Origin of the sequence: Kribbella sp. NPDC003505 (assembly GCF_040610875.1) — a bacterium.
In the GTDB taxonomy this organism is placed as follows: domain Bacteria; phylum Actinomycetota; class Actinomycetes; order Propionibacteriales; family Kribbellaceae; genus Kribbella.
On the sequence record NZ_JBEXNA010000002.1, the window covers coordinates 1 to 56980 of the forward strand.

A 56980-nucleotide genomic window follows, 5' to 3' on the forward strand; every position below is an offset into this window, starting at 1 on the left:
TGCGCCGCATCGAGACCTTCGCTCCCGCACGCCGAGCTACCGCACCGAGCACCTCCTCGCGACGGCGCTGGATTATCAGACATGCCCTAGGCCCTGTCCTTCTTGATGCCGGCGGGGACTGTCCCCGCCGGCACCTTCCTACTTGTTGACCTTGATCTGGCTGACCTTGTAGCGCCAGACGTTCTGCCAGGCCGGGGTGGATCCGGCCAGGTCGGCGATCGAGACGTCTGCGGTGCCGTCGCCGCGGTCGATCACCGCGATCATGATCGTGGAATACGTCTCCGTCAGCTTCGGCACGCTCACCGGGACCCTGGCCGTCAGCTCGTGGCCAGGGTGGCCGTTGACCGTGATCACCTTGTGGGTGCTGCTGCCCTTCACCACCGTCACGTTCTTGTCGTACAGGTTGACGAGTGCGCGGGCGCCGATCTGGATCGCGGCCTGCTTACGACCCGCCGCGGAGTTCTGGTACGGGATGTCCGGCGGGAGCTGCCCGAACGACACGTAGTTGCCCCACGACGAGCCCTTGCCGTTGTAGTTGTTGTGCACCGTCAACCAGACCGCGGCGCCGCCCCACAAACCGGTGCGCTCGTAGTTGTTGCCCCACGCCGAACTCATCACCGGCATGGTGTCGTTGTTGGCCGCGAGCATCTCGGTCCCGAGCACCTTGCCGTACGGCGTCGGCGTCTTCGTCGGCTTCACCGACGGACTGACCGTCTCGATCGGCTTCTCCGCCGCCGTCGGCAACGCAACCGGACTGATCGCCTCGGCCCGGTTCCACACCCACCCCACACTCAACCCGGTAGCAGCCAAAGCCGCCACCACCAACACCACCGCCCCCACGGCCCGAGCCCGGCCACCAGGCCCAGCCCCGGCACCTACGCCGACGGACCCCCCGCCACCATGCCGAGCCGCCGCCCGCGACCCACCGCCAACCCCACGACTCCCCGCAAACCCACCGGCCCCGTGCCCAGCCCCCTGCGTGGCACCGTGCCCAGCCTCGTGTCTGGCCTCGTACCCAACACCGCCTGCGGCGCCCTGTTCAGCCCCGTGTCCAGCCCGGCGCGTGGTGCCCTGCCCGGTCCCGTGCCCAGCACCCGTCCCTGCCCCGTACGCGGCGCCATGCCCGGCGCCGTCCCGAGCCCCTTGCGCGGCATCCTGCCCAGCGCCGAGTCCAGCGCCATGCGCGGCACTCTGCCCAGCGCCGAGTCCGGCCCCATGCGTGGCGCCCTGCCCGGCGCCGAGCCCAGCACCATGCGTGGCGCCCTGCCCGGCGCCGAGCCCAGCACCATGACCCGCCGCCCCACCGAACCCCCCAGCACCCTGCCCGTCCGAGCGCCCATCACCCGAACCAGCCCCCGGCACACCCGCGTGAGAACCCCCCGCAGCCCCAGGCCCAACGGCCCGCGAAACCACCTCGGTGAACAAAGGCCGCCCACCCTGCGCACCGGCCTGCTGGCCGCTCTGCGGCGCGGAGAGTTGGCTGCCCTGCCCGCCTTGCGCTGAACCGGCCTGCCCGCCCTGCGCCCCGGGCTGCTGAGAGCCCCGCCCGCCGACTTGCTGACCACCACCCTGGGTCGAACCAGCCTGCCCGCCTTGCGGCGCAGGCTGCTGAGCTCCCTGCGCCCCGGCCTGCTGCCCGCTCTGCGGCCCAACCGGCCCACCTAGCGCAGACCCGCCCGGCCTGCCCTGCGCTGAGCCCTGCACCCCCGCCTGCGCCGCGGCGTGCTGACCGCCCTGCACCCCGGCCTGCTGCCCGCTCTGCGGCCCAGCCGGCCCACCTTGCGCAGACCCGCCTGGCCCGCCGTGCGCTGCCGCCTGCGGCGCGGCGTGCTGACCGCCTTGCGGTCCTCCGCCCTGCGGCGCCGAACCGAGGTGCCCGCTTTGCGGCCCAGCCTGCTGGCCACCTTGCGCCGAGCCGACCGGCCCGCCGTGCGTTGAACCCTGCACCCCAGCCTGCGGCGGGGCGTGCTGACCGCTCTGCTGCACGCCCCACATCTGTCCGGTCTGGCCCGGCTGTGCAGGGGTCTGCTGCCCGGGATGGGATTGGGGCTGACGCGGTTGCCCGTAGCCACCGTCTGGTCGGCCCGCTTCACCCTGTCCGGCCTGCTGCACCGGACGCTGCGCACCGTACTGCGCCCCCGCCGGCGGAGCCGCATGCTGAGGCCGCGCCTGCTGCCCACCTGGCTGCTGTCGCTGCTGTGGCTGCTGTACGCCCCACATCGGCGCACCCGCCTGCGCACCGTGCTGCTGACCGCCCGCCGCCTGAGAACCCGTCGGCTGAGAACCCATCGGCTGAGAACCCGCCGCCTGGGACGCCGCGTGCTGCCCGCTCGGCTGGGACCCCGCATGCTGGCCGCCGGACTGGCCGCCCGACTGGTGGGATGCCAAGGGCTGGTCGCCTGGCTGCTGTCCGCCTGGCTGTAGGTCGCCCAACTGCTGTGCGCTTGGTGCCTGTGTGCCGGGGTGTAGCGGCGCAGGTGGTTGCTGAGTGGTCGGTTGCTGGTGGGGAGATGGCTGTGGGGGCTGGCTGGTCCAGTGCTGCTGCGGCGAGGCTGCGTGTTGCGGCCGAACCGGCGGCGGAGGAGGCGGCGCCGGGGCAGGCGACTGCCCGAACAGAGCATCCGAAGACCCACCCTGCCCCGTACCCGGTGCCTGAGCCGATCCCTGAACCCCACCCAGACCGGGCACCTGACCTGGCCCCAGCACCTCTCCACGACCCGGCACCTCACCGGCGCCCGGCGTTTCGCCGGCACTTGCCGCCTGGTCAGCACGCGGCGGTTCACCGAGACCTGGTACGTGGCCGGCGCCCTGTGCCTCGCTGCTGGGCGTAGGGGAGGGCGGTGCTTGGGGTGTGCCGGTGAGCGGGTCCGTGCCCTGGGAGTTGTCGTGGGGCGGGGTGTGGTTGTTGTCAGCCAACTTGAATTCCTAGGTAGGCCTGGTCCGCGGCCTTCTTCAGGTCCGGGCGGTTGTTCGGGATGCCGCTGATGTAGGCGACCGCCGTCCCGTCACCGAGGTCGAAAACGGCCACTGTCAGGGTAAGTACTCGCTCGGTCACCGCGGTCGTCGTCGCGGTCACGGACTGCTGGAACACCCAGCCGGCCTTTCCGCTCCGCTTGACGGGGCCGTTCGCAACCGTCTTGTACGTGACCGGGATGTTCCCGTACATGCGTTCGCGGACCTTCAGGGACAGCGACGCCGCGGTTGCCTTCGGGTCGCCGTTGAAGCCGGATCCGGTGCCCAGACCGCCGACGAAGATGTCCGCGCTCCAGTCGTCGCCTTCGACGACGTCCTCCTTGAGGACGATGCGCTGCCCGTTCGAGTTGATCAGCTGCTCGACCAGGCGCTTGCGGTCCGACCACGGCGGATTCCGGCGCGGGAACGAGATCGCATCCGACGCGATCCGGCCGGCGCCTTCGTGCAGCGACGGGTTCTTCGATTGACCGGGTTTGGTGCTGGACTGGTTCGTCGGTGTGGGCGAGGTGCTCTGTGTCGGCGTACCGGTCGGATCCGGGTCCGCCGTCTCCTTGTCGCCCTTGGTCAGCAGCACCACCGCAGCCACGATGAGCAGGACCACCGCGACCCCGCCGGCGATGATCAGCGGCATCTTCCCGCCGAACGGACCACCGCCGCCGGAACTCTTGGACTTCTTGCTGCCCTTGCCGCCGTCCCGCTTGCCGACGCCGGCGCTCAGGTCGGTCTGACCGCCCCAAGCCTCGCTCCCGTCGTCGCCCCAGGCCCGTTGCGTCTGTTGACCAGCCCAAGCCTGTTGGCCCTGCTGCGGGCCGGCCTGCTGGTTGCCGGCACCCCACTGCTGCTGGGTCGGCTGAGCGTTCTGCTGACCGGCGGCCTCCTGAACGGGCCAGGACTGCCCGCCCCACGCTTGGTCACCACCCTGATGAGCGGCTGGCTGCTGACCCCACGGCGATGATTCCTGTACGCCGTTCGAGTCGCCCCAACCGTTGTCGCTGGGCGCATCAACTCCCGCCGTACTCTGCTGTGAGCCCCAAACTTGCCCGGACTGCGCGCTCTGCCCCGCGCTCGAGGTCTGGCTCGGCTGATCGCCCCAGAGCTGGACAGGCTGCTCCTGCGGGGTCTCTGACGTCTCCGGAACAGTCCAGAGGGGACTGGCCTTCTCTGGTGTCTGATCGTCCTCTTCGTCCGGTGCCTCGACACCCCACGCCGGTACGTCGGTCGCCTGCGCGTCCTGCCCGTCACCGGGCTGGTCACCCCAATCGGGCTGCAGTTGGCTGGCCGCCTCGGCGTCATCGGCCGCCAGCAACTCAGCAGCCCGCTCGTCCGCAGCCCGCTGCTCTGCACCCTGCTGGTCCGCACCCTGCTCGTCTGCAGCTCGCTGGTCCGCTGTCTGCTGGTTCACTGTGTGCGGGGCGGTTGCCTGCTGGTTCGGTGCCTGCGTGTCCGCGGCGTGCGGGACTGCGGCGTGCTGGTCCGTTGCCCGCTGGCTCGTGGCCTGCTCGTCTGCGGCTTGCGTGTCGGTGACGGCTGCAGATGTCGGCGCTGCCTCGGTTGCGTCGTCGGCAAGCGCTGGAGCGAGCTTGAGCGTCCGGCCGGTGGCTTGTTCCTCTGGCTGCGCGTCGGTGGGTGGCAGCTCTTCTTCGAGTTCGGGAGAGATCTCGCGCCTCGTCCAGTGTTCCGGCGGAGCGGGGGCTAGCTCCGGCGCGCCCCAGGTCGCTCGCGCACGTGCGGCTGCCTCTGCTCGTGACGCCTCGGTGGTCTGAGCCGGCTCAGCTGTCTGTGTCGCCTGAGCTGTCTGGGCTGCTGACTGGTGCGACGGCGCAGTTTCTTCCGGCGCGACCGCGCGCAGGCGTGTACCGCCGGTCGCGGCGTCGGTGGTGGACGGCGTCGTGCTCCACAGTTGCGGTGTGGCGGCCGGTTGCCACCAGCCGCCGCCTTCGGCTTGTTCGGTCGTCTCGGCAGGGGTGTGCTGCACCGCGCGTAGGCCAGGCGTGGGCTGTGGCTCGCCCTGCGCAGGCTGTACGGGCACTGGGCGCGTCGGCTCGTTGGCGTCAGGTGCGTGGTCCGCCGGCTGCTGCGCCGGATCTTGCTGCTGCGTGTCCCAACTGCCGGACGTGCCTTGTTCAGAAGGGGTCTGCTCGGGCTGGTCGTACGAGGTGAACTGGTCTGCTGACCACGGCTGCTGGTTGGCCGACCACGACTGTTGCTGGGTCTGCTCAGATGTGCCGGAGCCTTGCACGGTCGGGTCCTGTGGCCAGTCCTGCTGCGCAGACCACGGCTGCTGCTGGGTCTGCTCGGAGTCAGGGTTCGACTGGTCATAGCTGCTGAACTGATCAGCCGACCACGACTGCTGAGGCTGGTTCGGCTGCTGACCCGGCTGTTCGGCAGGCCAGGGCTGTTGCTCGTTCTGCCCTACGGGCTGCTGGCCGGGCTGGTCGTACGAGGTGAACTGGTCGGCCGACCACGGTTGCTGGTCTGCGGACCACGACTGTTGTTGCGTGGTGTCGTGGGGCGTGGCCTGCTGGGCGGGCCAGGGCTGTTGCTGGTTCTGCGCTGCGGGCTCTTGCTGACCGGACCAGGCCTGGTTCTGCTCGGCGTTGGGCTGGTCGTAGGAGCTGAACTGGTCTGCCGACCAGGGCTGCTGATCGGCGGACCAGGGCTGTTGTTGCGTAGTGTCGTGGGGCGCGGACTGCTGGGCAGGCCAGGGCTGGTTCTGCTCCTGAGCTCCGGGCTGCTGTTGGCCGGGCCACGGCTGCTGCTGGGGCTGGTCGGCGTTGGGCTGGTCGTAGGAGCTGAACTGGTCTGCTGACCACGGCTGTTGGTCTGCTGACCACGACTGTTGTTGCGTGGTGTCGTGGGGCGCGGACTGCTGGGCAGGCCAGGGCTGGTTCTGCTCCTGAGCTCCGGGCTGCTGCTGGCCGGGCCACGGCTGCTGCTGGGGCTGGTCGGCGTCGGGCTGGTCGTAGGAGCTGAACTGGTCGGCGGACCACGGCTGCTGATCGGCGGACCACGGCTGCTGGCCGTCGGCGTGCTGGCTCGGCCAGGACGGCTGCTGAGCTGGCTCCTGCTGCTGAGCCGGCCAGGACTGCTGCTGGGACGGCTCGTCCTGCTGGGTCGGCCAGGTTTGCTGCTGAGCAGGCTCCTGCTGCTGGGTCGGCCAAGGCTGTTGCTGCTGCTCGGCTGGCCGGGGCTGCTGGGCCTGGTCGGCGGTGGCTTCCGGGCGGGAGGCGGCCTGATCGGGATCAGCTGGTGTCGGCTCGGGCTTGGAGGTTTCGGGCGCCGTGGGCTCCTCGGTCGCCTCGTTCTCGTGCTTGGTCTTGTTGGTCCACTTCTCGCCGTCCCAGAAGCGGATGGTGTGGGGCTGGCCGGTGGGGTCTGGGTACCAGCCGACGGGTGGGTTGCTCATCCGCGTCCTCGCTGGGATGCCGGCGCGACTGCGCGGACCTGCTCGGCATAGACCTGACCCCAGACGTTCATGTGCACACCGTAACTTCAGCTCGTGTCAGTCGGATCCGTTGGGACCACGTCTCAGACACCGTCCTCCTGACCCAGGCTGAAGGCCGCCTCCAGGTCGTGGCTGGAGTACGCGCGGAAGGCGATGTGGGTCTCGGTGCTGAGCACACCCGGCACCCGGTTGACGTGCTCGGGGATGACGGTGGCGAGGTCGTCGTGCCGCGCGACCCGGACGAGGGCGATCAGGTCGAGCCCGCCGGTCACGGAGTACACCTCGCTGACGCCGTCGATCGCCGCCACCTGCTCGGCGACCTCCGGGATCCGTGCGACGTCGGCCTTGATGAACACGATCGCGGTGACCATGCCGTCCTCTCCTCCAGAACACTCACCTTGTCAACCTGCTGAAGCATAGTCGCGGCCGAGTCCCGGCAGCGCGGCCGCCGTCGGTTCGTCCGCGGGCAGGAACGCCTCCATTCGCAGCTCCGACACGGTCACGTCGACGGCCGTCCCGAACCTGGTCAGCGTGGTGATCAACCGCAGCTCCCCGCCCGGCGACCGCAGCCGCAGCGGTACGGCGAAGCCGAGGTGGTCCGGCCCTGTTTCCGGGCGCGGCGGGATCAGCGAGACCAGCTCGGCGATCAGCGCATCGGCCTCGAGATTCGGCACCAGGGCGGCCTCGCGGCTGAGCCCGTCGATCACGTGCCACGACCACTCGGCGAGATTGACGATCCTGGGCGCCAGCCCGTCGGGGTGCAGGAACAGCCTCGGCACCGACACCGGCGCAGCCAGAAGGTACGGCGCGACTCCGGCGACGAGCGCGTCGAACGACCTGTTCGCAAGCACCACGTCGCCACGCCGGTCCACCACCACGGCCGGGCTCGGCCGGTGACCGTCGAGGATCCGGGCCAACGCGGCCCGGATCGCGCCGAGGCTGGGGGAGTCGTACGGCGTCTCGTCGTACGCCGGGGCGTATCCGCCGGACACGAGCAGCTGGTTGCGCTCTCGCAGCGGCACCTGGAGCGACTCGGCGAGCCGGATGACCATGTCGCGTCCCGGCACCGACCGGCCGCTCTCGATGAAGCTGACGTGCCGCTGTGTGGTCCCCGCACGGACGGCCAGCTCGAGCTGACTCACCCGCCGGCGGGTGCGCCATGACCGTAGTCCCACGGACAGTTCGGATGCCATGCCGCAGTTCTAACGCATGCCGCCGACAATCCATACCCAGCAGGGAATTGCCGGTCGATGGATGCCCCCGGCAAAGTCGTGCACGTGAACAACAACGCAGCGGAAGACCTCGCGAATCGCTATGTAGCAGTCTGGAACGAAGCCGACACCGACGCCCGCAAGGAGGCCGTCGAAGCACTGTGGACCGACGGTGGCGTGCACCTGCTGGAGCCGCCCGAGGAGATCGTCAAGCGGGCCGCCGAGATCGGCGTCACCGCGACTCTGGAGGCGCGTGGACACGCGGAGCTGCTCAGCCGCGTGACCCGCGCGTACGACGAGTTCGTGGCGCCCGGGCAGTACGAGTTCGTGAAGCACGGCGAGGCGGCCGCGCTCCGCGACGTGGTGAAGTTGCGCTGGGCGATGGTCCCGGCCGGCGGCGGCGAGCCGCTTGCCATCGGCATCGATCTCCTCCAGCTCGCCCCCGACGGCCGCATCAGCACCGACTACCAGTTCATCGAGGCGTAGGGCGTGTCTCCCGGCCCCACGCCTACTGCGCGGCACTCGGCGGGCGGCCGGGAGACACGCCCTAACCCACCCTGGCCGGGCCCAGCGGGCGGAGGTGGCGGCGGCGTTCGGTGGGGTGCTGGTGGTGGTCGGAGTGGGCGTTGTCGAGGCGGGTGAGGTGCCGGCCGGCGCCGCTCACCGGGCAGGTCCAGGTGCCGTCCATCTCGACCAGGCGGATGCCGGGGAGCTCGAGCCAGCGCAGGATCAGCTCGATCTCCTCCGGCGAGGCCGCCGCGACCGGCCCGATCCCGGGCAGCACCGTCTCGGCCGAGGCGCGCAGCATCTCCAGGTGCGGCCGCGGGTCGGTGCCGCGCGGGCTGAACCCGGCCGCCGCGAGCCGCCCGCGACGGATCACGTGAAGCTCCCAGCCGCCGTCGTCGGTCCGCCTGGCGGCACAGATCTCGGCGCAGCCGGTGATCGACGCCATCCGCTGCATCCGCGCCGAGCTTCGCACGAACGCGCTCAACCGGTCCCGGTGGACGGCGGCGTCCTCGAACCGCTCGTCCGCGGACAGGACGTCGATGCGCCGGTCGAGTGCCTCGACGACCGGCGTCGGGTCGGCCGTCAGCGCCGACCGGAGCGCCGCGACGAACTCGCCGTACGAATCCATCGAGATCCGCCCGTCGCAGGGCGCCACGCACCGGCCCATCTCCGCCAGCACGCATGGCGACAACGAGGGATGCTTGGACATCCGGGCAGTACACTGCCGGATCGGGAACGCCTCGTGCAGCGCGGCCATCGCCCGCTCGGCGGTCTTGCGGGAGCTGAACGGCCCGAGATACCCGGCGTCGTCGTCCCGCACCTGTTTGACCAGCGACAACCGCGGAAACGGTTCGACCGTGACCTTCAACCATTGTTGCCGCTCCGGGAACTTCGAGCGCCGGTTGTACCGCGGCTTGTGTTCCGCGATCAGCCGCAGCTCCCGGATCTCCGCCTCCAGCGGCGTCCCGCACTCGATCCCGCGGACGCCGGTGGCGATACCGACCATCTCGCCGATCCGGTTCCTGGTCTCGGAGGCGGTGAAGTACGAGCGGACGCGGGTGCGCAGGTCCTTGGACTTCCCGACGTACAGCACCTCGCCGCGGTCGTCGGTGAACAGGTACACACCCGGTGCGTGCGGCAACGACTCGGCCAGGTGGCGTTTGGCCCGGACGGCCGGCGCGACCCGGGACGAGAACGTCTGCAGGTCCTCCAGCGTTTGCACGCCCAACGACCCGACACGCTCGAACAGCCCGTGCAGCACGTCGACGGTCGCGCGGGCGTCGGCCAATGCGCGGTGGTTCGGCGTGGTCGTCGTGCGGAACAGCTTCGCGAGGGTGCCGAGCTTGCAGTTCGGCGCCTCGTCGGGGGTGATCACCCGGCGGGCCAGCAGCGCGGTGTCGACGACGGTGAAGTCGGGCCAGTCGTATCCGTGGACGAGGCTCTCGTGTTTCAGGAAGCCCATGTCGAACGGCGCGTTGTGCGCCACCATCACGCAGCCGCGCGCGAACTCCAGGAACGCGGGCAGCACCGACTCGATCCGCGGCGAGGCGGCGACCATGCCGTTGGTGATCCCGGTCAGCACGGCGATGAACGGCGGGATCGACTCCGACGGGTTGACCAGCGTCTGGAACTCGCCGACCACCTCGCCCGCGCGCACCTTGACCGCGCCGATCTCGGTGATGCCGCCCTCGCCCGGCGGGTTGCCGGTGGTCTCCAGGTCGACGACGCAGAACGTGATGGCGTGCAGCGGCGTGCCGAGGTCGTCGAAGCTGTGCTGCACGCCGCGGATCGGCAGTATCGGATCCGGGGCCGGCGCATGCCCTGGGCTGGTCATGGCCACGACGCTAGGAGCCGCCACCGACAATTCCGCAGGTGACACGCAGGAGAGTCGACTAGGCTCTCGGTATGCGTACACAGGCGATCACCGCCGAACCGGGCCCGGCGCCCGCTCGCTGTGGTCTGCGTCACTGGTCCAGCAGCAGCTGCCAGGTCGTCGTTCCAGCCGGACTGCGGACCGGTGACTGAGGCCGGCACCGCCGCGAGCTCCGCCGCTACGACTTTGCCTGAACCGGTCCGGCAACGCGTCCTGACCCTCGCCGCGCACGCCCTCGGTCAGCTGCCCGCGACCGACATCCCGGCGCCGCTGCGCCGGTTCGCCAGCTTCGCCCCGGCGAAACGGGCCAAGCTGTCGGCCTCGGTGCTCGGGCCGATCCTGGAGACCGACGACCACTTCCGCCGGCTGACGGCCTTCGAGGTACGGCGGGAGCACCCGGAGCTCGGCGACGCGGTGGCAGACGGCGTCCCGGTCCCGGCCGCGGATCCGGTCGAGGTCGCCGCGCTCGCCTACCTGCTGCGTCCCGATGACTGGGAGCAGCACATCGCCGCGGCCGCCCAGATCCCGGTGGAGAACCCGCAGGCTGGTAACGATGCCGTGAACCGGCTCACCGACCAGCTCGACCAGGCGCGCACCGAGACCCGCCAGGTGCGCGAACGGCTTCGTGAACAGGTCAACGAGCTGAAGGCCGAGAACGTCACGCTCCGGCGCAAGCTGAACGAGGCCCGGCAGCGGATCAGCGGTCTGCAGACGGAGGTCGAGCAACGCACCAGGGAAGCCGAGAGCGCCGACGAACGCGTCGACGCGGCGCGGGCCGAGGTCGAGCGGGAGCTGCGCAAGCTCCGCGCCCGCATCACCGAACTGGAGGCGGTCGAGCACGCGGCCCGTCGTACGGCGGGGCAGGAGCGCGAGTTCGCGTCGACCCGGACCCGGCTGTTGCTGGACACGTTGCTCGAGGCAGCGAGCGGTCTGCGCCGTGAACTGGCCCTGCCGCCCGGGGGAGAGCTCCGTCCCGCGGACACGGTGGCCGGCTCGGAGCCCGATGCGGCCCCGGTCGGGCGTACGGCGCCTGAGGACGACCCGGCGCTCTTCGACGAGTTGCTCGCGTTGCCGCAGGTGCATCTGATCATCGACGGCTACAACGTGACGAAGACCGCCTGGCCGAACTCACCGTTGCATTCGCAGCGTCAGCGGCTCGTCACTGCACTGGGTGCACTGGTCGCACAGCGGCGCATCGAGGTCACCGTGGTGTTCGACGGCGCCGAGCTGTCGGGTCCGGTCCAGCTGAACCCGCCCCGCGGTGTGCGGGTGCGGTTCAGTCCGGCCGGCGTGATCGCCGACGAGGTGATCCGGCAACTGGTCCGCGCGGAACCACCCGGCCGCCCGGTCGTGGTCGTCTCCACCGACCGCGAAGTTGCCGACAGCATCGTCAAACTCGGCGCCCGCGCGCTCAGCGCGAGCAGCCTCATCGCACGCATCGCACGCGCCTGACAACAGAAATTGTCGGCGGGGGTCTCTAGCGTCCTTCTCAGCCGGATGCAAGTCCGGGTGCTTCCCCCCTTGGAGGATGTTGTGCTGATCGACTGCGACGCCTGTGTGATGAAGGGTCCGGGCTGCCAGGACTGCGTCGTCACGGTGGTGCTGGGGTTCTCGGAGGAACGGTCCGGCAGCCTGCGGATCGACGACGACGAGAAGGCCGCCCTGGACGCGCTCGCCGAGTCCGGCCTGGTCCCGCCGCTACGCCTCGTGCACGCGGTGAACAGCGTCGACCCGAACGACGCGCCGAAGGAGCAGACCGGCTGACCGCCGCCGATGTCAGGACCCTTGCGGACGAAGGCGAAACGATCGTTTGGCCGCCATCGGCCTTCGTTAATTTTCGATCAAACCCGAGGGGCGAATTGCACTGGTCACAAAACGGTCACTACTGTTACCTCTCGTTGCCTCAGGGCGTCGGCCGCTCCGGCCGACCGGGCAACGGCAAGCCGAGGGAGTGATCCGGCGGATCCGCGGACCGAAAGTCCGTGCGGAGGGCCTGATCAACGGGGACGGCGCGAGCAGAGGAAGGGACCGACCGGGCTGTGTCCATCGGACGCATCAACCGCACCAAGGGAATCGCCCTCGCCGCCATCACCAGCACCGCTGTCGCCGCGGGAGTGATCTTCATCCAGGGAGCGGCTGACGCCGACCCCAAGCCCACTCTGGCCGAGGCGAAGAAGCAGATCGCGGCGCTGCAGCACCAGGCCGAGGAGGCCGGCGAGTCGGCGAACGACCTGCGTGGGCAGATCACCGCCTCGAGCGCCCGGGTGAAGGCCCTGCAGGCGGGTATCGCCAAGCAGCAGGCCCAGGTGGACGCGGTGAAGCGGCAGATCGGCTCCCTCGCGGTCGCCGGGTACCAGACGTCGGGCATCTCCACGACCGCGCAGCTGCTGCTGTCGAGCAACCCGGACCAGTTCCTCAGCCAGGCGTCCACCGCCCAGGCCTTCGCCGGCCAGCAGAACTCGGCGCTGCGTCGTTACCAGGTCGCGCAGGGCAAGCTCACCGACCTGCAGGCCAGCGAGCAGACCGAGCTGGCCGCGCTGCAGGCCGTGCAGGCGAAGCAGGACGCGTTCAAGAACCAGCTCCAGGGCAAGCTCGACGCGGCGCAGAAGGTGCTCGACAAGCTCAGCGACGCCGAGCGCAAGCGGATCGAGGAAGAGACCGCCAAGGAGGCGGAGGAGGCGCGCAGGCAGCGTCCGACCCGCACCGGCGACCGCACCAGCGACGACAAGAACCTGCCGAACGTCCCGGCCAGCGGCCGCGCGAAGATCGCGATCGACGCCGCGCTCGCCCACCTCGGCGACTCGTACGTGTGGGGTGCCGCGGGCCCGAACTCGTTCGACTGCTCCGGCCTGACCATGTACGCCTGGGGCAAGGCCGGCGTCTCGCTGTCGCACTCGTCGAAGGCGCAGGCCAGCGAGGGCCGCCGGGTCAGCAAGTCCGACCTGATGCCGGGCGACCTGGTCTTCTTCTTCAGCCCGATCAGCCACGTCGGCATCTACCTCGGCAACGGCCGGATCGTGCACGCGCCGCGCCCGGGCAAGAGCGTGGAGATCGCCCCGCTCGACGAGAACCCGTACAACACCGCGGTCCGTCCGGGCTGACCTGCGACCTTGACATACTCTGCGGCTCCGGGGGTCCCCCGGAGCCGCGGCTTTTCACGGCGGTGCCGTAGTGTCGGAGGAGGCACGTAGTGTTCCGCCTGGTCGGGGCAGGTGAGCAGCGAAGGGCCGAGGTGATCGACGAACAGGGCGATACGGTTCCACTGCCGGTGATCCCGTCGTCCGGTGACCCTCGGGAGCCGATCGACCACCGGCCGGAGTCACGCGCCGACGGTCCGCAGCGGCCGCCGTTCGCACCGATCCTGAAGAAGGTCGCGCTCGGCGTCGCCGTCTGCCTGGTCGCCGGAGCCGGGTATGCCGGTCTGCAGCACATCGCCGACGCCCCGGCCGATCCGAACGCTCCGGGAGCGGGCCAGGCGCCGCAGTCGACGCCGACCACACCCGACCAGGCCCAGGCCGGTGTGCAGCGGGCGGTCGCCGGTGAGGCGGTTCTGCAGAAGATGACCGACGCGGTCGAGAACGAGGACCGCACCGAGTTCCTGAACACGATCGACCCCAAGGCCACGCAGTTCCGGACCACTGCGCGGACGATCTACAGCAACCTCACCACGCTGCCGCTCGGCACCTTCCAGTTGCGCTACGTGAGCGACGACGCGGCCGCGCTGACCCCGGACCGGCAGGCGGAGCTCGGCGGGACCCAGTCCTGGCTCGCGCAGGTCGAGGTCTCCTGGCAACTCGCCGGGTACGACGTCAAACCCGCCCGCGAGACGCTCCCGGTGACCTTCGTGACCCGCGACGGCAAGACGTATGCCGCGTCGTTCTCGGAGCGGTTCGTGGCGGGACAGCGCCGGCCGGTCTGGGCGCTCGGCCCGATCGACCTGGCCAAGGGCGAGCACAGCCTGGTGATCAGCCTGGAATCGGAGTCCGAGGCGCGCAGCTATGTGTCGGTCGCGGACAAGGCGGTCGAGTCGGTCACGAAGGTGTGGGGCAAGGGCTGGCGGCAGAAGGTGGTCGTCTACTTGCCGGCCAAGCAGGCCCAGATGGAGAACGTGCTCGGCGCGCAGCCGAACACCTACACCCAGATCGCGGCCGTCACGATGGCCGAGCTGGACACGCCGGCCATCGGCGCGCCGGTGCGGATCGTGGCCAATCCGAAGCTGTTCGAGGAGCTCGGCAAGCAGGGCCGGCGGATCGTGCTCACGCACGAGACCACCCACGTCGCGTCGACCGCGACTGCGTCACCGGTGCCGTTGTGGCTGGCCGAGGGCTTTGCGGACTACGTCGCGTTCACCGCCGTGCCGGTGCAGGACGAGTCGGCGGCGAAGGAGCTGTTCAAGGCGGTCCGGGCGGGGCATGTGCCGGCTTCGCTGCCGTCCCCGGAGGCGTTCGCGGCGTCGGCGACCGAGCTGCCGCAGGCGTACGAGTCGGCCTGGCTGGCCTGCCGGCTGATCGCCGAGCGTGAGGGGCAGGACAAGCTGGTCCGCTTCTACCGCGCGGTGCACGCGTCGAAGACGTCGGCCGGGCTGGCGGACGCGTTCAAGTCGGTGCTGGGGATGACCGAGGCCGAGTTCGTCGCCGAATGGCAGAAGTACCTCGAACGGCTCGCCGGTGCCTAGAGCAACGTCCCGTCCGTGGGCGCCTCGCGCCGCGGGCGGTCTGCTCGCGCTCGCACTGGTCTTCACGATCGCCGTCACCACGCCCTGGCACCTGATCGATCTGCCCGCACCGGACGCCGCGCTGGACTTCACGTCCGCGGAGATCGCCCGCCAGAACGCGTTCCGCCACGAGCTCCTCCGCTGGTCGACGGCATCGTGGATCATCTCGGTGGTGGTCCCGCTGGTGATCGGCTTCAGTCCGTTGGGCCGCCGGCTGTACGACGCTCTGCACATCCGCTGGTGGGTCCTCGCCGTACCGGTCATGGTGGCGGGGATCGCCCTGATCACCAACCTGCTCACCCTTCCGACCGACGTGCTCGCCCAGCGGGTCAGTCAAAAGTACGGCCTGGCGGTCGAGAACTGGCGGCTGTGGGTGTGGGACCGCGGCGTGAACTGGGCGATCACGTCGCTCGGCGTCGCGGTGCTCGCGGTCGTCCTGATCGCCTTCGCGAAGCGCCGCCCGCACGGCTGGTGGTTGCCCGGAGCAATCGTCTCCGCGCTGCTCGTGCTCGGTGTGTCGTTCGCGTACCCGGTGCTGGTCGAGCCGCGGTTCAACACGTTCACGTCGATGCCCGCCGGCGCCCTGCGCAACGACTTCCTGAAGCTCGCGGCCGAGGACGGCGTACCGGTGAAGGACGTGCTGGTCGCGGACGCGTCGAAGCGGACCACGGCGCTCAACGCGTACGTGTCCGGTTTCGGTTCGACCCGGCGGCTGGTCGTCTACGACACGCTCCTGAAGGACACGCCGCCCGCGCAGGTCCGGCTCGTCGTGGCGCACGAGCTCGGCCACGCCGCGGAGGACGACGTCCTGCACGGCACCCTGATCGGCGTGCTCGGTACGGCGTTCGGCATCACGCTGCTGTACCTGTTGGCCGGACCCCGGCTGGCGGACCCGCGGCGTACGGCGGTCCTGGTCGCGCTGATCGTGGCCGGTGCGACGCTGGCGAGCCCGGTGCAGAACCTGGTGAGCCGCAAGATCGAGGCGCGCGCCGACTACCACTCGCTCCGGCTGACGAACGACCCGCGCGATTTCGTGGCGATGCAGCACGACCTCGCCGTGCGGAACATCTCCGGCCTGGAGCCCAGCCGCTGGCGGTACTGGATGTTCGCCAGCCATCCGACGGCGCCGGAGCGGATCGCGATGGGCCGGGCCTGGGCGGCCGGCAACGGCGGCACGGTCCCGCCGCTGGCGAAACGATGACGGTCCTCGTCGTCACCAACGACTTCCCGCCCCGGCAGGGCGGGATCGAGACGTTCGTCCGTTCGCTGTGCGACGAGCTGCCCGATGTCGTCGTCTACACCTCGCGCGAGCCGGGCGACGCGGCGTACGACGCCACGCTGCCGTTCTCGGTCGTCCGCGACCGGTCGTCGATGTTGTTGCCGACGGCCCGCGTCACGAAGCGGGCCGTGCAGGTGATGCGGGAGTACGGCGCCGACCGGGTTCTGTTCGGGGCGGCCGCACCGCTCGGGTTGATGGGGAACGCGCTGCGCCGGGCCGGCGCGCGGAAGATCGTCGCGATGACGCACGGGCACGAGACGTGGTGGGCCGGCGTACCAGGAGCCCGGCAGGCGTTGCGCAGGATCGGGGACGCGGCCGACACGGTCACGACGGTGTCGTCGTGGTGCGAGGAGCAGATCGTTCCCGCCCTTTCACCGGCGGCTGCCGGGCGGGTGCGACGGCTGACGCCGGGGGTCGACTCCACCCGGTTCGTTCCTGGCTGCGGTGGCGAACAGGTCCGCAAAGGGCTTGGGCTGGACGGCGTTCCGGTGGTCGCGTGTGTGTCGCGGCTGATTCGCCGCAAGGGCCAGGACACGCTGATCCGGGCGTGGCCGCGGGTTCGCGAGTCGGTGCCCGGGGCCGTGCTGCTGCTGGTCGGCGGCGGGCCGGACCGGGACTATCTGGAGGAGTTGGCGGTGAGCACCGGGGTGTCCGACGCGGTGGTATTAACGGGGCCGGTTCCGTGGGCCGAGGTCCCGCCGTACGTCGATGCGGCGGACGTGTTCGCGATGCCGTGCCGAACCCGGCGGTTCGGGCTGGAGCCGGAGGCGCTGGGGATCGTCACGCTGGAAGCGTCGGCGACCGGCAAGCCGGTGGTGGTGGGGGATTCCGGTGGGGCTTCCGACACGGTCCTGCACGGTACGACGGGGTACCTGGTGGATCCGTACAACCCGGCCGCCGTCGGCGCGCGCCTGAGCGAACTGCTGACGAACCCCCAGCACTGTGAGGTTCTGGGCGCAGCGGGCCGCACGTGGGTGGAGGACGAGTGGGCGTGGTCGCGGTCGGGCGCCGTGCTGCGGGAACTGCTCGGCGTGTGACGCGCGGGGGAATGGGTGGACACGGTGTGGTGGGGGTCGTGTACTCTGGCCGACATGCACCGGATGTTCCGACTTGCCGCAGCCGTACGAGCTTTCCGCTCTCCGGCTGCCGCTGCCTGACATCCTGAAACTTCCACCGGCGACCGGAAACGGTTCGCCGGTGTTGTTGTTTCCGTAGCCCCGGTGGTCCGGCTCCGGTCCTGAATCGACAAGGACGAGAACCATGAGCATCACCAGGACCTTCATCGACTTCTTCATCGACCGCGACCACGTCCCGACGACGGGGTCCACGCTCATCCCGCGGCTCGGCGATCCCGTGCTCTTCACGACCTCGGGCATGCATCCGCTCACGCCGTACCTGGAGGGCGAGCCACATCCACTGGGGCGCAGACTCACCGGCGTCCAGCGATGCCTGCGCACCACCGATCTCGACGAGGTGGGGGATCCGACCCACCTGACGGTGTTCGAGATGCTCGGTTCGTGGTCGCTCGGCGACTACGGCAGCAGCCAGACCCTGGAATGGGGGTACGAACTGCTGACCACCGGCTACGGCCTCGACCCCCGGCAGCTGTACGTGACCGTCTTCGGCGGCGACGACAGTGACGACGGAGTGCCGCTCGACCAGGAATCGCTGCGCACCTGGCAGCAGCTCGGCCTGCCGATCGAGTTGACCACCGACGACAACTGGTGGTCGAACGGCCCGACCGGTCCGTGCGGCCCGGACTCGGAGATCTTCGTCTGGACCGGTGACGGCGAGCCGGAAGGTACGCCGACCACCGACGACCGCTGGGTCGAGGTCTGGAACCACGTGATGATGCGCTACCGCCGCCACGACGACGGTTCGCTGGAGCCGCTGTCGCAGCGCAACATCGACACCGGCCTCGGCCTCGAGCGGCTGACGATGCTCCTGGAGGGCAAGACCTCGGTGTACGAGACCTCGCTGTTCGAGCCGTGGATGCGGATCGTCCCGAAGCTCTGGACGCTGGACGAGCGGTCGCAGCGGATCGTCATCGACCACCTGCGATCCAGCATCGTGATCGTCGGCGACGGTGTGCACCCGTCGAACACCGGCCGCGGGTACGTGCTGCGCCGGCTGATCCGCCGGATGCTGACCATCCTCTGGCAGACCGACGAGTCGCGGTCACTGTCCGACCTGCCGATCGAGCTGTTCGAGCACACCCTGAACCACTTCCACCAGGGCGAGACGGTGACGCTGATCCGGCGAATCCTGATCGACGAGGAGATCCGGTTCAGCAACCTGCTCGACCGCGGCCGCAAGGTCCTCAGCCACGAGCGGTTCCACAAGTCGCTCGACGACACCGACTACGAGTACCTGCACGACACCCACGGTCTACCGCGGGAACTCGTCGACTCCCTGCGTTAGATGGCTGCCGGATCCAGTACGTCGGTCTGGGGAGCGTCGGGGATCTCCGGTGACGCGACCTTCCCGACCGACGACTGGGCCACGAACGCGCCGATCAGCACGATCACGCCGCCGGCGATCTGGTTGGGCCGCAGCGTCTCGCCGAGCAGGATCAGCGCGAAGATGCAGGCGGCGACCACCTCGACGTACGCGACCGCACCCGCGATCGCGGCCGACAGCCGCTGCACCGCGGCCGCGCCGGCCAGGTAGGCGACGACCGTGCTGACCAGGATCAGCCAGGCGGCCATCACCCAGCCCGGCGCGTGCCGGTCGCCGATCGCGATCGTGTCGGCGAGCACGTGCCACGGCGTACCCCACGGCGCCGCGATCAGCGTCAGGACGACGGCGCCGACGACGCTGCCCGCGGCCGTCATCACGAGCGGGTCCGCGGCGCCGGTGAGCTTGTCGATCAGGATGAAGTACGTCGCCTGACAGGCGGCCGCGCCGAGACCGGCGATCAGGCCGATCAGGTCGATCCGCAACCCCGACCAGATCTCGGCCACGGTCGCGAGACCGACGACCGCGATGCTGACACCGATCGCGGCCGAGCGCGGGACGGCGACCTTCTGGCCGAACTTCAGCCACGCGACCACCAGCACCGGACCGGAGAACTCGAGCATCAGCGCCACGCCCACCGGCAACCGGCTGGCGGCGAGGAAGAACAGCGTCTGGCAGCCGGCGATCCCGGTCAGGCCGTACAGCACGAGCGCCTTCCAGGACGCCCGCGCGGCGCGCAGACCGCCGCGGCCGCGGAAGATCAGCACGAGCGGGACGAGCACGGCGGCGGCGCCGAGGATCCGTAACCAGGCCGCCTGCTGGGGCGTGAAGCCGGCCCCGATCAAGGCCTTGGCGAACGGCCCCGACCCGCCGAACGTGATCGCGGAGAAGACCGCGAACCCCAACCCCACCGACTTCGTGCTGTACATGGGCATAACGCTCTCATGCCCATTACATGCCTGTCGAGTGGGATCTCACAGGACGTTCACGGCGCGGGCCGCGATGATGGCGACGGTCAGCAGGGAGATCGCCGACTGGACGCCCATCAGCATCTTGGTCCGGGCCGTCAGCGGCATCGTGTCGGTCGGGCTGAACGCGGTCGCGGCGGTGAACGACACGAACAGGTAGTCGGTGAACCCGGGCAGCCAGCCCTTCCAGCCGGGCAGGTCGACGGTCATCTGCGGGAACAGCAGATCCGCCCGCTCGGTCTCGCGCTCGTGCTCCGGCGCCCGTGCGAACGGGCCGCCGCGGTCGATCTCCCAGTACCAGACCGCGAACGCGACGACGTTCGTGACCCAGATCAGCACGGCGCTCTTCACCAGCACCTTGCCCTCGTTGGCGTCGCCGTTGTTGAGGAAGAAGATCATCCCGGCCAGGTAGAACGCGTTCACCGCCACCAGGACGCCGAGCAGGGTGAGCTCCACCCACCGCAGCCAGGGCTCGTCCCGGCGCAGGTGGAACGGGTTCATCCAGACCAGCGGCACCAGCAGGAGGAAGCCGAGCGCCGGCATCAGCCAGCGCGGCAGCGCGTTGATCTGCGCCGGCACCAGCAGTTGGAGAACGAGCACGGCCAGCACCGCCAGCGAGGCCGGCCAGCGCCGGGTGTGGCGGGTGCGTGGATACGACGCCTTCTTCACCCCAGCATTCTGACGCCGATCAGCGCTCAGCCGACGGAGGCGTCGACCACGGCCTGTCCCACCTCGGTACGCCGGTAGTGCACCTGGTGCCCGGTACGGCGACGTGTCGCGAGCCCCGCGTCGTACAGCGCCGACAGGTGTTCGGCGACCGTCGCGAGCGCCAGGTCGTACTGGGCGGCGAGGGCGCTGGTCGTGGCGGGCGGGTCGAGCGCGACGAGCAGCGTGGCGCGCGTGCGGCCGAGGAGGCGTGCCAGCGGATCCGGGGGAGCAGGGGCGTCGGACCAGAGTCGCGCGGCGCCGCGGGCGGGGTAGACGAGGGTCGGGTGGTACGCGGGGTCGACGACGATCACCAGGTACGGCCAGGCGAAGACCCCGGGCACCAGGAGCAGGCCCTGCCCGGTGAGATCGCGGTCTTCTGAGCGGTACCGCGTAGCGATCAGCTTGTCGTCCTCCCAGGCCAGGGTCGGGTGCAGGTCGTCGAACAGGCCGGCCAGGCCGCCGTCGGTCAACTGCCGACCGCGGTAGGCGATGTCGTCCTCGAGGACGCGGCTGATCAGCGGCCAGTCCGGCTTGATCAGGGCCTCCCAAGCGGCCTCGATCTCGTCGGCCAGTCGCTCCCGGCTGCCGCTCAGGTCGGTCAGCATGACGTCGATCTCAGGCGCGGCAGGGTTTTTCAACTCGTCCCGGGACCGGATCAGTTCGGTCCGGACCGTGTCGAGCGGGGTGCTGCGGACGCGGGCGATCGCGGTGCCGAACTTCGCGCGCGACGCCTTGGGTGGTGGCGTCAGGAAGTCCGGTGTGAACCCGACGCGTGGCTGCACGGCCTTCAACAGCCGCAGGTCCAGGGTCCGCGCGACGTCCCGCTTCGCCGCGATCCAGTCGCCGTACAGCGGCCGGTGCTTCGACCCGTTCAGGACCCGCACCGCCGACATCGTCTCCCACAACGGCGACACTCCGAACCGGCAGCGCAGCGCGTCCGCCTGCGTGAACCGCAGGACGGTCATGAACCAGAACTTTCGGCCACAACCAAAACTCTACGCCGGTCGTCCCGCGGTCGGGCACTCTCGCGGCGTGAGGTCCTATGGAGCTGTACTCAGCCTGCCCGGCATGCGTGCCGTGTACGCCGCGCACACCGTCACCATGCTCGGCACGGTCGGTGCGCAGGTGGCGCTGTCGATCCTGATCTTCGAGCGGACCGGTTCGCCGTTGCTGTCGGCACTCGTGCTGGTGTGCTCGTTCCTTCCGTACGCCGTGGGCGGGCTGCTCCTGTCCTCGGTCGCGGACCGCTTCCCGGCGCGGCGGGTGCTGGTGGCTTGTGACCTGCTGAGCGCGACCTGCGTGGCCTGCATGCTGTTGCCGGGCATGCCCGTGGGTGGGCTGCTCGGCCTGCTGGTCGGCACCGGGATGATCGCGCCGGTCTTCGCCGGGGCGCGGGCCGCCAGCTTGGCGCACCTGCTGCCGCAGGACCTGTTCCCGATCGGCCGGTCGTTGCTGCGGGCAATCGGTCAGACCGCCGTCCTGACCGGGTTCGCGGTCGGCGGCATCGCGGTGGCGGCGATCGGCGCGAAGTGGTTGCTGGTCGTCGAAGTGACGACTTTCCTATTGTCGGCAATCCTGATCGGCGCCGGGACGCCGTCCACGCCGCCGGGGGAGCGGAAGAGCAGCACGGTCCGCGACTCGTGGACCGGCCTACGGATGCTGTTCGCGAACAGGAGTCTCCGCAACCTGATCCTGCTGACCTGGGTGGCGCCGGCGTTCTCGTCCCTCCCGGACGGACTCGCCGTCGCCTACACCGCTCAGGTCGGCGTCGCCGCGGCGGCCGCCGGTGCGTTGTTCACCGGCTATGCCGTCGGCAGCGTGTTCGGCGAGCTCGTCGTCGCACGGTTCACCCCTTCCGTGCGGCGACGGCTCGTCGTCCCGTTCCTGCTGGTCAGCCAGCTGCCCGCGATCGCGTTCCTGACCGTGCCGCCGATCCCGGTGGCCGCGCTGCTGCTCGCGATCTCCGGCACCGGCTACGCGTTCAACCAGGGCGTCGATCCGCTGATCCTGCAGCACACCGATCCGTCGTACCGCGGTCGATTGTTCACAATCCAGACCAGCGGGCTGATGGCGATCCAGGGCGTCAGTATCGCGCTGGGCGGCGTCGTCGGTTCTTTCCTCGACCCGAACCTCACGATCGCGCTGGCCGGCGTCCTCGGCACGACGATCACCCTGCTGATCGCCCGTCAGGCGCTCACCACGGTGCCACGTCGGACAGCGACTCAGGTCCTCTGAAGACGCCGGTCGGGCCGTCCGCGGGTAGCGTCGCGAGGGCGACCGGGACGGCTGCTCCGTCGGCCACGGTCCGCTCGCCGCGCGGTACCGACGCCTGCGTGTTCAGGTCGGTCGGCACGAGACCCGGCGTGGCCGCGTTCACCTTGATGCCGTCCGCGCGCAGGGCGCTTGCGTAGACCAGGGTCAGTGCGTTGAGGGCGGCCTTCGACGAGCTGTAGGCGAGCAGCCCCTGGGTGGCCAGGCGGCCGTCGAGTTCGGAGAGCAGGGTGGTTGAGCCGAGCCCGCTCGACATGTTGACGATCCGCGCGTTCGGCGACCGGCGCAGCAGCGGTACGAACGCGTTGGTCACCGCGACCACGCCGAACACGTTCACGTCGTACGCCGCGCGGACCTGGTCGGCCGTGATGTCCGCGACCGCCGTACCCCATTCGGAGACGATGCCGGCGTTGTTGACCAGCGCGTCGAGCCGGCCGGAGTCGGCCTCGACCTGCTTGGCGGCCGCCGCGACCGACTCCCCGTCAGTGACGTCCAGCTGCACGAACCGTACGTCGAGTCCCTCGCGTGCCAGTTCGTCCGCGGCGCGAACGCCCAGCGCGGGGTTGCGTGCCGCGAGATACACGGTCGGTCCGCGCTGTGCCAGCTGCCGGACGATCTCGCGGCCGATGCCTTTGTTTCCGCCCGTGACCAGGGCGACTTCGTTCTGATTCATGCCTCCAGTCCAGCGCGGACCTGCCCCGGCGGACCAACACCGATCAGGTGGTCCGCCATACCCTGGAGGTATGCCCGAGCCAGAGATCCGCGAGCTGCGGTACTTCCGCGCGGTCGCCGAGGACCTGAACATCACCCGCGCCGCCGAGCGGCTCGGCCTCGCCCAGCCGCCGTTGTCGCGCGCGATGCGCCAGCTCGAGCACCGGCTCGGCGTGGACCTGTTCGACCGCTCCGGCCAGCGGCTCGCGCTCACCGCCGCGGGGGAGACGCTGCTGAAGGAGTCGGGCCCGGTGCTCGACGCGCTCGATTCCGCCGTCCGCCGGACGCAGCGGGCGGGGCAGACCACGAAGCGGCTCGTGGTCACGGCGAAGCCTGGTGTCGCGACCGAACTGCTGCACCGGATCGTCACCGAGCTGCGGGACGACTTCCCGGGCGTCGAGGTGGTGGTGAGCGGGTTCGGGGAGCAGGCGGACATGGTGCGCGACGGACGGGCGGATGTCGCGCTGGTCAGCCGGCCGTTCGACGACCTCGGACTGGAGCGCGAGGAGTTGTACGAGGAGCCTCGCGTGGCGGCGTTGCCGGTGACGCACGAGTTGGCGGGGCGGGACGTGCTGGCGGCGGACGATCTGGCGGGGATCCCGGCGCCACGCTGGAGCCGGGCTGACGTTGCTCAGCGCAACTACTGGTCGGCGCGGCCGGACGACGCCGTGGACGGGCCGGTCGTGCAGGACTCCGCACAACTGCTGGAAGTGGTGGCCTTCGGGCAGGCGGTCGCGCTGGTGCCGCGGTCGATGGCCGAGCGCAACATCCGCCCGGACGTCGTCTACCGGCCGGTGACCGACGTCGAGCCGTACCGGATGTACGTCGTCTGGCCGGCCGGCAGCCGCTCCGCCGAGCTGGCCCGGTTCGTCGAGGCGGCCGTCCGGCATTCCACCGAACCGCCCGCGGTCTCACGCACTTGAGCGGACCACGAGCGGTGCGGTGACGAGCCGGCCGGGCTCGTCGGGTTCGCCGGCGATCTCGCGCAGGGCGCGGTCGAACAGGGAGGTGGCGATGTCGCGCAGCGGGATCCGGGCCGTCGTGAGCGGCGTGTCGAGCATGCTCGCGAACGGGAAGTCGTTGAAGCCGGTGACCGCGACGTCCTGACCGACCGTGATGCCGCGTCGTTGCAGGGTCCGCATCGCGACCACCGCGAACGCGTCGTTGTCCGCGACGAAGGCGTCCGGCGGCCCGGTCTCCTCGACGTACGCCGCCACCGCGTCGAGCGAACCGAACGAGCGCACGACCGCGGACGGGAACTCCCGGACGAACCCGTCCTGCCGCTGATGCACCCACGGCAACGGGCTGTCGGTCGCCAGGTACACGGCTCGCTCCCGCCCGGTCGAGCGCAGATGCGCCGCGATCCCGGCCATCGACGTCTCGTTGTCCACGTCCACCCAGCACTGCCGGTGCTCCGGTCCCGTCCGGCCGAACGCCACGAACGGGAACCGCCGCCGGCTGAGGAACTCGATCCGCTCGTCGTGCGGCATCGTCTCCATGACGACGATCGCGTCGACCTGGCGCGCCGCGATCAGCTTCTCGTACAGCACGATCTCGGTCGCGCTGTCGGCCGGGGTCTCGACGACATGGACGCCGTAGCCCGGGACCGCGGCCGCCTTGACCAGACCGCCGAGCAGGCTGTGCAGGAACCCGCCCAGGCCGGGGTTGTCGTCGTCCACGAGGTCGTCCTCGAAGGACATCGGCAGGCCGATCACCTGGCTGCGTCCGGACGACAACGCGCGGGCAGCGTGGTTCGGGATGTACCCGAGTTCCTGGATCGCGGCGCGCACAGTCCGCACTGTCGGTGCCGCTACGCGGTGTGGCGCGTTGAGCACGTTCGACACCGTCATCGCCGACACCCCGGCCAATCGGGCGACGTCCGCGACAGTCGTACGCCGCGGCTTGTCTGCAGCCAACCCTTCCCCCTCAGTCGTACACGATCCGGGCCGATCCACCGGCCGGAACGTCGATACCCCACACTGCAGGCGGCGTCGTCGTCTCTCGGTGCACCTCGTGGCCCGAACAGTCCGAGACTACGAGGTCGGCAAGCCGGTTGCACGCACCTTCGACGTACAGTCTCCGCTCGGCGCCACCGTTCACCATGACGGTGCAGGGCTCCTGGAGCCGTACGACAGGATTCGTGTACACGGCAACCACGGTTTCGGTCGCACCGATCGCGCGAACCTGCGTGTACCGCGCATCTGGCCGTGACGGCAGCAGTAGGCCGTGCAGCAACGTGTCGGCGTGATCGCGCATGAAGCCGAGCCAGTACCGGACCACCTGCTGGTGCCCGGGCGGCAGCGCGTCCAGCTCCATCGAGACCTGCGGCGTGCTGAACAACGCACCGATGAAGTGCTGCGCGACGTTCTCCGCCGTCGCCGACGGGTGCCACATCAGCATGTCGGAGTGCACCGCGCGGTCACCGGCGAGCAGGCGACAGTCGATCGTCCGGACACGGTTCTCCACCGCGTCGAGCGCGCAGTCCCCGGCGCGCAGGAACGTGCCGAACCGCCAGAGCCTCGGGTGCACGTAGTCCTGACGGAACTCGATCAGCACGTCGGGCCGCAGCTTCCGTAGCTCGTCGGTGACGGCCTGCAAGAACCGCTCCACGCCTTCGTCGACGGAGGAGCAGTCACTGCCCGGGGGCGGAGGGACACTGCTCCTCGCCCAAGAGTCGATGAAGTCGATCTTCAGCCCGTCGACGCCCCAGTCACGCACCGGACGAACGCAGCACTCCAGGAGGTGTTCGCGTACCTCGGGACAGCGGGGGTCGAGGACGGCGGTCACCTCGCCGTCGGCAAAGCCGAGTGTGCGGTCCTTCAGCTTGCGCCAGGCCTTCGAGTGCACACCGATCAGTGCTGGCGCGATCCACAGCACGTACTGCTGGCCGAGCGTGTGCACGCGGCGCACATGCTCGGCCATGTCCGGAAACTTGGGGCTGGTCGGCTCCCAATCGCCGCAGTACGCGTACCCGCGTCGAGTGTCGTCGGTCTGCCAGCCGTCGTCGACGATGATCGCCTCGGTGCCGTACGCCGTTCCGGCGCGGGCGTGCCGCTCGACGGACTCGGCCGAGACGTGCTGGTGGTCGCTGTACCAGGTCGAGTACATCGCCTGTCGAGCGACCGGCGGTACGTCGGCGATCCGGTCACCCAGCTCGGCCGTCCACTCGGCCGTCACGGCACGCAACGCCTCGGCGAAGTGCTGGGCCCGCGGATCGATCCGCAGGGCGAATCCTTCGCCCTCGAGATCCGTCACGGTCAGCTCGATCAACTGTTCCGCGGTCTCCTCGCTCACTCCGACAGCGAAGTCGCACCCTCGGACGTTCGACGACAAGGAGATTGTCAACACGCTGCGGTCCTGCGCGTCGACAAGCGTCGCGACGGGTGCGGAGCGGACGGATCGGACGTCGCGGTGCGAGCCCCAGTCGGTCGGGAGGTTGCGCCGTGATCCCTGGGCCGCCTGCCAGAGCGTCACCGCGTCCTCGGCGGGCCAGGTCCAGCGCAGCGTCACCGGACCGTCGGCAGCGACGTCGGCACTGACGTCGTACCGCAGGACACCGGGCTCGGCGACTGCGCGCTCGATCAGGGTGCCAGGACCGGTCAGGCTTGCGCTGCGGACGATAAGACCGTCGGCCGAGCGGATCTCAAATGTCGTCACGTGCCGGACTATAGCGGTAAAACCGAGTGCTTCGGAGGTATTGACGCGATTGCCTCAGGTACCTATGTTTTACCGCTAATATCCGCCTCTTCGAGGAGCCGCCGGGCCGGCCCTCAGCTCCGATCTCGCCGGTGTGGCCGTCTGCCGAAAACCGAACCAAGAGCAGGAGAAACCTGATGCCGATCAATGAAAAGCCCTTCGGGCGACCTATTACTCGCCGCGGATTCCTCGCCGGTGCGGCCGTCGCCGGAGCGGGGTCGAGCGCGTTGCTCACGGCCTGCGCCGGCGGTAGCGCGGGCGGCACCTCGAGTTCTGCCGGGAAGGGCGGCGCCGGCGGCGCGGGCGGCACGGGCGGCACCGTGACCTGGGCCTCTTGGGCGAACCCGGGTGAGGCCGAGCGGTTCCGGCAGATCTCGAAGGACTACGAGGCCGCACATGGGACCAAGGTCACCTTCCAGGTGGTCGTCGGCGACTACGGCGCCAAGCTGCTCACCCAGCTCGCCGGCAGCAGCGCCCCGGACGTCTTCTACGTGCAGGACTCCGGCATGCAACGGCTCATCCAGTCCAAGAAGGTCGCCGACTTCACCGAGTTCACGTCCAAGGCGGACGCGCCCGTCAAGATCGACGACCTGTATCCGAACCTGATGGGCTGGTGCAAGCCTGCCGACGGCAGCCCGGGGACCTACGGACTGGTCGTCGACTGCAACCCGATCGTGTTCTGGTTCAACAAGGACATGTGCGAGGCCGCCGGCGTCACCAAGAACCCCGCGCAACTGCACGAATCCGGCGGCTGGAACCGCGACGCCGTCGACGACTTCCTGACCAAGATCAAGGCCACCGGCAAGCGGGGCATGGTGCTGGAAGGCGGCTTCGGCCCGATGCTCAGCTGGATGACCGCGTTCGGGGGCAAGGTCGTCGACGGCAACAAGATGATCTTCAACGAGGACGCGAAGTCGATGGAGACCCTCGAATGGCTCTGGGAGGGTATGGCCAACGGCAACGTCACGTACGGCGGGTCGCTGCCGAAGGGGCAGGCCATCGACGCCTTGTTCTACAGCCAGCAGCTCGCCAGCTGCCAGGTGGGACGCTGGATCCTCCCGAACCTCAAGAAGCTGAAGTTCGGCTACGACATCGCACCGTTCCCGTCGCCCGACGGGAAGACCGTACCGCCGGCGATCGTCTACACAGCGGCCATGGCCGTGAACGCCAAGGCCAAAGACCCTGAAGCCGCGATGTACTTCGCCACCCGGTTCGTCAGCAAGGACGGTCAGAAGGCCCGGCTCTCCGGCGGAGGCAACGCGGTGCCGGCCGTCGCGGGACTGGACGAGGTCGTGATGGAGAACAAGCTGCCCGAGCACTGTGCCTGGTTCACGGAGGCCGCCAAGAAGGGCTACGCCATCCCGTCGGCCATCGCGTCCAAGGCGGAGGTCGGAGCGAACCTCGGCACCGAGATGGACAAGTCGATCAAGGCCGGCGACAACGCGAAGGCCTGGGCCGACAAGATCTGCGCGTTCATCAACAACGGGAAGTGAGACATGGCGCTCGCACCCGATGTGAAGCGCAGACGGCGGACCGAAGCGCTGTGGGGGTACGCCTTTCTCACCCCCCAGCTCATCGGCCTGATCGCCTTCATGGTGGGTCCCCTGGTCTTCGCCATCGTGCTGTCGTTCTCGAGCTGGGACGGTCTGGGTTCGCGCACGTTCGTCGGGCTGCAGAACTTCATCGGTGTCTGGCAGAACGACCAGCTGCGGCAGTCCTGGCTGAACACCGCGTGGTTCACCGCCCTGCAGGTCCCCGGACTGCTGATCACCGGCTTCTTCTTCGCGTTCTTCATTCAGAAGGCGGGCCGCTTGACGCCGTTCTACCGGATCTTCTTCTTCGCGCCGCAGGTCACGTCGACCGTCGCGGTGGGCGCCATCTGGCTCTGGCTGCTGAACCCCGAGATCAGTCCTGTCAGCTCTGTGCTGAAGTCGCTCGGGGTGCCCAACCCACCTGACTGGCTGCAGGATCCGGGGACGGCGATCCCCGCGATCGTCGTGGTGTCGATCTGGCAGGGCCTCGGCTACATGATCGTGATGTTCGTCGCCGGTCTGCAGAACATCTCGCCCACCCTGATGGAGGCCGCCGACATCGACGGCGCCTCGGAGTGGCAGAAGCTGCGCAAGATCACCGTGCCGCTGCTCTCGCCGACCATCCTGTTCCTGTCGATCACCTCGATCATCGGGTCCTTCCAGGTGTTCGACTACATCTACTTCTTCTTCGACACCTCAGCGCCGTCGAACGCCCACACGATCGTGTACGACATCGTGAACATCGCCTTCCGTGAGTTCAAGTTCGGGTTCGCCGCGGCGATCGCGGTGTACCTGTTCCTGGTCCTGCTGGCCCTCACCGGCCTCCAGTTTCTTGCTCAGAAAAGGTGGGTGCACTACACCGAATGACTACCTCATCAGGCGAGATCGACGCTCGTGGCCTCGAGCCGGCGCGTCGAAAGAATGCTTCACATGGGCTGAGCGGGGGACGGTTCAAGCCGTCCTGGATTCCGCTGCACCTGCTGCTGGTCGCGGGCTCGCTGGTGATGTTCGTGCCATTCCTGTGGATGTTGTTCTCGGCCATGAAGCCGCTGGACGAGATCTTCGCCCAGCCGCCGAAGCTGCTGCCGAAGGTCTGGCAGCCGCAGAACTTCGTCACCGCGTGGCAGGGCGCCGACTTCGCGCGCGCGTACCTCAACAGTCTCTATATCGCCGGCCTGGTCACGGTCCTCACCCTGATCACTTGCTCGATGGCCGCTTACGCCTTCGCGCGGATCCGTTTTCCGGGGCGGAAACTGATCTTCGGCATCTTCCTGGCCACCTTGATGGTTCCGTTCCAGCTGACCGTGATCCCGCTGTACGTCATCATGGGGCAGCTCCGCTGGATCGACACCCACCTGGCGCTGATCGTCCCGCCGGCGTTGTTCAACGCCTTCGGGGTCTTCCTGCTGCGCCAATATGTCCGCGGCATTCCGCTGGAGCTGGAGGAAGCCGCCTCGATCGACGGCGCGGGGCGGGTCCGGATCTTCACGACCATTATCCTGCCGCTGCTGCGGACCCCGCTCGTGGCCCTCGGCATCTTCGTGTTCCTCGGACAGTGGAACTCGTTCTTCTCTCCGCTGATCTTCCTGAACAGCGATCGGAACTTCACGATTCCGCTCGTGGTCAACCAGTTCAAGGGCGCCTACTCCTCCGACTGGACGAGCCTGATGGCGGCCACGACCATGGCGGCGCTGCCGATGCTGCTCGTCTTCATCATCGCCCAGCGTCAGATCGTGCAAGGCATCGCGCTGTCCGGTTCGAAGACCTGACCTACCGCACGTCCGGCATCAGCACATCGGGTGATGCCGGACGTGCCGACCATCACAGGCTCGCCGGCCCGGGGGCGGCGGGGCGGTAGGACGGGAGGGCCTCGGCGAGCGTGGGGTAGTGGTCCAGCGGGCGGGCGGTGGCGGTGACCCGGATGAGGTCGCCCAGCCATTGGCCGGCCCCGGACGTGCGCAGCCAGCCGCCGTGCCGGACCGCCAGCTCGTGGGCGTCGGCGAGGACCTCGAGGGCGCTCGCCTCCATCGCGGTGACGCGCCGCAGGTCGACCACCAGGCGCGGCAGCTTGGTGGTGATCACATGCCGCAGTTCGTCGGCGAACGTGGCCACGGTGCAGACGTCGACCCTGCCCGCCACCCGGACCACCGCACAGTCGCCGACAGAGCTCCAACTGCAGACAAACGGTCCGCTCACCTCTGCCGGGCGGCGAGCGGACCTGATCGCGCGGGGTGTGTTCATGCGTACCGGTACCCGGCGGGTAACCCGCGCGGGCGGGAGCGCCCGGACCGGACCTGCGCGGCCCGGCCCGGACGCCTCACGATCAGTTGACGATGATCTTGTCGACCTCGATCGTGACGCCCTTGACGAGTGGCGTCGAGGTGCCGGTCGTCACCGTGCCGGTCCCCTTCTGCACACCCTTGATGTTCATCGAGTACGTCATCGACCCGCCGGGCGCACCCGGCGTACTCGTGATCCGGTAGTCGGTCACCGGCGGACCGGAGATCTGACCGCCGGCCGTGCCCTCGAAGTTCTCCGCACCGACCGTCAGCCCGTACGCCGGACCGGGATCACCCGGCAGGTTGCCCGGGTCGTAGGCGTAGGTGATGTCCTCGGTGCCGTTGATGCCGATCCACTGCTGGAACACCTTGGTACTCGAGGTGCCGAACAGGTTGACCCGCCACTCGAGGACGATCCAGCTGCTCACCCCGTCGGTCAGGACGGTGGCATAGACGCCTGGCGCACCGGTGCCGTCGAGATCGGTCCAGAACGACGCCAGCACGTTGTTCGGCCGGGCCGGGTCGGGCAGCGTCTGCGGGAGGAACTGGACGTCGTCACCGGTCGACGTACCGCCGACGACCGAATAGCCGTTCGATGTGACGCCGATCTTCGTGTACGTCTGGCCGGCGTACACGAACGCCGGGACGGTGAAGTTCACTGCCTGCTCGTCGCCGATCGGAGTGGGCGCGGTCCCGAACGCGTCGAGTGGGATGTAACCGAACAAGGACCCGGGCGCGATGGCGGGACTGTCGGGCTGGCGCCCGGCCAGGGTCGCGGTCTTCGTCGCGATCTGCGTGCCGACCTGGGTCGCGCCCGTCACGCTGTTCAACCGCAGCTGCGAGCTCAGCGTGCTGACTGCGGTCACGTCCGTGGTCTGCAAGCTGTTGTTCTGCACGGTCACCGTGCAGACCGACTGTTCGGTGTTCTTCTTGATGGTGGACGGCGTACAGGTCTGGTCGACCGGCACGATGCCCTCCTGGCGGAAGAACGCCACCGGCAGGTGCAGTTGACGGCTGCCGCCGACCTGCTTCAGGTTGACCTGACCGAAGTACTGCCCGTCGGGTACGTCGGGCGCGGTGATGGCGATCGTCAGCTTCTGCGACTTGCCCGGCTTCACCTGGAACACCGGCGGCAGGACGCTGATGTTCGCACCGTTGACCGTCGTACCACTGGCGGAGAAGGACAGCGTCTGGTTGGTCACGTTGGTGACCGTCCGCGTGGCGGTGATCAGCCCCGGCATCGTCGGCGCGTTCACCGACGGCAGGTTGAGATCGATCCGGTTCAGCGGGTCGGTGGCCGAGAGCGCATAGTTCGCCGCGGTCTCGTCCAGCGTCAGACCGGGGTCACCGGCCTTGGTGAGGTCGATCCGCCCGCCGCCGTAGTCGAACGGGTCGGCCGGCGTGGTGCGGTCGGGCTTGGTGACCGACGTCTTCGCGGTCGTCTCCAGCGCCGACTTGACCTGGCCGGGCGTCCACGACGGGTGCAGGGCGAGGACCAGTGCGGCGGAACCGGCGACGTGCGGTGACGACATCGACGTACCGGCGATCACCTGGTACAAGTTGCCGGGCGGGCCTTCGGCCGGGGACTCGGGAGTCGGTGTCTGTCCGGCCATGATGTGCAGACCCGGCGCGGTGACGTCGGGCTTGAGGAAGTCGCCGCCGGGGCCGCGCGACGAGAAGTACGTCATCACGTCGCCCTGCCAGGCGGTCTTGGCGCCCTGGGTGAACGAGGCCGTGGTGCCCGGGTGCGCCGCCAGGAACGCCAGCAGCGCGTCCGCGTCCAGCTTCTCCAGGGCCACGGTCGGCAGCCAGTGGTTGTCGGTGAAGACGTCGAACGGCACGGAGTTGTACAGCAGCATGCCGACGGCGCCGCCCTGCCTGACGTTGAAGCCCTTGAGGACCCGGTTCGGGCCGCGCTCGCAGACAACGATCTTGCCTGTGAAGATGCCGGGTGGAGCCGGCGTCGTGCACAGCGCGTTGCTGTACGGCGGAGCGGACGCGAGGACGACCGGTGCCGGCGTACCGACGCCGGACGTGATCGACGCGCCGGACACCGTGGCGGTCGCGCCGCCGCCGGACAGCGAGACGGTCGAGCGGAACGTGCGGCTCTGCGTGGACGCCGCGACCGTTGTGACCCATGGGCCGCGGTGGTCGGTGGTGTTCGCGCCCGGACCGGAGTTGCCGGCCGAGGCGGACACGAAGACGCCGGCCGCGTACGCGTCCAGGAATGCGAGTTCGACCGGGTCGCTGTACGGGTCGCTGCCGCCGGAGATCGAGAAGTTGATCACCCGGACGCCGTCCAGGATCGCCTGGGCGACGGCCTGCACGGAGTCGGACGGGAAACAGCCCTCGGCGCCGCAGACCTTGTAGACCGACACGGCCGCGGCCGGTGCGATGCCGGCGAGTGCGCCGCGGTCGATCCCGAGCGGGTTGGCGTTCGCGACCGGGCCGCCGGCCGACGTCGAGGCCGTGTGCGTGCCGTGGCCGTTGGAGTCACGCGCGCTGCTGGGGTAGACGTCCCCGCCGATCACCGCGTTGTAGGTGTCGAGGAACGGCCGGCCGCCGATCAGCTTGTTGTTGCAGACGAACACGTCGGTCGCGGGCGTCAGCGGGTTGTCCCCGAAGTTGCAGGTCCGCGGTGTGCCGTCGGCCTTCGGCGGCGGTGCGGGCAGGGTGCCCGGGTCGGCGAACGACGGGTGCTCCGGCCACGCGCCACTGTCCAGGACGCCGACGATGATGCCCTTGCCGGAATTGGCCGAGCCGCCGAGCTGGTTGTAGATCGTCGGGGCGCCGATGAACGAGCCGCTGGAGTCGGTGAGCATCTCCTGCGGGTTGTCCTGCTGGACCGCGGCCACGCCCGGCAGCTTCAGCAGGTCGCGGGCCCGGTTCGCCGGGACGCTGACCGAGATCCCGCCGTACACGGTGCGCAGCCGCTGGCCGGCCTTCGCGGTCGGCACCCGCGTCTGCATCGCGGCGAGGAAGTCGTTCTCCAGCGTGGACACGTGCTTCAGGTACTTGGTCGCGTTCGCGCTCTTCACGTCGAGGCGCTTGCCGGTGACCGACGGGCTGGTACCGGGCAGGCCCTTGATCCCGCCCCGGTACGCCGCCAGCGAGTCGTAGTCGAGCTTGACGACCACGCGGACCTGCTTGGCGGACGTGCTGTTCACCAGCGCGGGATCACTCTTCGCGAGCTGCCCGCTGGGCGACTTCGCGCCGTTGACGATACTCGCGACGGTCAGCGGCGTTGCCTTCCAGGGCCGGCCGTTCGGCGCGGTCGGGGACGTGTCGGCCGCCGCGGTCATCGCGGGTAGCAAGGCGGCGACGAGCAGACCGGCGGACACTCCGGCCATGACGGTTCGCGGACTTCGTCGGTGGAACGGTGACCTCATGCGCGGGCCTCCAGTGAGACGGAAGAACGCCGTCACGGCAGGAGGCAGCGTCAGGAGACCCCCGACGAAAGAATCAGGCCCTCACCCCTGTGACCGAACCCCCCCGGGACCGGCGTACGGCCGGCACCCCCGCGGCGCCTGCCTGTGCCCGAGGTTAAGCCCAGATTCCGTTGCGGGCCAGACTTCGGCGCATTTCTCAATCGCGACCGAGAATGCCTTGTTCGTAGCCCTTGGCCACGGCCGCGGCGCGGTCGGCGACCCCGAGTTTGGTGAAGACGTGGCTGAGGTGGGTCTTCACCGTGGCCTCGCTGATGAACAGTTCGCGGGCGATGTCGCGGTTCGACGTGCCCTTCGCGACCAGCTCGAGGACCTGCCGTTCGCGGGCGGCCAGCGGGCTCGGCGCCGGCGACCGGACGGCCGAGACCAGCCGGGACGCGACGGCGGGGGAGAGCACCGTGCGACCGGCCGCCGCCTGCCGGACGGCGTTGAACAGCTCGTCCTGCGGCGCATCCTTGAGCAGGTAGCCGGTCGCGCCGGCCTCGATCGCGGGCAGCGTGTCGGTGTCGGTGTCCCAGGTCGTCAGGACGAGGACCTTGGCGCGGATGCCGCGGCGGGTCAGCTCGGTGATCGCGTCGAGCCCACTGCCGCCCGGCATCCGCAGGTCCATCAGGACGACGTCCGGGTCCAGCTCGGCGGCCAGCTCGACCGCCTCGACGCCGTTGGCGGCCTCGGCGAGCACGGTGAAGCCGGGCGCCGACTCGAACATGCCGCGCAGCCCGTTCCGCACGACGGGGTGATCGTCGACGAGGAGCAGCGAGATGTCAGCCATGGAGCACCAGCGGCAGCCGCGCCGAGACCGCCGTACCGAAGCCGGGCTCGGACTCGACCGTGAGCGAGCCGGCGATGCGTTCGGCGCGGGCCCGCATGCCGTCGAGGCCGAAGCCGCCGGTGCCCGTCCGGGGGGCCAGCGCCAGCGGGTCGAAACCGTTGCCGTCGTCACGAATGTCCACTGTCACCTCGTCGTCCATGAAGCTGAGCGTGACCCCGACGCGGAGCGCGGCGGCGTGCTTGGCCACGTTCGCGAGGGCTTCCTGGGTGATGCGCAAGATGGTCGCCGAGACCTCCCCGTGCAGATGCTGCGCCGCACCGGTCACCGTGAGCTCCGCGGCGACGCCGGTGTGCTCGGCCCACTGGTCGACGGCCTTGCGAAGTGCCTCCGGGAGACCGTCGTACGACAGACCGGCGGGTGCCAGGTTCTGCACCGAACGACGGGCTTCGCCGAGACTGTGCCGGGCCAGCTCGGTCGCCCGGCCGACGTGCTCGGTGACGGTGGCCGGATCGGTGGTGTTCGCGACCACCTGGAGCTGGGCGATGATGCCGGTCAGGCCCTGCGCGATGGTGTCGTGGATCTCCGCGGCCAGCCGCCGGCGCTCGTCGGCGATCCCCGCCTCGCGGGCCTGGACGAGCAGTTGGGCCTGCAGCGCGGCGTTCTCCTCGTGCGCCTGCTGGAGCTGCTCGATCGTGTCGGCGCGCGCCCGGGACCGCGCCTCCTGACGGTCGGCGAAGTGCTTCACGACGGTGAGCAGCGCATTGTTCGCGACCAGCAGGCCGGCGAAGGCCAGCCAGCCCGTGCGTCCCTCCGGCGGGAAGCGCCCGGTCTGCGCGCTGGCGATCGGGATCGTGGTGACGAAGAGGGCGAGCCGTTTCCGCCTCCGGCCCGGGATCACTTCGTCGGTGTCGTAGTAGCCCGCCGCCACGTAGAACGCGAAGAAGCCGCTCAGCGTCGTCAACGCGGCGGCGATCGCCCAGCGGATCACGTAGTACGTCACGGACACGGCATTCGGGCCGCGGTGCAGGCGGTGGCTCCAGCTCCACCACAACTGCAGGACCAGCGCGGCGCCGACCAGCGCGTACGCCGCGATCTGGTCCCGGCCCGACGGCATGATCTCGCCCGCCGTCGCCAGCGCCAGCAGGAAGCTGAGGCCGAGCAGGAAGTACGGAGCCCAACGGTGGAACGCCGCCTCGTGCCGGTCGAGGTCGCTGTCCGTCGTTGTCACGGATCCAGTGTGCACGACCCGGGCCCTACTCCCAGCGGAACCAGCGGACGGCCGCCGCGGACAGGACCGCAGCCCACGCGATCAGCACACCCAGGTGGGACCAGTCCGGCCACTGCCCGGCCGCGGCCTGCTCGAGCGCCTGGGACGCGGCACCGAAAGGCAGCAGGACGACGATCTCGCGCAACGTGTGCGGCATCGACTGGACCGGGGCCCACAGACCCGCGGAGAAGAGGCTCGGGAAGAACACCAACGTGCCGATACCGGTCGCGAGCCGCGCGGTCGGAGCGAGCGCCGAGATCAACGCGCCGAGCGCCAGTGCGGTAGTGACCGTGAGCAGGAACGCCAGCGCATACCCGAAGGCCTGCTTCGGCAGCTGGACGTCGAACGCCAGCCGGCCGATCGTCAGGCAGACCAACGCCGACAGCACACCCGCGGCGCCGTTCAGCCCCATCTGCGCGATCAGCAGCTCGGACGGGCGGACCGGCGTCAAGGACATCCGGCGCAGGATGCCGCGCTCGCGGTAGCCGGTGAGCACCGGCGGCATCGCCTGCAGACCGGTGACGATCAGCGCGACGAGGACGAGGGTCGGCACGTACACGTCGATGACCCGCATCCCGAGACCGGGGTCGAACTTCCGGAAGCTGCGGATCGACCCGAGGATCACCAGCAGCAGCGGCGGGAAGCCGAGCGTCCAGAACAGCGCGCCGGCCTCCCGGCGGAACAGCCGCGCCTCGGCGCGCAGCACGGCGGTCCGTGGCGACGGACGGCGGACCGGGGCGATTGTGCTCGTGGTCACCGGGTGGCTCCTGTCAGGTCGAGGAAGGCGTCGTCGAGCGTCGCGTCGGTGACGCGGAGCTGGTGGGCGGTGATGCGGCGGCGGGCGAGCAGCGACAGCAGCGCGGTCACGGTCTCGTCGGACCCGCCGATGGTGATGCGGGCGTCCTTGTGCTCGATGCTCGCGACCGCGGGCAGCGCGGTGAGGTCCTCGTCGTCGAGCGGCGCCGACGGCGTGAACGAGATGATCGTGGATCCCGCCGTCCGGCTGATCAGTCCCTGCGGAGTGTCGAGCGCGGTGATCCGGCCCTTGTCGATCAGCGCGATCCGGTCGCAGAGGCGCTGGGCCTCCTCCATGAAGTGCGTGACCAGCAGGACCGTGACGCCGCGCTCGCGGACGTCCTCGACGATCTCCCAGGTCTCCCGGCGAGCGCGCGGATCGAGGCCGGTGGTCAGCTCGTCCAGCACGACGACGCGCGGATTCCCGATCAGCGCGAGCGCGATGAACAGTCGTTGCTTCTGGCCACCACTGAGCACACCGAACCGGGTGCTCAGCAGGCTCGCCAGACCGAGGCGCTCGGCGAGCGGGCGCCAGTCGGCCGGGCGCGGGTACAGCGCGGCGTACAGTTCGAGGGCCTCGCGGACCGTGAGCTTGGCCTGCAGCTCGCTCTCCTGCAGCTGCGCGCCGAGAACCTGGGTGACGGCCGCGTGGTCGGCGACCGGGTCGAGCCCGGCGATCCGGATCTGCCCGCCGTCAGGAACCCGCAAGCCCTCGACGCACTCGACGGTGGTGGTCTTGCCGGCGCCGTTCGGTCCGAGGATGCCGAAGATCTCGCCCTCGTCGACACCGAACGACACCCCGTCGACGACGGTGCGCCCGCCGTACGCCTTGCGCAGCTCGCTGACTTCGACGATCGGGGAAGTACTGGTCATGCATCGAGCTTCGCGGACGGCGAACGCCGCTCACATCGTCCAACGGGATACTCCCGCCATCAGCCATTCGGTTGATGGCCGCACGCCTGCCTCCGCCGGCCGACCCGGTGGATCGACAACTGAAGCTGCATGCGGGATCAGCCAGACACCGGCTCTCCAGAGGAGTGGCTTGGCGCGTGGTCGCCTCGGCAGGTAGGCGCGGTTTTGCCTCGTCGGCCGCCCTGCGGGCAGTGGCCGAGGCGGTGGTCGCGGGAGGGGCCGGCGGTGTGTGGGTGCAGGGGATCGCGGATATCGGCGCGATCCGTCACCCCGGCCCTGGATCATGCGCTCGCGGTCGCCTGGACTGATGTCGCTGCACTCGACGGGACGCAGCGCCTGCGTCCGGACGGTCGCGGTCTCGCCGAGACCATCGAGGCGCTCCACGACCGCGCCGGCACGCTGGTGATGGCCGACTGCTCAACCTTCGAGGAGGGCGTCGCGGCCGGTGGCCGATGCCGATGTCGTCGGTACGACGCTTTCGGGCTTCACGCCGTACACCACGAAGACCGACGGGCCCGACCTCGATCTTGTCGCCCGGCTGGCCGCGGCGATCACTCACCCCACCACGATCACCAGCTGGTTCGTGAACGCTGTGGAATGAGTTCAGCGTTGGGCGACGATCTCGCGGACGACGAGGTGGGTGCCGAGGGTGGTGTGGTGCTCGGTCGGTTGGAGTCCAGGGCGAGGGCTTGGCCGCCTTGGCGCGCGGGCCGGGAGACTTCAGTACGGGCAATCGCGCGGACAGCTGGTGGAACTGCTCCATCAAGAGCTCGGCAAGACCGGAACATCAAGTTCGCCACCCTGCCCGACGACACCTTCCCCGCAAGGGCACGCCGGTCGCCGGGAGAGAAGGCGCGTGCCCAGTGGGTGGTAGCTGCAACGATCCGAGCCCGGCGCGCCTGGCGGCGGACCCGGCCGTGCATCCAGCTCCCAGTCGGCTTGAGGTGTGTGGCTGGGTTCGACGGTCACCAATTGGTTCACGAAGCAGCTTGGGTGGGCTGGGGTGTTTGCTGGTGTGGGCCCACGAATAGCCCACAAAATAAGGGGATTCTCGTTCGGAAACTGTCGGTGGGACCGTCTAGAGTCAATGCCATGGAACTTCTGGGCGAGCGGCCGGTGTGGTCGATGAGTGGCAGCGAACTGCTGTCCACTCTCGACACGCTGGAGGCCGAGCTGGCCCGCCGGGAGGCGTACCGGCTGAGCGTGATCGCCGCGATCGAGTCCACCGGGTACGCCGAAGAGCTCGGGGCCCGCGACACCGCCGAACTCCTACGCTTCCGGTACCGCCTGGACGCCCCGGCCGCCCGCCGCACCCTCCGCCTGGCCCAGACCGCCCCGCACTACCCGGCCGTGGCGGCCGCCCTCGAGGACACCGCCTCCTGCGAGGAGTCCGACGACGGTGCTGGCGGTGGTGGTGCTGGTGGTGGCTGGTTGCTGCGGCCGGCGCAGGCGGCCGCGATCGTGTTCGGGCTGGACCGGGTCCGCTCCCGGGTGCCGGTGGAGCACCTGGACGCGGCCGCGGAGCAGCTGGTCGGGCTGGCCGGTCATTTGTCGCCCGGTGAGCTGCGGACGGCCGCGAAGGAGATCGCCGATCTGCTGGACTCCGACGGCCCCGAGCCTGAGGAGCAGAAGGCGTATGAGCGGGAGTCGTTGACGCTGTCGGCTGCGGACAACGGGGTGAAGTTCAAGGGTTTTCTGGCGAACGAGAACGCCGAGCTGTTGCGGGCGGTCGTGCATGCCGGGGCTCGCCCGTACAAGACTGTCGACGGCGAACACGATCCGCGGTCACGTGACAAGCGCCAGGCCGACGCGCTGTCGGATGCCTTGAGTATCGCCGCCGCCGTGTGGGACACCACCGGCCCCACACCCAGCCCCACCGCCGGCCCCACACCCGCCACCGGCCCCGCCACCGGCCCCGCCATGGGCACCGCGGGCACCGCGGGCACCGAGGACACCGTAAGCACCGCGGGTACAGGGGGCGCCGCAAGCACCGCGGATATAGGGGATATGGCAGGCACCGCGGGTGCCGCGGCTTCGGCGGCTGAGAGCGCCGCGGGTACGGGTGGTCGGGTGGCCGGGTACGGCGCGAAGGCGACCATCACCGTCACGATCGACTTCGACGACCTCAAAGCCGCGACCGCGGACGCGGTCGGGCGCACCGTCTACAGCGGCGGGCTGTCCGCGGCCACGATCCGGCGGCTGGCCTGTGACGCGAACATCATCCCGCTGGTGCTGGGCTCGAATTCGGAGCCGCTGGATGTGGGGCGCCGGGTGCGGCTGGTCACCACGGCGATGCGCCGCGCCCTGGAGGCCCGTGACCGTGGCTGCGTGGTCTGCGGAGCCCCGCCGGTCATGTGCGACGCCCACCACCTGATCTCCTGGATCGACGGCGGCCACACCAAGGTCTCGAACCTGGCCCTGCTGTGCCGTCGGCACCACACCGACCTGCACAAGGGCCGCTGGCACATCACCATCACCAACGGCGAAGTCCACGTCGCCCGCCCAAGCTGGGCCGAACCCTCACGCACCATCACCGCCGCCCGACGCACAGCACCACCGAACGCCCGGCCACGACGCACGGCACCGCCGGACACCCTGCTACGACGTACGGCACCGCCGGACACCCTGCTACGACGTCCGGTGTCGCCGGACGGCCAGCCACTCGCCCGCGTGGAGAGGACCGCCGACGGCGGCATCCACGTCGCCGGCCCGGGCTGGGCCGACCAGCCGGCCAGCTCCGTGGCGCGGAGTACGGCACCGCCGGAGGCCGAGTCACCCGGGCGCAAGGAAACCGACGTCGACCGGTCGCGATGGCGGGCCGACGAGGCCGCACTTCAGCAAGCGGCCGCCTTCGCAGCGACCGGCTGAGGCCGGACACCACAACAACAACCTCCTCCCCGCGGGCCATGCGAGCAGGAGGCTGTTGTGCTGCGGCGCAGGCACGTACACGCAGCAGCACCCGTACAGGTTGGGCTCCTACACGCAGCGGTCGCTGTCCGCGTCAGGAGGTCGGGATCCTTCAGTGGCCGCGGGCAGCGTGGCTCGTCGTGGGCGGCGTCCGTCCGCTGCCGCTCGTGGTGGCCGTAACGGCCTACGGCAGCCGGTGCGGACATGGCAAGCAGGGCAGCGGAGGCCTGGATGTTCGAGCGTTGACGGAGGCGTTTGCTGGAGCTGGTGCGCTCGCTGCCCGGGCGGTTCCCCGTCGGTATCAGCGTCCTGTCGACCAGCCCCTCGAGCTGCTCGGCCCGGCTCGTTGACGCCGGCGCCGCCCGACGCGGCACATGTCGGGAGTACGCCTGGCTGACGTTCTGCCGCAGGTACCTCGGCGTCAGCGACCTGCTCGTGCAACCCCGCGGCGGCAGATGCCCACAGCCCTGCGACCGGTCGCCGAGAACCTGAGACACCTGCCGATCAACTCGGTGATACGCAGACAAACCTACGGCTGATCGGCGAAGCCGGGCGCGACTCGAATCTCTTCTCTCTGAGGCTATTCAGAAGTCACTAGCCGAGCATCGGCGGGCGCCCGAACGTTCCCTTTCGGCGTCGGGGATCCGGAACACGCCAGGCAGCACCGTCGAACTTGCGGCTGACCCAATGAAGCCAGCCACCACTCTGAATCTCTCTTGCTTCTTTGATCTCTCCTTCAAGCTCTTCCCCGAAGAGCTCACCGAGACCTCTGAATACTTACCTACTTCGCGTAGAGGGCCTCGACGTCCGCGCCGTACTTCTCCATCACGATGTGGCGGCGCAGCGACAGCTTCAGCGACAGTTCGCCGGACTCCTGGGTCCAGTCGATCGGCAGGATCGAGAACTTCTTGATCGCCTCCGCGTGCGAGACCGAGGCGTTCGCGTCGTCGATCGCCTTCTGCACCTCGGCGATCAGTTCGGCGTCCCGGGTCAGCTCGGCCGGGTCGGTCGGCTTCCCGCGCTCGGTTGCCCACGGCACGATGGTCTCCGGGTCGATCGTGATCAGCGCGGCGATGAACGGCTTGCCGTCGCCGACCACCATGCACTGGCTGACCAGCGGGTGCAGCCGGATCTGGTCCTCCAGCAGCGTCGGCGCGACATTCTTGCCGCCGGCCGTCACCAGGATCTCCTTCTTCCGGCCGGTGATCTTGATGAACCCGTCGACGTCGAACTCGCCGAGGTCGCCGGTGTGGAACCAGCCGTCGGCGTCGATCGCGGCCGCGGTCGCCTCGTCGTTCTTCCAGTACCCCTGCATCACCTGGCCGCCCTTGAAGAGCAGCTCGCCGTCGTCCGCGACCGCGACGGTGACGCCGGGCAGCGGCCGGCCCACGGTGCCGATCCGGATGTCGTCGGGCAGGTTCACCGACACCGCGGCGGTGGTCTCGGTGAGGCCGTAGCCCTCCAGGACCGGTACGCCGATGCCGCGGAAGAAGTGGCCGAGCCGGTCGCCGAGCGGGGCGCCGCCCGAGACGGCGTACTGCACCTGGCCGCCGAGCACCGCGCGCAGCTTGCCGTAGACGAGCCGGTCGAAGAGCAGGTGCTTGGCCTTCAGGCCGAACGACGCGCCGCCCTTGTCCTGGGCCTGCGAGTACGCGATCGCGGTCTCCGCGGCGGCGTCGAAGATCTTGCCCTTGCCGTCGGCGTGCGCCTTCTGACTGGCCGAGTTGAACACCTTCTCGAACACCCGCGGCACGCTCAGGATGAACGTCGGCCGGAACGCACCCAGGTCGTCGACGAGGTTCTTCACGTCGGCGCTGTGCCCGACCTTGACCCGCTTCATCACGCAGCCGACCTGGATGATCCGGGCGAACACGTGCGCCAGCGGCAGGAACAGCAGCGTGCTAGCACCCGTGGTGTCGAAGAGGTTGTCGAGGATCTTCACCGCCGGGTTGAGCTCGTCCATGAAGTTCGAGTGGCTGATCTTGCAGCCCTTCGGGCGGCCCGTCGTCCCGGAGGTGTAGATCAGCGTGGCCAGGTCGTCCGGCGTGACCGCGGAGCGGCGCTTGTCGAATTCGGCGTCGCTGACCTCCTGGCCGAGCGCGGTCAGCTGGTCGACGGCGCCGGCCTCGATCTGCCAGACCTCCTGCAGCGCCGGCGCCTCCGCCCGTGCGGACTCGACCACGGCGCCGTGGGTCGCGTTCTCGACGACGGCGACGACCGCCTCGGAGTCGGTCAGGATCCACTGGACCTGCGACGGCGACGAGGTCTCGTAGATCGGCACGGTGACCGCGCCGATGCTCCAGATCGCGTAGTCGACCAGCGTCCACTCGTACCGCGTCGGGCTGAGCAGAGCGACTCGCTCGCCATGCTTCACGCCGGCGGCGATCAAGCCCTTCGCGACACTCGTCACCTGCCGCGCGAACTCGGCCGCGGTGACGTCGGTCCAGGTCGTGCCGGTGCGGCGGCTGAACACGGCGGTGTCGGGATGCGAGGACGCGTTCGCCCACACCGGGTCGCTCAGGCTCCCGGTGGGCGCTTCTGTCACAGCAGGAACGGTGTACTCACGCATCCGCGTCTCCTCAGTCGGTCACGAATTGTCGACTTCCGGCGCACGCTACAGTCACCTACCCACAAGTAGCCAGGTTTATGTGACCCACGGAACTATGGACTAGCTTCTAGCCATGCCGTTGCTCGACATCAGTTGCGACGACCTGGTCGTTGCTGATCCAGCCTACGTCGCCGAGCGGCTCGGTTCGGACACCCTCTGGCGCGAGTGGTGGCCGGACCTGACCCTGACGCCGTCCGAGCGGCGCGGCCTGGAGGGGGTCCGGTGGGCCGTCACCGGCGCCGCGACCGGTACGGCGGAGTGGTGGCTGGAGGCGGTCCGCGACGGGGTCGTCGTGCACTGGTACCTGCGGGTCGACCCCGCGAAACCGGTCCGCGGCCGCGCGGCCGAACGTTTGAAGGAGCGGTACGTCGCGGCGTACCGGAAGCGGCTGTGGGCGTTCAAGGACGAAGCCGAAGCGGGCCGCGCGGCGGGCGAACGCCGTCCCGGGGCCGATCCCGCGATAGTCTCCGGTGAGGACATCGGCGCCGGCACCACCCGGCCCGGCGGCCCCCCGCACCAGACCCGACCGGCGAAGAGGTGAATCGATGGCGGAACAGACCACCTCGACCATCCAGGTGAACGCGACCCCCAAAGAGATCATGGCGGTGATCGCGGACTTCGCGGCGTACCCGGAATGGGCCGACTCGATGCGGGAGACCGAGGTGCTGTCCACCGACGAGGCCGGCCGGCCGAACAAGGTGCGCTTCAAGGTGGACGCCGGCGCGATCTCCGACGAGTACACGCTGGCCTACGTCTGGTCCCGCAACGAGGTGACCTGGACGCTGGTCGAGGCGAAGATGGTGAAGGGTATGGACGGCGCCTATGTCCTGAAGGACCTGGGTGCGGAGGGGACCGAGGTGACGTACCGGCTGGCGGTGGACGTGGCGATCCCGATGATCGGGATGCTGAAGCGCAAGGCCGAGAAGGTCATCATCGACACGGCCCTGAAGGGCTTGAAGAAGCGCGTCGAGTCGTAAGCCAGTGACTCGGGTTCTGCTGTATACGGGTAAGGGCGGCGTGGGCAAGACCACGTCCGCCGCGGGGACGGCCACGCTCGCGGCGCTGCGCGGGCTGCGCACGCTGGTGCTGTCGACGGACGCCGCGCACTCGCTGTCGGACGCGTTCGACTCCGAGGTCGGGCCGGAGCCGACCGAGATCGACGACCTGCTGTTCGTGCAGCAGATCGACGCGCAGCGCAAGTTCGATCGGTCCTGGGGCGACATCCAGAGTTACCTGCGCTCGGTGCTGCACACCGTCGGGGTGGACCCGATCGAGGCCGAGGAGCTGACCGTGCTGCCCGGCGCCGCGGAGGTGCTCGCGCTGCTCGAGGTGCGCGACCACGTCCGGTCCGGCCGCTGGGACGTGATCGTCGTGGACTGCGCGCCGACCGCCGAGACGCTGCGGCTGCTGGCGCTGCCCGAGGCCCTGAACTGGTACCTCGAGCGGATCTTCAACGCCGAGCGCAAGATGATGCGCACCTTCCGCCCGTTCCTGAACCGCGGCTCGAGCATCCCGGTGCCGGACGACACCGTCTTCGACGCGCTGCGGCGGCTGCAGGCCGACCTGTCGGACATCCGGACGCTGCTGGCCGGCCCGGACGCCTCGGTGCGGCTGGTCCTGACGCCCGAGGCGGTCGTGGTCGCCGAGGCCCGGCGCTCCCTGACCCGGCTGTCGCTGTACGGGTACCGCGTCGACGGCGTCGTGGCCAACCGCGTGTTCCCGGCCGCCGGCGCCGACACCTGGCGGCGGCAGTGGGTCGCCGCCCAGCGCGGGATCCTCGAGGAGGTCGCGGACTCGTTCCGCCCGCTGCCGATCTGGGAGTCGCCGTACCGGGTCTGCGAGCCGGTCGGCGTCGAGGAGCTGGCCGCGTTCGCGGTCGAGATGTACGGCGGGGACGACCCGTTCGCGCGGGCCACCGCCGACACGTCGCTGTGGGTGGACCGGCACATCGACACCGACGGCCGGACGTACACGCTGACGATGCCGTTGCCGTTGGCATCCGCCGACGAGCTGGAGCTGGCGCGGCACGGCGACGAGCTGATCATCACCGTCGGGTCGTACCGGCGGGTGCTGCCGCTGCCGGCCGCCCTGGCGCGCGGCGTGGTCGCGGGTGCCCGCCTGGACGAAGGCCGGCTGCAGGTGCGGTTCTCGCCGCGGGAGACCGCGCGGCCGGTCGCGCCCGAGCTGCCGAGCGGATCCGGTCCGCTGGAGTCGGCGCAGGAGCTGGCCCAGGGCTTGACCGCCGAGTACCACGAGCAGCTGACCCGGCAAGAGGCCGCGCGGTGAGCAAGGACCCAGTGGGCTCCGTCGCGGAAGAGGCGGCGAAGCTGTTCGCCGTACTGCAGAACGCCGCGAGTGCCGCGCCGCCCGCGGGCGACAGTACCGCTGACGACAGCGCCGCCGAGCACGGGCACGAGCACAAGCTGGGGCCGGACTGCGTGTGGTGCCCCGTGTGTCAGCTGATCCACCGGGTGCGGAACACCAGCCCGGAGACGGTCGAGCAGCTGTCGACGGCCGCCGCGCACGTGCTGGGCTCGTTGAGATCTCTGCTGGAGGCCGCCGCGGACGCGGCCCGGCAGGCGCGGGAGGACGCAGCGTCGCGGTCCTCCGCAGCGGAGGAGGAACCGGCCCAAGAAGCGACCCGGTCCCGGGTGGACCGGATCGACGTGAGTGAGGACCCCGAACCATGGGACTGACGATCGGCATCGATGTCGGCGGTACGAAGATCGCCGCCGGCGTGGTCGACGAGACCGGCGCCATCATCGCGCGGACGCAACGCGACACCCCGGCCGAGTCGACCGACGCGACCGCAGCGGCGATCTGCGACGCGGCCGCCGAGCTGATCGCGGCGCACGCCGTGCAGGCGGTCGGGATCGGCGCCGCCGGGTTCGTCTCGTCGGACCGGTCGACCGTACTGTTCGCGCCGAACCTGGCCTGGCGCGACGAGCCGCTCGGCGCGCGGGTCGCCGCGGAGCTGAGCATCCCGGTCGTGGTCGAGAACGACGCGAACGCGGCCGCCTGGGGCGAGTTCGCGTTCGGCGCCGCCAAGGACGTCGAGCACATGGTCTGCATCACGGTCGGCACCGGGATCGGCGGCGGCGTCGTGATCGACGGTGAGCTGCTCCGCGGCGCCAACGGCGTGGCGGCCGAGCTCGGCCACATGCGCGTCGTGCCCGGTGGACACCGGTGCGGCTGCGGTTCCCGCGGCTGCCTGGAGCAGTACGCCTCCGGCAAGGCGCTGGTGCGAGAGGGCAGGGCGCAGGCCGAGTCGGGGTCGCTGGCGGCGGTGCAGATGCTGAGCGTGTGCGGCATCACCGACCCGGCCGAGCTGACCGGCCCGATGATCACCGACGCGGCGATGCAGGGTGACCCGTGCGCCGTCGAGCTGCTCGAGGACCTGGGCCGCTGGCTCGGTGAGGGAGTGGCCAGCCTGGCGACCATCTTCGACCCCACTCTGGTCGTGATCGGCGGCGGTGTGAGCGCGGCGAAGGACCTGATCATGAAGTCCGCGGTGCAGGCGTTCGAGAAGGTGCTGCCGGCCAAGGCGAACCGCCCGCACGCACCCTTCACCCTCGCCGAGCTGGGCAACGACGCCGGCCTGATCGGCGCCGCCGACCTGGCCCGGCAGCCGGCCGCAGTGCCGGCGACGTCCCGATGATTGTCCTGACCTGGGATACTGGAGGCTGTCCGGCGGGGGTCGCGAGAAGGGTCGAACCTTGGCTTTGACGCAGGCTTTGACGATCGGGATCGACATCGGCGGGACCAAAGTGGCCGCCGGGGTGGTCGACCCCGAAGGCAACATCCTGGACCGGTTGCGCCGCGACACGCCGACCAAGGACCCCAAGGAGACCGAGGACGCGATCGCCGAGATCGTCCACGACCTGGAGTCGCGGCACGACGTGATCGCGGTCGGCATCGGCGCCGCCGGCTTCGTCGACGGCACCCGGTCGTCGGTGCTGTTCGCGCCGCACCTCGCCTGGCGGCACGAGCCGCTGCGGGACGCGGTCGAGCGCCGGCTCGGCCTGCCGGTCGTGGTCGAGAACGACGCGAACGCGGCCGCCTGGTCGGAGTGGCGGTTCGGCGGCGGCCAGGGTGAGAGCCATCTGGTGTGCGTCACGCTCGGCACCGGCATCGGCGGCGCGATCCTGAACGACGGCGCCTTGCAGCGCGGGAAGTTCGGCATCGCGGGCGAGTTCGGGCACATGCAGGTGGTTCCCGGCGGCCATCGCTGCGAGTGCGGGAACCGCGGCTGCTGGGAGCAGTACGCGTCCGGCAACGCGCTCACCCGGGAGGCCCGCGAGCTGGCGCTGTCCGGTTCGCCGGTCGCGCACAACCTGCTCCGGGCCGCCGGCGGCGACCCGAGCAAGATCAACGGCCCGATGGTGACCGAGCTGGCCAAGGACGGCGACCCGGTCGCGGTCGAGCTGCTCGAGGAGGTCGGCCGCTGGCTCGGTGTCGGCCTCGCGAACCTGGCCGCCGCGCTGGACCCGGGCACGTTCGTGATCGGCGGCGGCGTGTCCGACGCGGGCGAGCTGCTGCTGGCGCCGGCGCGGGAGGCGTTCAAGCGGACGCTGACCGGTCGCGGGTTCCGCCCGGAGGCCCGGATCGTCCGCGCGGTGCTCGGTCCGGAAGCAGGTCTCGTCGGCGCGGCCGACCTGGCCCGTGAAGAGGCCACCTGGTTGCGCAGGGTGCGGGTGAAGACCACCGCCGTGACCGCGAAGACGGCCGCGGCGCGCGGACGCTCGACCCGCCTGGAGCGAGCAGCCCGCAAGTCCGCGGGTCGCCGTACCGGGATGCGGGCCGCCGCCTCCGACCACGACCTGCACCACGCCGACCCCGACGCATGACCGACGGCTCCCTCCGGGTGCTGTCGTACAACGTGCACCGCTGGGGTGACGACCGTACGGCGCTGGCGCGGGTGGTGCGGGCGTGCGCGCCGGACGTGATGCTGGTCCAGGAGGCGCCGACCTGGTTCGGGACGCGGCGCAAACGGCGGGCGATGGCCGCGACGTTCGGTCTGCGGTACGTCGCGGCGTCCGCCCGGAACGCCATCCTGGTTGCCGACGGCATCGAGCTCGCCGAGCCGCTGCACTGGCGGATCTGGCGCCCGTTCGTCCGCCGCCGGCTGAACTTCGTCGCCACCCAGCTCCCTGGCGGCGCCGTCGGCGGCTACGTGCTCGTGGGCGCCACCCGGCTGGCCGTCGTCTGCTGCCACCTCGGCCTGCACATCCTCGGCCGCCGGCGCGAACTCGAGCAGATCCTGCGCCGCTGCCGGACGTTCGGCGCGCCGTACCTGCTGGCGGGCGACCTCAACGAAGAACCCGACGGCCCGGTGTGGAAACGCCTCGCCGAAGAGGGCCTGACCGACCTGGGCGCCGACGCGGGCCCGACCTTCAGCTCCACGGACCCGCACAAACGCATCGACGGCGCCCACCTGTCACCGACCCTGCAGGGCCGCATCCTCCCGGCCCCCGCTGCACCCGAGGACCTGGCCGCCGCCTCCGACCACCTCCCGATGCTGATCGAGCTCAGCGTCAGGTAGTCAGTTCTTCTTGCGGTTCAAGAAGGCGAGCATCGCTTCCTGGGCCGCGGGGGAGCCGAACAGGGAGGCGGAGAGCTCGGCGAGGTCTTTGCCGCGGGCATCGATATCGGCGAGCAGCTCACGGTTGAGGAGCTTCTTGGTCTCGCGCAGCCCCTGCGGGACGCCCTTCAGCAGCGACGACAGCACCGTGTCGACGGCGCTGTCCAGGTCGGCGTCCGGCACGGTCAGGGTGAGCAGCCCGAGCCGGGCGGCCTCGAGCGCGTCGAACCCGTTGCCGGTGAGGAACGTGTACGCCGCGGCGCGGTCCGTGAGCCGGGGGAGCACCGTCAGCGAGATCGTCGCCGCGGCGAGACCCAGCCGGACCTCGGTCAGCGCGAACGTCGCGCTCTCCCCGGCCACGCTGATGTCGGCGGCCGCCACGATGCCGATACCGCCGGCCCGCACCGGCCCGGCCACCCGCGCGACGACCGGCTTCGGGTTCGCGACGATCGCCCGCTGGACGTCGACCATCCGCTGCGCCCCGACGCCCATCCCGACCGTCGTCGCCTCCGACAGGTCCGCTCCCGAGCAGAACACGTCCAGCGCCGACCGGATCATGATCGCCCGGACGGCGTCGTCCGCCCCCGCCGCCTCCAGTTGCTCCAGCAGTTCGCCGGTCAGCTGCTGCGACAGTGCGTTCTTGTTGTGCGGCGAGTCCAGCGTGATCGTGGCCACACCGCCGGCGACGTCCAGGTGCACGAGTTCGGTCATGCCGTCATCCAAACATCCTCACGGCCCCGAGGGGGAGGACCTGGGGCTCAGCGGATCGGCGTGCCGGTGCGTGATCTTCCACTCGTTGTCCTCGCGCCGGAAGATCATCGTGGCGCGCAGTTCGTGCGGGACGGGGGCGGGCTGGGTGACGTGGTGGACGGTGCAGCGCTCGATCGCGACGGTGTACGCCGTGTCCGCGCCGACGTAGGTGTCGAGGTACTCGAAGTCGACCGTCCCGCCGGTGTCGCGGAACTGCGAGGACGCCCACTCGTACCGTGGCCCGATCTCGGACCAGCCGACCTCCTGGCCGCCGAAACCGCCGAAGATCGAGCTCTGCTCGCTGCGCGACACCAACGGCAACCACAGCGACGGATCGCCGTTCACGAACGCGGTGTTGGCCTCCTCGAACCGTCGCAGGAACGTTTCGAAGTCCTGGTTCATGACTCCAGCCTCTACTCCGGCGGGGGTCACTTGCCGTCGGCGTAGGTGGGAGACAGCTCACGCGCCAGGTGCTCGACGAACAGGCCGACGTCGGTGACGATGCCGCGGGCGTGCGACGATCCCCGGTCGGCCAGTTTGGTGACGGTGGCCGGGTTGATGTCGACGCAGGTCAGCGGGATCGACGCGGGCAGAATGTTGCCAGTAGCAACTGAATGCAGCATGGTGGCGGCCATCAGGCAGTACCCGACGCCCGGCAGTTCGGCCCGCATCGCGCGCTGACCCTCGAGGACGTCGGTGTAGACGTCCGGCAGCGGACCGTCGTCGCGCACCGACCCGACCAGCACGAACCGGTTGCCGTTCCTCACCAGGGCGTGCATCACGCCCGACGTCAGCACGCCCTGCTCGACGGCAGCCGCGATCGAGCCGGCCTTGCGGATCGTGTTGATCGCCCGGATGTGGTGTTCGTGCCCGTGCTCGACCCCGCGACCGCGATCCAGATCGACGCCGAGCGACGTACCGTACAGCGACGACTCGATGTCGTGCGTGGCCAGCGCGTTCCCGGCGAACAGCACGTCGACGAAGCCGGCCTCGACCAGGGCCACCATGGCCGGCGCGGCCCCGGTGTGGACGATGCCCGGCCCGCCGACCCAGAGCACCTTGAGGCCGTTCGCCTTGGCTTCGCGCATCCCGTCGGCGACCTGCCGGACGAGCACCCGCTGTGGCTTCTCGCTGGACACGTCCGACTCCATGAAGCCGAACCCGCCCTCGGTGGACTCGCTGAGCGGCGGGATCACCCGGACGCCCTGGGCGCTGGTGATGATCTTCATACCGGCGCGGACCTCTGACATCGGGATGGTCCGGACGGTGCTGGGCTCCGGGTCGCCCTCGACCAACAGCCCGCAGTCCATCTCCGGGTTGCGGACCTCGACCCAGTGCCCGCCCAGCCGCACGTTGGTCGGCAGGTTGGTGGTCGAGTAGAAGCCGTCCGGGAAGACGCCGTCCTGCACCACCTCGGTGATCTCCGGCTCGCCCGGGTTGACCAGGTTCGCGCCCTTGGTCTGGATCCGCATCAGCAGCCGCTGCAGCGCCTCCTCGTCCTCGGCGCCGACCGTCATCCGGACCGTGGACGGGTCGTCCTTGTCGTAGCCGAGGTCGAACTTGTCGAGCGTGTACTCGCCGCCGTACCCGCGGATGTCGTCGAGGACCCGGGACAGCAGCCCGGTGTCCATCAGGTGGCCGGTGATCTCGACGGTCTCGGTGACCTGCACGGGGCGCCCTCCCCAAATCGAATCGGATGTGTCGGATTGTCCGACGATCCGCACTCTAGCTCAGACGACGGCCCCGTCGTCGCCGCCGTCGCCCGGAGGGAGCCGGTCCTTCATCCGGAACACCAGCGTCAGGAACCCGCCGATGAACCCGGCGACCGCGAGCGTGGTGATCCGGCCGGTGCCGAAGTCCAGCAGGGCGGCCGCGATCAGCAGCAGCGGCCCGCCGAGCAGCCCCAGCCAGGCGAGCCGGCTGATCCAGTCCAGTCGCGGGCCGCGCGGCGGCTCCGGCGGGACGTAGTGGTCGTGCGGGTCGTCGGCCTTCTTGGCCGGCGGCTCCTCGTCCTCCGCGGCCTTCTCCTCGACGGTGAGACCGGCCGGTACGTCGATCAGCGGCTCGTACTTGTCGTCGACGTCCTCGCTGACCGGCCAGCGCGGCACCGGGTCCTCGCCGCCGTCGTGCCCCGGCGCGGACGGCTTGCTGAACTGCTCCACCAGCGACCGCCACTCGGCGTCCTCGGTGCTGCGGTCGATCACCGGGCGGGCCCGGTCCACCGCCTCGGCGTCGACGAAGATCTCGTCGTACCCGACCGGGATCCGGGCCGGTGCCTCCTCGGCCTCCTCCGGCGTGCGGGCCTCGTTCTGGTTCTCGCAGTACGCCGCGATCCCGGCCGCGGCGAGCGCGTCCAGGACCGGCTCGGCGACCAGCGGGTCGATGCCCCCGAGCGATGTGTACGACGCGGCCGTCAATCCGTTGTCACGCATCGCTGGGCTCGTTCTCGGGCTCGCTCCCGGGCTCGATCCGCGGCCTGCTCAGCCGGCCGATGAAAGCGGTCGAGTCCGCGAAGATCCGCGGCGCGTCGTTGTCCAGGGTTGCCACGTGATAGCTGTCCTCGAGCAGGGTCTCGGTCACGTCGCGGGACGAGATCGAGGACAACACGGTCCGTCCCGAGCTCGGCTCCACCACATGATCGACAGTACTGCGGAACAGCAGGACCGGCTGCGTGATCTTCGCCAGGTCGTCCCGGGTGACCTTCCACAGCCGTGACAGCGAGTGCAGGGCGCGCAGCGGCATCCGGTCGTAGGCGCGCTCGTCGACGCCGGGCTTCTTGATGTCGTTCGAGATGCCGGGGAACGAGGGCACCAGCCGGGAGAGCACCGGCAGCAGCGCCAGCCGCTTGTCGTCGGTCCGCACCGACGGGTTGATCAGGACCAGACCGGAAACGTCGGCGCCGTGCTGCTCCGCGAGTCGCAGCATCAGGCAGCCGCCCATCGACAGGCCCACCAGGAACACCTGGTCGTGCTCCTTGCGCAGCCGCTCGAACTCGTTGTCGAGTACTGCGTACCAGTCCGGCCAGGAGGTCTTGTTCATCTCCTGCCAGCTGGTCCCGTGACCGGGCAGCCGGGGGACCGCGACGCCGTACCCCTCGGCGGCCAGATGCTCGGCGAACGGCTTCATCGACCACGGCGAGCCGGTGAACCCGTGGCTCAGGAGCACGCCGACGGCGGCGTTCTCCCCGGTGCCGGGACTGCGAAACTCCTCCGCGTGGGCTTGCACTGGCACGCTCGACTCCTCGCCGCTCACGGTCCTCACAACCGCGCCCCGGACCATCCCTCGAAGGCGCGAGACAATCGTCGCATCTGGGCTGCGTCCAGTCTGCATCCAGCCTGCATCCAGGTGACAACACGGTGAGCAACACCCGCATTCCTGGCGGTGACATTGCCTGAGAGGGAAGCTGGAACGTAGTGTCCGCACCGGAAGGTGGCGCGCCGGAGTTGTCGCGTGACCGCCACCGGCGTGCACTGGTGCCGGAATGGGTACGGTCCGACCATGGCTGGAGAGGCTGGGGCGGATCCTGCGTGAGTGCTGTCGGGTGAGTGTGTCGGGCGAGTGACGGAGGTCGAGGCGGATGCTGTACCTGTTCCTCAGACGGTTCTTGGTCGCACCACTGGTGAAGCTGCTCTTCCGTCCCAAAGTGACCGGGGTGGAGCACGTGCCGACCGAGGGTCCGGCGCTGCTGGTCTCCAACCACCTCGCGTTCTGCGACTCGATCTTCCTGCCGGTGTCCGTGCCGCGGCAGATCGTCTTCCCGGCCAAGTCCGAGTACTTCACCGCTCCCGGCCTGAAGGGGAAGCTGGTCGCCACGTTCTTCCGGTCCGTGGGCCAGATCCCGATCGACCGCTCCGGCGGCCGCGCCTCGCTGGCGGCGCTGAACACCGGTCTCGGGATCCTCGAGAAGGGCGGCCTGTTCGGGATCTACCCCGAGGGCACCCGCTCGCCCGACGGCCGGCTGTACAAGGGGAAGACCGGCGTCGCGCGGATGGCGATCGTGGCCGGCGTCCCGGTGATCCCGGTCGCGATGATCGACACCGAGAAGCTGCAGCCGCCGGGCCGGATCTGGCCGAACTGGTTCTACCGTGAGAAGGGCCGGCTGCTGCCGCGGCTGGTGCGTCCCGGTGTGGCGTTCGGCACGCCGCTGGACTTCTCCCGCTACGAGGGCATGGAGCGGGACCGGTTCGTGCTGCGCTCGGTGACCGACGAGATCATGTACGCGCTGATGGACCTGTCCGGCCAGGAGTACGTCGACATGTACGCCGACAAGGCCAAGGAGCTGATCAAGGCCGGCGAGTCCGTCGACGAGCACCTCCGCCTCGGCGACACCAAGGCCAGCTGACCACCTGCCCGATGGACAGCGACTTGAACGTGCTCGGCGAGCCGCTCGAGGAGTGTGGGACCGATCCCGTCACCGGGTTCTACCGCGACGGCTGCTGCACGAGCGGGCCCGAGGACCTCGGCAGTCACACCGTCTGTGCGGTGATGACCACGGAGTTCCTGACCCATCAGGCGTCCGTCGGGAACGACCTGGTCACACCCCGCCCGGAGTACAGCTTCGCCGGGCTCCGGCCGGGCGATCGCTGGTGCGTCGTGGCCGGCCGCTGGCTCCAGGCGTACCACGACGGCGCCGCGGCTCCCGTCGTCCTGGCGTCCACGCACGCGCGGGCGCTGGAGACGATCCCGCTCTCGGTGCTGCGCGCACACGCCGTCGACGTCCCGCCGGACCCCCGCTCGCTGGCCTGAGACGTTCACGCTGCGTCCGGCGGGTTCGCCTAGAGTTGGCTCCATGCAATTCGCGACGTTGACGGCTGGGCAGGTTCCCGGGGTTCCCACGCTGGACGAGCTGCGCGGGCTGAAGCCGCTGCAGCAGCCGGAGTGGCCGGATCGAGAGGTGCTGGAGCAGGTGATCGCCGAGCTCCGGACGCTGCCGCCGCTGGTGTTCGCCGGTGAGTGCGACGACCTGACCGCGAAGATCGGGGCGGTCGCTCGCGGTGAGGCGTTCATCCTCCAGGGCGGCGACTGCGCCGAGACGTTCGCGGGCGTGACCGCGGAGAACATCCGGGCCAAGCTGCGGGTGCTGCTGCAGATGTCCGTCGTCCTGCAGTACGCCGCCAGCGTGCCGGTCGTGAAGATCGGCCGGATCGCGGGGCAGTACGCGAAGCCGCGGTCGTCCGGCGAGGAGACCCGCGAGGGCGTGACGCTGCCGTCGTACCGCGGTGACGCCGTCAACGGCTTCGACTTCACCGCCGAGTCCCGGATCCCGGACCCGCAGCGGCTACGCGGTGTGTACAACGCGGCCGCCGCGACGCTGAACCTGACCCGCGCGTTCACGACCGGCGGGTACGCCGACCTGCACCAGGTGCACGCCTGGAACACCGATTTCGTGAAGTCGTCCCCGGTCGGCGTCCGCTACGAGCAGCTGGCGTCCGAGATCGAGCGCGCGCTCGCGTTCATGCGGGCCTGCGGCGCGACGTCCGACGAGTTCAAGACCGTCGACTTCTACGCGTCGCACGAGGCGCTGATCCTCGAGTACGAGCACGCGCTGACCCGGATCGACTCGCGCACCGAGCAGCCGTACGACGTGTCCGGCCACCTGCTCTGGGTGGGGGAGCGGACCCGGCAGCTGGACGGCGCGCACGTCGAGTTCCTGGCCTCGCTGTCGAACCCGCTCGGCGTGAAGATCGGCCCGACCACCACCCCGGAGTACATCCGGGCCTTGATCGACAAGCTGAACCCGAAGGGCATCGAGGGCCGGCTGACCTTCATCACCCGGATGGGCGCTGGCAAGATCCGCTCCGCCCTGCCGCCGCTGCTGGAGGCCGTCCGCGACCACGGTTCGCCGATCGCGTGGGTGTGCGACCCGATGCACGGCAACACCTTCGAGACCCCGAACGGGTACAAGACCCGCAACTTCGACGACGTGATGGACGAGGTCCAGGGCTTCTTCGACGCGCACGAGCAGGTCGGGACCTGGCCGGGCGGCGTCCACATGGAGCTGACCGGCGACGACGTCACCGAATGCCTCGGCGGCGGCGAGGAGCTGGTCGCGGAGGACCTCGTCAACCGGTACGAGACCGCCTGCGACCCGCGCCTGAACCGGCACCAGTCGCTCGAGCTGGCGTTCCTGGTCGCGGAGCGGCTGCGGGGCGCACAGGCATGACTGTCGATCTGCGGTCGGACACCGTCACACGTCCGTCGGCGGAGATGCTGGCCGCGATGACGTCGGCCCCGGTCGGCGACGACGTGTACGGCGAGGACCCGACCGTCAACGCGCTGGAGGAGCGGGTCGCCGGGCTGCTCGGGCACGAGGCCGGGCTGTTCACGGTCACCGGCTCGCTCGCGAACATGCTCGGCGTCCGGGCCCTGGTCCCGCGCGGCGGCGAGGTGCTGTGCGAGGCCGGTGCGCACATCGTCCGCGCCGAGCTCGGGTCGCACGCCGTGTCAGCCGGTGTCACGACCCGGACCTGGAGCGCGCCGTCGGGGCAGATCGACCTGGAGCAGATCCGGTCGCTGATTGCTCCCGACCTCGGCCCGTACTTCGTCGTGACGTCGGCCGTCTCGGTCGAGAACACGCACAACTTCGGCGGCGGGTCGATCCAGCACTCGTACGACGCCCTGGCCGACGAGCTGGATGCCGTTGGGCTGCCGCTGCATCTCGACGGCGCCCGGTTGTGGAACGCCGCCGTCGCCACCGGTCGTACGGTGTCGTCGTTCGCTTCCCGGGCCGCCGCGGCCAGCGTCTGCCTGTCGAAGGGCCTCGGCGCGCCGGTCGGCTCGGTGCTGGTCGGGTCGGCGGAGCTGATCCGCGAGGCGCGGATCTGGCGGAAGCGGCTCGGCGCGGGCTGGCGGCAGGCCGGCGTCCTGGCCGCGGCCGGGCTGTACGCCGTCGAGCGCAACGTCGAGCGGCTGGCCGAGGACCACGCGAACGCCCGCGCGATCGCCGCGGTGCTCGCGGACGCGGCGCCCGGTGCGGTGAAGCCCGACCAGGTCGAGACGAACATCGTGGTCGTCGATCTGGCCGGCACCGGTCACACCGTGCCCGAGGTGGTGGCCGGGGCGCGTGACGCCGGCGTACTCGTCGGGGGTGTCGGCGCGACGCAGCTGCGGATCGTCACGCACCTGGACGCATCGGCGGCCGACTGCCGTACGGCCGCGGAAACCCTCGCGCGACTGATCGGTTAGGGTGCAGCTGTCGGGGTCGCAGCGTTCGGGGAGAGCCGTGCGAGAGATCGTCGTGTTCAGCGGAAGTGCCCACACCGAGTTGGCGGAGCAGATCTGCAGGGATCTCGGCGTACCGCTTTCTCCGGTCGAGATC

Annotated in this window: 51 protein-coding genes and 1 pseudogene (1 of these 52 cut by a window edge); 29 read left to right on the forward strand and 23 right to left on the reverse strand. The window is 70.0% G+C overall.

Features of this window, described 5'->3' with window-relative positions; genetic code table 11:
• Positions 1-138: 138 nt before the first annotated feature.
• Complete coding sequence (locus ABZX12_RS04470) at positions 139-819, reverse strand: hypothetical protein (protein ID WP_355689759.1); 681 nt, start codon at positions 817-819, stop codon at positions 139-141.
• A 1146-nt stretch (positions 820-1965) separates the two neighbouring features.
• On the opposite strand from ABZX12_RS04470, the gene ABZX12_RS04475 reads away from it, so the two are divergent.
• Positions 1966-2424 carry a hypothetical protein gene (locus ABZX12_RS04475; RefSeq protein ID WP_355689760.1) on the forward strand — a complete coding sequence of 153 codons (459 nt, stop codon included), beginning with the start codon at positions 1966-1968 and terminating at the stop codon, positions 2422-2424.
• 484 nt (positions 2425-2908) lie between these two features.
• Here the strand turns inward: ABZX12_RS04475 and ABZX12_RS04480 are convergent, their stop codons facing one another.
• The 3 genes from ABZX12_RS04480 to ABZX12_RS04490 form a co-directional block, all read right to left on the reverse strand.
• Positions 2909-6379, reverse strand: coding sequence for a hypothetical protein (locus tag ABZX12_RS04480; protein ID WP_355689762.1), 3471 nt, complete (start codon positions 6377-6379; stop codon positions 2909-2911).
• A 122-nt stretch (positions 6380-6501) separates the two neighbouring features.
• The gene (locus ABZX12_RS04485) at positions 6502-6789 is read right to left on the reverse strand and encodes an Lrp/AsnC ligand binding domain-containing protein (RefSeq protein WP_355480274.1); all 288 of its coding nucleotides are present in this window, start codon (positions 6787-6789) and stop codon (positions 6502-6504) included.
• Between the two features lie 30 nt (positions 6790-6819).
• Positions 6820-7611 carry a helix-turn-helix transcriptional regulator gene (locus tag ABZX12_RS04490; protein WP_355689763.1) on the reverse strand — a complete coding sequence of 264 codons (792 nt, stop codon included), beginning with the start codon at positions 7609-7611 and terminating at the stop codon, positions 6820-6822.
• 84 nt (positions 7612-7695) lie between these two features.
• Between ABZX12_RS04490 and ABZX12_RS04495 the strand changes: the two genes are divergently transcribed.
• A complete protein-coding gene (locus ABZX12_RS04495; RefSeq protein WP_355689765.1) occupies positions 7696-8115 on the forward strand; it encodes a hypothetical protein in 420 nt (139 codons plus the stop codon).
• A 61-nt stretch (positions 8116-8176) separates the two neighbouring features.
• On the opposite strand, the gene ABZX12_RS04500 is transcribed toward ABZX12_RS04495, so the two are convergent.
• Complete coding sequence (locus ABZX12_RS04500; protein ID WP_355689767.1) at positions 8177-9970, reverse strand: DEDD exonuclease domain-containing protein; 1794 nt, start codon at positions 9968-9970, stop codon at positions 8177-8179.
• A 225-nt stretch (positions 9971-10195) separates the two neighbouring features.
• On the opposite strand from ABZX12_RS04500, the gene ABZX12_RS04505 reads away from it, so the two are divergent.
• From ABZX12_RS04505 to ABZX12_RS04535, 7 genes are all read left to right on the forward strand, one after another.
• The gene (locus ABZX12_RS04505) at positions 10196-11461 is read left to right on the forward strand and encodes an NYN domain-containing protein (protein WP_355689769.1); all 1266 of its coding nucleotides are present in this window, start codon (positions 10196-10198) and stop codon (positions 11459-11461) included.
• 81 nt (positions 11462-11542) lie between these two features.
• A complete protein-coding gene (locus tag ABZX12_RS04510) occupies positions 11543-11773 on the forward strand; it encodes a hypothetical protein (protein ID WP_355689771.1) in 231 nt (76 codons plus the stop codon).
• A 275-nt stretch (positions 11774-12048) separates the two neighbouring features.
• Positions 12049-13110: an NlpC/P60 family protein gene (locus ABZX12_RS04515; RefSeq protein WP_355689773.1), complete on the forward strand. Its 1062-nt coding sequence runs from the start codon at positions 12049-12051 to the stop codon at positions 13108-13110.
• An 89-nt stretch (positions 13111-13199) separates the two neighbouring features.
• Positions 13200-14684 carry a hypothetical protein gene (locus ABZX12_RS04520; protein WP_355689775.1) on the forward strand — a complete coding sequence of 495 codons (1485 nt, stop codon included), beginning with the start codon at positions 13200-13202 and terminating at the stop codon, positions 14682-14684.
• Entirely contained in the window at positions 14677-15924 is a 1248-nt protein-coding gene (locus ABZX12_RS04525; protein ID WP_355689777.1) for a M48 family metallopeptidase, read from the forward strand. The genes ABZX12_RS04520 and ABZX12_RS04525 overlap by 8 nt, the downstream gene beginning before the upstream one ends.
• Positions 15921-17039 carry a glycosyltransferase family 4 protein gene (locus ABZX12_RS04530; protein WP_355689779.1) on the forward strand — a complete coding sequence of 373 codons (1119 nt, stop codon included), beginning with the start codon at positions 15921-15923 and terminating at the stop codon, positions 17037-17039. Before ABZX12_RS04525 ends, ABZX12_RS04530 begins: the two co-directional genes overlap by 4 nt.
• A gap of 223 nt (positions 17040-17262) precedes the next feature.
• Complete coding sequence (locus ABZX12_RS04535; protein ID WP_355689780.1) at positions 17263-18423, forward strand: alanine--tRNA ligase-related protein; 1161 nt, start codon at positions 17263-17265, stop codon at positions 18421-18423.
• On the opposite strand, the gene ABZX12_RS04540 is transcribed toward ABZX12_RS04535, so the two are convergent.
• From ABZX12_RS04540 to ABZX12_RS04550, 3 genes are read right to left on the reverse strand one after another with little or no spacing between them, the layout of a single operon-like run.
• A complete protein-coding gene (locus ABZX12_RS04540) occupies positions 18420-19388 on the reverse strand; it encodes an EamA family transporter (RefSeq protein WP_355689782.1) in 969 nt (322 codons plus the stop codon). The genes ABZX12_RS04535 and ABZX12_RS04540 overlap by 4 nt on opposite strands.
• A gap of 45 nt (positions 19389-19433) precedes the next feature.
• Positions 19434-20096: a hypothetical protein gene (locus tag ABZX12_RS04545; protein WP_355689784.1), complete on the reverse strand. Its 663-nt coding sequence runs from the start codon at positions 20094-20096 to the stop codon at positions 19434-19436.
• A gap of 26 nt (positions 20097-20122) precedes the next feature.
• A complete protein-coding gene (locus ABZX12_RS04550) occupies positions 20123-21100 on the reverse strand; it encodes a DUF5937 family protein (RefSeq protein ID WP_355689786.1) in 978 nt (325 codons plus the stop codon).
• 103 nt (positions 21101-21203) lie between these two features.
• Between ABZX12_RS04550 and ABZX12_RS04555 the strand changes: the two genes are divergently transcribed.
• On the forward strand, positions 21204-22370 hold the full coding sequence (locus ABZX12_RS04555) for an MFS transporter (protein ID WP_355689788.1): 1167 nt from the start codon (positions 21204-21206) through the stop codon (positions 22368-22370).
• On the opposite strand, the gene ABZX12_RS04560 is transcribed toward ABZX12_RS04555, so the two are convergent.
• Positions 22330-23079 carry an SDR family oxidoreductase gene (locus tag ABZX12_RS04560; RefSeq protein ID WP_355689790.1) on the reverse strand — a complete coding sequence of 250 codons (750 nt, stop codon included), beginning with the start codon at positions 23077-23079 and terminating at the stop codon, positions 22330-22332. The genes ABZX12_RS04555 and ABZX12_RS04560 overlap by 41 nt on opposite strands.
• 70 nt (positions 23080-23149) lie before the next feature.
• On the opposite strand from ABZX12_RS04560, the gene ABZX12_RS04565 reads away from it, so the two are divergent.
• On the forward strand, positions 23150-24040 hold the full coding sequence (locus ABZX12_RS04565) for a LysR family transcriptional regulator (protein WP_355689792.1): 891 nt from the start codon (positions 23150-23152) through the stop codon (positions 24038-24040).
• Here the strand turns inward: ABZX12_RS04565 and ABZX12_RS04570 are convergent.
• Together ABZX12_RS04570 and ABZX12_RS04575 are read right to left on the reverse strand one after the other, a co-directional pair.
• Positions 24029-25033: a LacI family DNA-binding transcriptional regulator gene (locus ABZX12_RS04570; protein ID WP_355689794.1), complete on the reverse strand. Its 1005-nt coding sequence runs from the start codon at positions 25031-25033 to the stop codon at positions 24029-24031. The two genes, ABZX12_RS04565 and ABZX12_RS04570, sit on opposite strands and share 12 nt — an antisense overlap.
• A gap of 10 nt (positions 25034-25043) precedes the next feature.
• A complete protein-coding gene (locus ABZX12_RS04575) occupies positions 25044-26774 on the reverse strand; it encodes a glycoside hydrolase family 36 protein (RefSeq protein ID WP_355689796.1) in 1731 nt (576 codons plus the stop codon).
• A 176-nt stretch (positions 26775-26950) separates the two neighbouring features.
• On the opposite strand from ABZX12_RS04575, the gene ABZX12_RS04580 reads away from it, so the two are divergent.
• The 3 genes from ABZX12_RS04580 to ABZX12_RS04590 are packed head-to-tail and all read left to right on the forward strand — an operon-like array spanning position 26951 to position 30114.
• Positions 26951-28306: an extracellular solute-binding protein gene (locus ABZX12_RS04580; RefSeq protein ID WP_355689798.1), complete on the forward strand. Its 1356-nt coding sequence runs from the start codon at positions 26951-26953 to the stop codon at positions 28304-28306.
• Between the two features lie 3 nt (positions 28307-28309).
• Complete coding sequence (locus ABZX12_RS04585) at positions 28310-29212, forward strand: sugar ABC transporter permease (protein WP_355689800.1); 903 nt, start codon at positions 28310-28312, stop codon at positions 29210-29212.
• Positions 29209-30114 carry a carbohydrate ABC transporter permease gene (locus tag ABZX12_RS04590; RefSeq protein WP_355689802.1) on the forward strand — a complete coding sequence of 302 codons (906 nt, stop codon included), beginning with the start codon at positions 29209-29211 and terminating at the stop codon, positions 30112-30114. Before ABZX12_RS04585 ends, ABZX12_RS04590 begins: the two co-directional genes overlap by 4 nt.
• A gap of 52 nt (positions 30115-30166) precedes the next feature.
• Here the strand turns inward: ABZX12_RS04590 and ABZX12_RS04595 are convergent, their stop codons facing one another.
• The 6 genes from ABZX12_RS04595 to ABZX12_RS04620 all read right to left on the reverse strand — a co-directional run bounded on the left by ABZX12_RS04595 (position 30167) and on the right by ABZX12_RS04620 (position 37777).
• Positions 30167-30586, reverse strand: coding sequence for an STAS domain-containing protein (locus ABZX12_RS04595; protein WP_355689804.1), 420 nt, complete (start codon positions 30584-30586; stop codon positions 30167-30169).
• Between the two features lie 82 nt (positions 30587-30668).
• Entirely contained in the window at positions 30669-33974 is a 3306-nt protein-coding gene (locus ABZX12_RS04600) for a S8 family serine peptidase (protein ID WP_355689805.1), read from the reverse strand.
• Positions 33975-34209: 235 nt separating this feature from the next.
• Positions 34210-34842 (reverse strand): response regulator transcription factor, encoded by a 633-nt coding sequence (locus tag ABZX12_RS04605; protein ID WP_355689807.1) that lies wholly within the window; start codon positions 34840-34842, stop codon positions 34210-34212.
• Positions 34835-36070 carry a sensor histidine kinase gene (locus ABZX12_RS04610; RefSeq protein ID WP_355689809.1) on the reverse strand — a complete coding sequence of 412 codons (1236 nt, stop codon included), beginning with the start codon at positions 36068-36070 and terminating at the stop codon, positions 34835-34837. Before ABZX12_RS04610 ends, ABZX12_RS04605 begins: the two co-directional genes overlap by 8 nt.
• 25 nt (positions 36071-36095) lie before the next feature.
• A complete protein-coding gene (locus ABZX12_RS04615) occupies positions 36096-36866 on the reverse strand; it encodes an ABC transporter permease (RefSeq protein WP_355689811.1) in 771 nt (256 codons plus the stop codon).
• The gene (locus ABZX12_RS04620) at positions 36863-37777 is read right to left on the reverse strand and encodes an ABC transporter ATP-binding protein (protein WP_355689813.1); all 915 of its coding nucleotides are present in this window, start codon (positions 37775-37777) and stop codon (positions 36863-36865) included. The genes ABZX12_RS04615 and ABZX12_RS04620 overlap by 4 nt, the downstream gene beginning before the upstream one ends.
• 129 nt (positions 37778-37906) lie before the next feature.
• Between ABZX12_RS04620 and ABZX12_RS04625 the strand changes: the two are divergent.
• The 3 genes and pseudogenes from ABZX12_RS04625 to ABZX12_RS04635 all read left to right on the forward strand — a co-directional run.
• A pseudogene (locus ABZX12_RS04625) lies at positions 37907-38200 on the forward strand (hypothetical protein); the annotation flags it as partial.
• A gap of 61 nt (positions 38201-38261) precedes the next feature.
• Positions 38262-38417 (forward strand): hypothetical protein, encoded by a 156-nt coding sequence (locus ABZX12_RS04630; protein WP_355691327.1) that lies wholly within the window; start codon positions 38262-38264, stop codon positions 38415-38417.
• Positions 38418-38908: 491 nt separating this feature from the next.
• Positions 38909-40684: a DUF222 domain-containing protein gene (locus ABZX12_RS04635; RefSeq protein WP_355691297.1), complete on the forward strand. Its 1776-nt coding sequence runs from the start codon at positions 38909-38911 to the stop codon at positions 40682-40684.
• Positions 40685-41504: 820 nt separating this feature from the next.
• Here the strand turns inward: ABZX12_RS04635 and ABZX12_RS04640 are convergent.
• A complete protein-coding gene (locus ABZX12_RS04640; protein WP_355689815.1) occupies positions 41505-43292 on the reverse strand; it encodes an AMP-dependent synthetase/ligase in 1788 nt (595 codons plus the stop codon).
• A 112-nt stretch (positions 43293-43404) separates the two neighbouring features.
• On the opposite strand from ABZX12_RS04640, the gene ABZX12_RS04645 reads away from it, so the two are divergent.
• Genes ABZX12_RS04645 through ABZX12_RS04675 form a run of 7 tightly spaced genes read left to right on the forward strand, consistent with a single transcriptional unit; the run spans position 43405 to position 48873 of the window.
• A complete protein-coding gene (locus ABZX12_RS04645; protein ID WP_355689817.1) occupies positions 43405-43872 on the forward strand; it encodes a hypothetical protein in 468 nt (155 codons plus the stop codon).
• A 4-nt stretch (positions 43873-43876) separates the two neighbouring features.
• Entirely contained in the window at positions 43877-44308 is a 432-nt protein-coding gene (locus tag ABZX12_RS04650; protein WP_131342091.1) for an SRPBCC family protein, read from the forward strand.
• 4 nt (positions 44309-44312) lie between these two features.
• A complete protein-coding gene (locus ABZX12_RS04655; RefSeq protein WP_355689818.1) occupies positions 44313-45617 on the forward strand; it encodes an ArsA family ATPase in 1305 nt (434 codons plus the stop codon).
• A complete protein-coding gene (locus ABZX12_RS04660) occupies positions 45614-46027 on the forward strand; it encodes a hypothetical protein (RefSeq protein WP_355689820.1) in 414 nt (137 codons plus the stop codon). The genes ABZX12_RS04655 and ABZX12_RS04660 overlap by 4 nt, the downstream gene beginning before the upstream one ends.
• On the forward strand, positions 46018-46989 hold the full coding sequence (locus tag ABZX12_RS04665) for an ROK family glucokinase (protein WP_355689822.1): 972 nt from the start codon (positions 46018-46020) through the stop codon (positions 46987-46989). The genes ABZX12_RS04660 and ABZX12_RS04665 overlap by 10 nt, the downstream gene beginning before the upstream one ends.
• 58 nt (positions 46990-47047) lie before the next feature.
• Complete coding sequence (locus tag ABZX12_RS04670) at positions 47048-48178, forward strand: ROK family glucokinase (protein ID WP_355689824.1); 1131 nt, start codon at positions 47048-47050, stop codon at positions 48176-48178.
• On the forward strand, positions 48175-48873 hold the full coding sequence (locus tag ABZX12_RS04675) for an endonuclease/exonuclease/phosphatase family protein (RefSeq protein ID WP_355689826.1): 699 nt from the start codon (positions 48175-48177) through the stop codon (positions 48871-48873). The genes ABZX12_RS04670 and ABZX12_RS04675 overlap by 4 nt, the downstream gene beginning before the upstream one ends.
• Here ABZX12_RS04675 and ABZX12_RS04680 read toward each other — a convergent pair whose 3' ends face one another.
• The 5 genes from ABZX12_RS04680 to ABZX12_RS04700 are packed head-to-tail and all read right to left on the reverse strand — an operon-like array spanning position 48874 to position 52893.
• Entirely contained in the window at positions 48874-49623 is a 750-nt protein-coding gene (locus ABZX12_RS04680) for an enoyl-CoA hydratase-related protein (protein WP_355689828.1), read from the reverse strand. It lies immediately after the preceding gene.
• An 18-nt stretch (positions 49624-49641) separates the two neighbouring features.
• Positions 49642-50064: a nuclear transport factor 2 family protein gene (locus ABZX12_RS04685; protein ID WP_355689829.1), complete on the reverse strand. Its 423-nt coding sequence runs from the start codon at positions 50062-50064 to the stop codon at positions 49642-49644.
• 26 nt (positions 50065-50090) lie between these two features.
• Complete coding sequence (locus ABZX12_RS04690; RefSeq protein WP_355689831.1) at positions 50091-51332, reverse strand: TIGR00300 family protein; 1242 nt, start codon at positions 51330-51332, stop codon at positions 50091-50093.
• Positions 51333-51392: 60 nt separating this feature from the next.
• A complete protein-coding gene (locus ABZX12_RS04695) occupies positions 51393-52094 on the reverse strand; it encodes a hypothetical protein (protein ID WP_355689833.1) in 702 nt (233 codons plus the stop codon).
• Complete coding sequence (locus ABZX12_RS04700) at positions 52087-52893, reverse strand: alpha/beta fold hydrolase (protein WP_355689835.1); 807 nt, start codon at positions 52891-52893, stop codon at positions 52087-52089. Before ABZX12_RS04700 ends, ABZX12_RS04695 begins: the two co-directional genes overlap by 8 nt.
• Before the next feature lie 346 nt (positions 52894-53239).
• Between ABZX12_RS04700 and ABZX12_RS04705 the strand changes: the two genes are divergently transcribed.
• The 5 genes in view from ABZX12_RS04705 to prs are tightly spaced (at most 43 nt apart) and all read left to right on the forward strand, a layout consistent with a single transcriptional unit that may run on beyond the window.
• Positions 53240-54004, forward strand: coding sequence for a lysophospholipid acyltransferase family protein (locus ABZX12_RS04705; RefSeq protein WP_355689836.1), 765 nt, complete (start codon positions 53240-53242; stop codon positions 54002-54004).
• Between the two features lie 11 nt (positions 54005-54015).
• Positions 54016-54408, forward strand: coding sequence for a DUF2237 domain-containing protein (locus ABZX12_RS04710; protein WP_355689838.1), 393 nt, complete (start codon positions 54016-54018; stop codon positions 54406-54408).
• Positions 54409-54451: 43 nt separating this feature from the next.
• Positions 54452-55825 carry a class II 3-deoxy-7-phosphoheptulonate synthase gene (locus ABZX12_RS04715; RefSeq protein ID WP_355689840.1) on the forward strand — a complete coding sequence of 458 codons (1374 nt, stop codon included), beginning with the start codon at positions 54452-54454 and terminating at the stop codon, positions 55823-55825.
• On the forward strand, positions 55822-56847 hold the full coding sequence (locus ABZX12_RS04720) for a GntG family PLP-dependent aldolase (protein WP_355689841.1): 1026 nt from the start codon (positions 55822-55824) through the stop codon (positions 56845-56847). The genes ABZX12_RS04715 and ABZX12_RS04720 overlap by 4 nt, the downstream gene beginning before the upstream one ends.
• Positions 56848-56884: 37 nt before the next feature.
• A protein-coding gene (prs, locus tag ABZX12_RS04725; protein WP_355689845.1) for a ribose-phosphate diphosphokinase crosses the window boundary here: on the forward strand, positions 56885-56980 show its beginning. Its footprint extends 882 nt past the window's final position; the window shows 96 of its 978 coding nt (coding positions 1-96); its start codon is at positions 56885-56887; its stop codon lies beyond the right edge, outside the window.

What these genes read in the sequence shown, in the direction of transcription:
- ABZX12_RS04645 (WP_355689817.1), top strand. Translation starts at nt 43,405, where the DNA reads ATGCCGTTGCTCGACATCAGTTGCGACGACCTGGTCGTTGCTGATCCA.
- ABZX12_RS04705 (WP_355689836.1), top strand. Translation starts at nt 53,240, where the DNA reads ATGCTGTACCTGTTCCTCAGACGGTTCTTGGTCGCACCACTGGTGAAG.
- ABZX12_RS04650 (WP_131342091.1), top strand. Translation starts at nt 43,877, where the DNA reads ATGGCGGAACAGACCACCTCGACCATCCAGGTGAACGCGACCCCCAAA.
- ABZX12_RS04685 (WP_355689829.1), bottom strand. Translation starts at nt 50,064, where the DNA reads ATGAACCAGGACTTCGAAACGTTCCTGCGACGGTTCGAGGAGGCCAAC.
- ABZX12_RS04605 (WP_355689807.1), bottom strand. Translation starts at nt 34,842, where the DNA reads ATGGCTGACATCTCGCTGCTCCTCGTCGACGATCACCCCGTCGTGCGG.
- ABZX12_RS04595 (WP_355689804.1), bottom strand. Translation starts at nt 30,586, where the DNA reads ATGAACACACCCCGCGCGATCAGGTCCGCTCGCCGCCCGGCAGAGGTG.
- ABZX12_RS04600 (WP_355689805.1), bottom strand. Translation starts at nt 33,974, where the DNA reads ATGGCCGGAGTGTCCGCCGGTCTGCTCGTCGCCGCCTTGCTACCCGCG.
- ABZX12_RS04585 (WP_355689800.1), top strand. Translation starts at nt 28,310, where the DNA reads ATGGCGCTCGCACCCGATGTGAAGCGCAGACGGCGGACCGAAGCGCTG.
- ABZX12_RS04490 (WP_355689763.1), bottom strand. Translation starts at nt 7,611, where the DNA reads ATGGCATCCGAACTGTCCGTGGGACTACGGTCATGGCGCACCCGCCGG.
- ABZX12_RS04715 (WP_355689840.1), top strand. Translation starts at nt 54,452, where the DNA reads ATGCAATTCGCGACGTTGACGGCTGGGCAGGTTCCCGGGGTTCCCACG.
- ABZX12_RS04535 (WP_355689780.1), top strand. Translation starts at nt 17,263, where the DNA reads ATGAGCATCACCAGGACCTTCATCGACTTCTTCATCGACCGCGACCAC.
- ABZX12_RS04720 (WP_355689841.1), top strand. Translation starts at nt 55,822, where the DNA reads ATGACTGTCGATCTGCGGTCGGACACCGTCACACGTCCGTCGGCGGAG.
- ABZX12_RS04695 (WP_355689833.1), bottom strand. Translation starts at nt 52,094, where the DNA reads ATGCGTGACAACGGATTGACGGCCGCGTCGTACACATCGCTCGGGGGC.
- ABZX12_RS04580 (WP_355689798.1), top strand. Translation starts at nt 26,951, where the DNA reads ATGCCGATCAATGAAAAGCCCTTCGGGCGACCTATTACTCGCCGCGGA.
- ABZX12_RS04680 (WP_355689828.1), bottom strand. Translation starts at nt 49,623, where the DNA reads ATGACCGAACTCGTGCACCTGGACGTCGCCGGCGGTGTGGCCACGATC.
- ABZX12_RS04550 (WP_355689786.1), bottom strand. Translation starts at nt 21,100, where the DNA reads ATGACCGTCCTGCGGTTCACGCAGGCGGACGCGCTGCGCTGCCGGTTC.
- ABZX12_RS04675 (WP_355689826.1), top strand. Translation starts at nt 48,175, where the DNA reads ATGACCGACGGCTCCCTCCGGGTGCTGTCGTACAACGTGCACCGCTGG.
- ABZX12_RS04710 (WP_355689838.1), top strand. Translation starts at nt 54,016, where the DNA reads ATGGACAGCGACTTGAACGTGCTCGGCGAGCCGCTCGAGGAGTGTGGG.
- ABZX12_RS04530 (WP_355689779.1), top strand. Translation starts at nt 15,921, where the DNA reads ATGACGGTCCTCGTCGTCACCAACGACTTCCCGCCCCGGCAGGGCGGG.
- ABZX12_RS04620 (WP_355689813.1), bottom strand. Translation starts at nt 37,777, where the DNA reads ATGACCAGTACTTCCCCGATCGTCGAAGTCAGCGAGCTGCGCAAGGCG.
- ABZX12_RS04540 (WP_355689782.1), bottom strand. Translation starts at nt 19,388, where the DNA reads ATGTACAGCACGAAGTCGGTGGGGTTGGGGTTCGCGGTCTTCTCCGCG.
- ABZX12_RS04480 (WP_355689762.1), bottom strand. Translation starts at nt 6,379, where the DNA reads ATGAGCAACCCACCCGTCGGCTGGTACCCAGACCCCACCGGCCAGCCC.
- ABZX12_RS04590 (WP_355689802.1), top strand. Translation starts at nt 29,209, where the DNA reads ATGACTACCTCATCAGGCGAGATCGACGCTCGTGGCCTCGAGCCGGCG.
- ABZX12_RS04565 (WP_355689792.1), top strand. Translation starts at nt 23,150, where the DNA reads ATGCCCGAGCCAGAGATCCGCGAGCTGCGGTACTTCCGCGCGGTCGCC.
- ABZX12_RS04560 (WP_355689790.1), bottom strand. Translation starts at nt 23,079, where the DNA reads ATGAATCAGAACGAAGTCGCCCTGGTCACGGGCGGAAACAAAGGCATC.
- ABZX12_RS04665 (WP_355689822.1), top strand. Translation starts at nt 46,018, where the DNA reads ATGGGACTGACGATCGGCATCGATGTCGGCGGTACGAAGATCGCCGCC.
- ABZX12_RS04640 (WP_355689815.1), bottom strand. Translation starts at nt 43,292, where the DNA reads ATGCGTGAGTACACCGTTCCTGCTGTGACAGAAGCGCCCACCGGGAGC.
- ABZX12_RS04485 (WP_355480274.1), bottom strand. Translation starts at nt 6,789, where the DNA reads ATGGTCACCGCGATCGTGTTCATCAAGGCCGACGTCGCACGGATCCCG.
- ABZX12_RS04555 (WP_355689788.1), top strand. Translation starts at nt 21,204, where the DNA reads ATGCGTGCCGTGTACGCCGCGCACACCGTCACCATGCTCGGCACGGTC.
- ABZX12_RS04635 (WP_355691297.1), top strand. Translation starts at nt 38,909, where the DNA reads ATGGAACTTCTGGGCGAGCGGCCGGTGTGGTCGATGAGTGGCAGCGAA.
- ABZX12_RS04500 (WP_355689767.1), bottom strand. Translation starts at nt 9,970, where the DNA reads ATGACCAGCCCAGGGCATGCGCCGGCCCCGGATCCGATACTGCCGATC.